Annotated in this window: 50 protein-coding genes (1 of these 50 cut by a window edge); 30 read left to right on the top strand and 20 right to left on the bottom strand. The window is 69.2% G+C overall.

What is annotated here, in order from left to right; all coding sequences use genetic code 11:
* The first annotated feature begins 157 nt into the window (after positions 1–157).
* Positions 158–487, top strand: coding sequence for a hypothetical protein (locus D473_RS0111425; RefSeq protein ID WP_017609204.1), 330 nt, complete (start codon positions 158–160; stop codon positions 485–487).
* A gap of 39 nt (positions 488–526) precedes the next feature.
* On the opposite strand, the gene D473_RS0111420 is transcribed toward D473_RS0111425, so the two are convergent.
* The 3 genes from D473_RS0111420 to D473_RS0111410 form a co-directional block, all read right to left on the bottom strand.
* Positions 527–1,132 (bottom strand): TetR/AcrR family transcriptional regulator, encoded by a 606-nt coding sequence (locus D473_RS0111420; protein WP_017609203.1) that lies wholly within the window; start codon positions 1,130–1,132, stop codon positions 527–529.
* Between the two features lie 194 nt (positions 1,133–1,326).
* Positions 1,327–1,776 carry a GNAT family N-acetyltransferase gene (locus D473_RS0111415; protein ID WP_017609202.1) on the bottom strand — a complete coding sequence of 150 codons (450 nt, stop codon included), beginning with the start codon at positions 1,774–1,776 and terminating at the stop codon, positions 1,327–1,329.
* Between the two features lie 491 nt (positions 1,777–2,267).
* Positions 2,268–3,518: a hypothetical protein gene (locus tag D473_RS0111410; protein WP_017609201.1), complete on the bottom strand. Its 1,251-nt coding sequence runs from the start codon at positions 3,516–3,518 to the stop codon at positions 2,268–2,270.
* A gap of 405 nt (positions 3,519–3,923) precedes the next feature.
* Between D473_RS0111410 and D473_RS0111405 the strand changes: the two genes are divergently transcribed.
* The 3 genes from D473_RS0111405 (at position 3,924) to D473_RS0111395 (ending at position 5,749) form a co-directional block, all read left to right on the top strand.
* The gene (locus D473_RS0111405) at positions 3,924–4,472 is read left to right on the top strand and encodes a gamma carbonic anhydrase family protein (RefSeq protein ID WP_017609200.1); all 549 of its coding nucleotides are present in this window, start codon (positions 3,924–3,926) and stop codon (positions 4,470–4,472) included.
* A gap of 197 nt (positions 4,473–4,669) precedes the next feature.
* The gene (locus D473_RS0111400; protein ID WP_017609199.1) at positions 4,670–4,915 is read left to right on the top strand and encodes a hypothetical protein; all 246 of its coding nucleotides are present in this window, start codon (positions 4,670–4,672) and stop codon (positions 4,913–4,915) included.
* Positions 4,916–5,020: 105 nt separating this feature from the next.
* A complete protein-coding gene (locus D473_RS0111395; RefSeq protein WP_017609198.1) occupies positions 5,021–5,749 on the top strand; it encodes a hypothetical protein in 729 nt (242 codons plus the stop codon).
* Positions 5,750–5,832: 83 nt separating this feature from the next.
* On the opposite strand, the gene D473_RS0111390 is transcribed toward D473_RS0111395, so the two are convergent.
* The 5 genes from D473_RS0111390 to D473_RS0111370 form a co-directional block, all read right to left on the bottom strand.
* Entirely contained in the window at positions 5,833–7,080 is a 1,248-nt protein-coding gene (locus tag D473_RS0111390; protein ID WP_017609197.1) for a sensor histidine kinase, read from the bottom strand.
* Positions 7,077–8,315: a histidine kinase gene (locus D473_RS0111385; protein WP_017609196.1), complete on the bottom strand. Its 1,239-nt coding sequence runs from the start codon at positions 8,313–8,315 to the stop codon at positions 7,077–7,079. Before D473_RS0111385 ends, D473_RS0111390 begins: the two co-directional genes overlap by 4 nt.
* A gap of 34 nt (positions 8,316–8,349) precedes the next feature.
* On the bottom strand, positions 8,350–9,192 hold the full coding sequence (locus tag D473_RS0111380) for an ABC transporter permease (protein ID WP_026126849.1): 843 nt from the start codon (positions 9,190–9,192) through the stop codon (positions 8,350–8,352).
* A 44-nt stretch (positions 9,193–9,236) separates the two neighbouring features.
* On the bottom strand, positions 9,237–10,235 hold the full coding sequence (locus tag D473_RS0111375) for an ABC transporter ATP-binding protein (protein ID WP_017609194.1): 999 nt from the start codon (positions 10,233–10,235) through the stop codon (positions 9,237–9,239).
* A gap of 501 nt (positions 10,236–10,736) precedes the next feature.
* A complete protein-coding gene (locus tag D473_RS0111370) occupies positions 10,737–12,956 on the bottom strand; it encodes a (Fe-S)-binding protein (RefSeq protein ID WP_026126848.1) in 2,220 nt (739 codons plus the stop codon).
* A 558-nt stretch (positions 12,957–13,514) separates the two neighbouring features.
* Between D473_RS0111370 and dnaK the strand changes: the two genes are divergently transcribed.
* The 5 genes from dnaK to clpB all read left to right on the top strand — a co-directional run bounded on the left by dnaK (position 13,515) and on the right by clpB (position 20,675).
* Positions 13,515–15,368 (top strand): molecular chaperone DnaK, encoded by a 1,854-nt coding sequence (dnaK, locus tag D473_RS0111365; RefSeq protein ID WP_017609192.1) that lies wholly within the window; start codon positions 13,515–13,517, stop codon positions 15,366–15,368.
* A 37-nt stretch (positions 15,369–15,405) separates the two neighbouring features.
* Positions 15,406–16,173 carry a nucleotide exchange factor GrpE gene (grpE, locus tag D473_RS0111360; RefSeq protein ID WP_017609191.1) on the top strand — a complete coding sequence of 256 codons (768 nt, stop codon included), beginning with the start codon at positions 15,406–15,408 and terminating at the stop codon, positions 16,171–16,173.
* 123 nt (positions 16,174–16,296) lie between these two features.
* On the top strand, positions 16,297–17,469 hold the full coding sequence (gene dnaJ / locus D473_RS0111355) for a molecular chaperone DnaJ (protein ID WP_017609190.1): 1,173 nt from the start codon (positions 16,297–16,299) through the stop codon (positions 17,467–17,469).
* Positions 17,466–17,963, top strand: a complete 498-nt coding sequence (locus tag D473_RS0111350; RefSeq protein ID WP_017609189.1) for a heat shock protein transcriptional repressor HspR — start codon at positions 17,466–17,468, stop codon at positions 17,961–17,963. Before dnaJ ends, D473_RS0111350 begins: the two co-directional genes overlap by 4 nt.
* 93 nt (positions 17,964–18,056) lie before the next feature.
* A complete protein-coding gene (gene clpB, locus D473_RS0111345; protein ID WP_017609188.1) occupies positions 18,057–20,675 on the top strand; it encodes an ATP-dependent chaperone ClpB in 2,619 nt (872 codons plus the stop codon).
* 67 nt (positions 20,676–20,742) lie between these two features.
* On the opposite strand, the gene D473_RS0111340 is transcribed toward clpB, so the two are convergent.
* The 4 genes from D473_RS0111340 to D473_RS0111325 all read right to left on the bottom strand — a co-directional run bounded on the left by D473_RS0111340 (position 20,743) and on the right by D473_RS0111325 (position 24,278).
* Complete coding sequence (locus D473_RS0111340) at positions 20,743–21,009, bottom strand: hypothetical protein (protein ID WP_083917976.1); 267 nt, start codon at positions 21,007–21,009, stop codon at positions 20,743–20,745.
* Positions 21,010–21,117: 108 nt separating this feature from the next.
* Positions 21,118–22,389, bottom strand: a complete 1,272-nt coding sequence (locus D473_RS0111335) for an RNA polymerase sigma factor (protein WP_026126847.1) — start codon at positions 22,387–22,389, stop codon at positions 21,118–21,120.
* Between the two features lie 42 nt (positions 22,390–22,431).
* The gene (locus tag D473_RS0111330; protein WP_017609185.1) at positions 22,432–22,851 is read right to left on the bottom strand and encodes a YciI family protein; all 420 of its coding nucleotides are present in this window, start codon (positions 22,849–22,851) and stop codon (positions 22,432–22,434) included.
* A gap of 119 nt (positions 22,852–22,970) precedes the next feature.
* Positions 22,971–24,278, bottom strand: a complete 1,308-nt coding sequence (locus D473_RS0111325) for an MFS transporter (protein ID WP_017609184.1) — start codon at positions 24,276–24,278, stop codon at positions 22,971–22,973.
* Between the two features lie 97 nt (positions 24,279–24,375).
* Here D473_RS0111325 and D473_RS27465 point away from each other — a divergent pair, with 97 nt between their 5' ends.
* Positions 24,376–24,549, top strand: a complete 174-nt coding sequence (locus D473_RS27465) for a hypothetical protein (protein ID WP_017609183.1) — start codon at positions 24,376–24,378, stop codon at positions 24,547–24,549.
* Positions 24,550–24,578: 29 nt separating this feature from the next.
* On the opposite strand, the gene D473_RS0111315 is transcribed toward D473_RS27465, so the two are convergent.
* Positions 24,579–24,878 (bottom strand): helix-turn-helix domain-containing protein, encoded by a 300-nt coding sequence (locus D473_RS0111315; RefSeq protein ID WP_241474767.1) that lies wholly within the window; start codon positions 24,876–24,878, stop codon positions 24,579–24,581.
* A 179-nt stretch (positions 24,879–25,057) separates the two neighbouring features.
* Complete coding sequence (locus D473_RS0111310; RefSeq protein ID WP_017609181.1) at positions 25,058–27,190, bottom strand: acyltransferase family protein; 2,133 nt, start codon at positions 27,188–27,190, stop codon at positions 25,058–25,060.
* Positions 27,191–27,662: 472 nt separating this feature from the next.
* Here D473_RS0111310 and D473_RS0111305 point away from each other — a divergent pair, with 472 nt between their 5' ends.
* On the top strand, positions 27,663–28,097 hold the full coding sequence (locus tag D473_RS0111305; RefSeq protein ID WP_017609180.1) for a hypothetical protein: 435 nt from the start codon (positions 27,663–27,665) through the stop codon (positions 28,095–28,097).
* A gap of 55 nt (positions 28,098–28,152) precedes the next feature.
* On the opposite strand, the gene D473_RS0111300 is transcribed toward D473_RS0111305, so the two are convergent.
* Complete coding sequence (locus tag D473_RS0111300) at positions 28,153–28,779, bottom strand: suppressor of fused domain protein (protein WP_017609179.1); 627 nt, start codon at positions 28,777–28,779, stop codon at positions 28,153–28,155.
* A gap of 147 nt (positions 28,780–28,926) precedes the next feature.
* Here D473_RS0111300 and D473_RS0111295 point away from each other — a divergent pair, with 147 nt between their 5' ends.
* The 3 genes from D473_RS0111295 (at position 28,927) to D473_RS0111285 (ending at position 33,041) form a co-directional block, all read left to right on the top strand.
* Positions 28,927–29,754 (top strand): aldo/keto reductase, encoded by an 828-nt coding sequence (locus D473_RS0111295; protein WP_017609178.1) that lies wholly within the window; start codon positions 28,927–28,929, stop codon positions 29,752–29,754.
* 199 nt (positions 29,755–29,953) lie between these two features.
* A complete protein-coding gene (locus D473_RS0111290; RefSeq protein ID WP_017609177.1) occupies positions 29,954–30,976 on the top strand; it encodes a hypothetical protein in 1,023 nt (340 codons plus the stop codon).
* Positions 30,977–31,223: 247 nt separating this feature from the next.
* On the top strand, positions 31,224–33,041 hold the full coding sequence (locus D473_RS0111285; protein ID WP_017609176.1) for an acyl-CoA dehydrogenase: 1,818 nt from the start codon (positions 31,224–31,226) through the stop codon (positions 33,039–33,041).
* Here D473_RS0111285 and D473_RS0111280 read toward each other — a convergent pair.
* Together D473_RS0111280 and D473_RS0111270 are read right to left on the bottom strand one after the other, a co-directional pair.
* On the bottom strand, positions 33,013–33,480 hold the full coding sequence (locus tag D473_RS0111280) for a hypothetical protein (RefSeq protein ID WP_017609175.1): 468 nt from the start codon (positions 33,478–33,480) through the stop codon (positions 33,013–33,015). The two genes, D473_RS0111285 and D473_RS0111280, sit on opposite strands and share 29 nt — an antisense overlap.
* A 713-nt stretch (positions 33,481–34,193) precedes the next feature.
* The gene (locus tag D473_RS0111270; protein WP_017609174.1) at positions 34,194–34,532 is read right to left on the bottom strand and encodes a hypothetical protein; all 339 of its coding nucleotides are present in this window, start codon (positions 34,530–34,532) and stop codon (positions 34,194–34,196) included.
* A gap of 166 nt (positions 34,533–34,698) precedes the next feature.
* On the opposite strand from D473_RS0111270, the gene D473_RS0111265 reads away from it, so the two are divergent.
* From D473_RS0111265 to D473_RS0111255, 3 genes are all read left to right on the top strand, one after another.
* The gene (locus tag D473_RS0111265) at positions 34,699–35,535 is read left to right on the top strand and encodes a helix-turn-helix domain-containing protein (RefSeq protein ID WP_241474766.1); all 837 of its coding nucleotides are present in this window, start codon (positions 34,699–34,701) and stop codon (positions 35,533–35,535) included.
* A complete protein-coding gene (locus D473_RS0111260; RefSeq protein WP_017609172.1) occupies positions 35,516–35,707 on the top strand; it encodes a DUF397 domain-containing protein in 192 nt (63 codons plus the stop codon). Before D473_RS0111265 ends, D473_RS0111260 begins: the two co-directional genes overlap by 20 nt.
* A 269-nt stretch (positions 35,708–35,976) precedes the next feature.
* On the top strand, positions 35,977–37,101 hold the full coding sequence (locus D473_RS0111255) for a hypothetical protein (protein ID WP_017609171.1): 1,125 nt from the start codon (positions 35,977–35,979) through the stop codon (positions 37,099–37,101).
* Between the two features lie 215 nt (positions 37,102–37,316).
* Here the strand turns inward: D473_RS0111255 and vapB are convergent, their stop codons facing one another.
* Entirely contained in the window at positions 37,317–37,538 is a 222-nt protein-coding gene (vapB, locus tag D473_RS0111250) for a type II toxin-antitoxin system VapB family antitoxin (protein ID WP_017609170.1), read from the bottom strand.
* Between the two features lie 178 nt (positions 37,539–37,716).
* Here vapB and D473_RS0111245 point away from each other — a divergent pair, with 178 nt between their 5' ends.
* The 4 genes from D473_RS0111245 to D473_RS28415 all read left to right on the top strand — a co-directional run bounded on the left by D473_RS0111245 (position 37,717) and on the right by D473_RS28415 (position 40,540).
* The gene (locus D473_RS0111245) at positions 37,717–38,490 is read left to right on the top strand and encodes an ABC transporter ATP-binding protein (RefSeq protein WP_017609169.1); all 774 of its coding nucleotides are present in this window, start codon (positions 37,717–37,719) and stop codon (positions 38,488–38,490) included.
* Positions 38,487–39,344: an ABC transporter permease gene (locus D473_RS0111240; protein WP_017609168.1), complete on the top strand. Its 858-nt coding sequence runs from the start codon at positions 38,487–38,489 to the stop codon at positions 39,342–39,344. The genes D473_RS0111245 and D473_RS0111240 overlap by 4 nt, the downstream gene beginning before the upstream one ends.
* Before the next feature lie 369 nt (positions 39,345–39,713).
* On the top strand, positions 39,714–40,421 hold the full coding sequence (locus tag D473_RS0111235; protein ID WP_017609167.1) for a hypothetical protein: 708 nt from the start codon (positions 39,714–39,716) through the stop codon (positions 40,419–40,421).
* Positions 40,418–40,540 (top strand): hypothetical protein, encoded by a 123-nt coding sequence (locus D473_RS28415; RefSeq protein ID WP_017609166.1) that lies wholly within the window; start codon positions 40,418–40,420, stop codon positions 40,538–40,540. The genes D473_RS0111235 and D473_RS28415 overlap by 4 nt, the downstream gene beginning before the upstream one ends.
* A gap of 127 nt (positions 40,541–40,667) precedes the next feature.
* Here the strand turns inward: D473_RS28415 and D473_RS0111225 are convergent, their stop codons facing one another.
* Entirely contained in the window at positions 40,668–41,909 is a 1,242-nt protein-coding gene (locus tag D473_RS0111225; protein ID WP_017609165.1) for an MFS transporter, read from the bottom strand.
* Between the two features lie 652 nt (positions 41,910–42,561).
* On the opposite strand from D473_RS0111225, the gene D473_RS0111220 reads away from it, so the two are divergent.
* From D473_RS0111220 to D473_RS0111195, 6 genes are all read left to right on the top strand, one after another.
* Positions 42,562–42,948: a hypothetical protein gene (locus D473_RS0111220; protein WP_017609164.1), complete on the top strand. Its 387-nt coding sequence runs from the start codon at positions 42,562–42,564 to the stop codon at positions 42,946–42,948.
* Positions 42,949–43,143: 195 nt separating this feature from the next.
* Positions 43,144–43,464: a putative quinol monooxygenase gene (locus D473_RS0111215; protein WP_017609163.1), complete on the top strand. Its 321-nt coding sequence runs from the start codon at positions 43,144–43,146 to the stop codon at positions 43,462–43,464.
* Between the two features lie 90 nt (positions 43,465–43,554).
* Positions 43,555–44,604 carry an aldo/keto reductase gene (locus D473_RS0111210; RefSeq protein WP_017609162.1) on the top strand — a complete coding sequence of 350 codons (1,050 nt, stop codon included), beginning with the start codon at positions 43,555–43,557 and terminating at the stop codon, positions 44,602–44,604.
* Between the two features lie 185 nt (positions 44,605–44,789).
* Positions 44,790–46,868: a WD40 repeat domain-containing serine/threonine protein kinase gene (locus D473_RS24700; protein ID WP_051043030.1), complete on the top strand. Its 2,079-nt coding sequence runs from the start codon at positions 44,790–44,792 to the stop codon at positions 46,866–46,868.
* A 20-nt stretch (positions 46,869–46,888) separates the two neighbouring features.
* Positions 46,889–48,937 (top strand): protein kinase family protein, encoded by a 2,049-nt coding sequence (locus D473_RS0111200; RefSeq protein WP_026126842.1) that lies wholly within the window; start codon positions 46,889–46,891, stop codon positions 48,935–48,937.
* 29 nt (positions 48,938–48,966) lie between these two features.
* Entirely contained in the window at positions 48,967–50,985 is a 2,019-nt protein-coding gene (locus D473_RS0111195; protein WP_026126841.1) for a WD40 repeat domain-containing serine/threonine protein kinase, read from the top strand.
* A 5-nt stretch (positions 50,986–50,990) separates the two neighbouring features.
* On the opposite strand, the gene eccD is transcribed toward D473_RS0111195, so the two are convergent.
* On the bottom strand, positions 50,991–52,328 hold the full coding sequence (gene eccD / locus D473_RS0111190) for a type VII secretion integral membrane protein EccD (RefSeq protein WP_026126840.1): 1,338 nt from the start codon (positions 52,326–52,328) through the stop codon (positions 50,991–50,993).
* Between the two features lie 235 nt (positions 52,329–52,563).
* Here eccD and eccCa point away from each other — a divergent pair, with 235 nt between their 5' ends.
* The 3 genes from eccCa to D473_RS28120 form a co-directional block, all read left to right on the top strand.
* A complete protein-coding gene (gene eccCa / locus D473_RS0111185) occupies positions 52,564–56,517 on the top strand; it encodes a type VII secretion protein EccCa (RefSeq protein WP_017609160.1) in 3,954 nt (1,317 codons plus the stop codon).
* A gap of 806 nt (positions 56,518–57,323) precedes the next feature.
* Positions 57,324–57,539 carry a transposase family protein gene (locus D473_RS28695; protein WP_394296766.1) on the top strand — a complete coding sequence of 72 codons (216 nt, stop codon included), beginning with the start codon at positions 57,324–57,326 and terminating at the stop codon, positions 57,537–57,539.
* Positions 57,509–57,671, top strand: the 5' portion of a protein-coding gene (locus D473_RS28120) for a transposase family protein (RefSeq protein WP_017609157.1). The gene runs 137 nt beyond the window's last position; only the first 163 of its 300 coding nucleotides appear in the window; it begins with the start codon at positions 57,509–57,511; its stop codon lies off the right edge, out of view. The genes D473_RS28695 and D473_RS28120 overlap by 31 nt, the downstream gene beginning before the upstream one ends.

Raw genomic sequence — 57,671 nt, 5'->3', positions numbered from 1 at the left:
CTACCCCGGACCGGCCCCACCCATGCGAGCTGCCCTTTTCCGGTTGGGGCAGGCCCTCTTCAAATATCCGGGAGATGTCCGAAACAAAGCGCGTGCCCCGGGTGTCACACGCTGTGTTCCCCCGTAACAACGAGCACAGCAGAAGAGGCACGACGCAATGATCATCTGGACCGGCTGGGGCATCCTCGTCCCCCTGTTCATGGCTCTCGGCGCCGGCGGTGTCGGACTGCTCACCGAGGAACTCTTCGGTGTCGGCACCGGAGGCGGCGGTGCACTGGTCGGAGCCCTGGCCGCCGCCGCCGCGATCTTCCTGCTCGGCCGCAAACTCAACAAGCCCGAGCAGGGATACCACCCCAAGACCGGAGAACCCGTCGTGTACCGCAACAGGCACACGTTCTTCTTCGTCCCCATGCAGTACTGGTCGGCCATCATCCCCGCGGTCGGCCTGATCGTCACCGTCATCACCACGATCAAGGGCACCGCGTGACACCTGGGGCGTGAGTTCCCGGACGGCGGCGCGCGCCGCTCAGGCCGCGTCGCCGTCCTCGAAGTCCTTCAGGCACAGCTCCAGCAGATCCTGGACCCTGCGGGTGATGGTCTCCCGCTCCATCGCACACAGCGCCCCTGCGCCCTCGACCAGACGCACACGGGCGATACCGAGCACCACCGAGGACATGAGCAGCGCGTGTGCCCGCTGCTCCGGACCGCCCAGGTAGGCCGCGAGCGGCTCGATCATCGCCGAGGTGATGCGCCCCTGGTAGACCGAGCGCAGGTCGGGGTCGCCGGCCGAGTCGTCCAGGGCCCGTTGCAGCGCGGTGCCCTCGCCGTGCAGGCGGCTGACGGTGTGCTCGGCCAGACGCCGGGTCAACTGGTCGTGCGGACCTTCCTCGATGAGCCCCGGGTAGACGCCGTCCTCGCGCAGGAGCTCGGTGAGCAGCCCGCGTTTGGCACCGAAGTAGCGGTTGATGAGTGCGACGTTGACGCCTGCGTGCGCCGCGATCTTGCGTGAGGAGACCGAGCCGTAGCCCTCGTTGGTGAAGAGCTCCTTGGCACTGGCGAGGATCCGCGCACGCGTCGCCTCGCGGCCCCGGGCGGGGCCGGTGCCGCCCCCGGTCTCGTCCGGATGGTCCATCTGCACACCCCTCGGTGGCCGCGATCTGGCTTTCAGGTCTCCAGGTTGACACCAACAGACGGTGACCGCATACCGGAACCTGGCGAGAGGTACCCATTCGACGGCCAACGCTAGGCACCCGTGCTGGACGGGGCAGGTCCACCGCACGCGAGGACTCGTGGAGCGGGGCCGACGGGCCGCGCGCGGCCGGCTCGTCAGAGGTACCGGCGGAACCCTTCGGCGGAGTTGTCGAAGCCGAGGGCACGGTAGAAGGCGTGGGCGCCGCCCCGGGAATCGTGGGAGAGCAGCTCGGCCTTGTAACACCCGGCCTGTGTGGCGCGCTCGACGGCGTCCTCCATGAGGGCTCGGCCGATACCGGCGCCGCGGGCCTCGGGTTCCACGACGAGGTTGTCGACGATCGCCCAGGGCTGTGCGTCGTGGGTGAGGTTGGCGACCACGACGAGGTCGAGGGTGCCGATGATCTGGCCGCGTTCCTCGGCCACCAGGACGGTGCGGTCGGGGTCGTTCTCCATCCGGGTCCAGGCGCGCACGGCCGCGGACGACATGCGCACCTGTGCGCCCTGCGTATCAGTGGCGTCGCCGAGTTCTCGGAGGAGGCGCAGGATCGCTCCGAGGTCGGACCGGATGGCCGCACGAATCATCATGGCTGTCGGCATCGTAGCCCACAGCTGCGACAACAAGGACGGGACCCCACATCACCCCACAAATCACCGCCCGCGCAGCGCTTCCCGTGACCCGCGTGCACACGGACGCACGAGGCCACGCACCGTCCGGCCACGTGCACCCCGCGTGCCCAGAACGAGCACGGGGCCCGCGCGCAAGGACGGCCTCGTCCCTGGGCCGTTCCCCGGCACACGTGCGAGAGTCCCGTTCGGAAACGGTTCTCCGGGCCCGGTCGGACACATGTCGGGGGTGGGGCCCACCGGACCCCACCCCCGACATCGGCCTCCGTCCCCGTGGGGGACCGGTGGCTAGGGAGTGTTTTTTAGAAGGCTTTCGGATCAGCGAGCGGCCGCCCAGGCAATCTCTCGCAAGACGATGTGCGAAGGTCAGCCTGGTTGTGCTTCACGAGCGCAGAGACGCAGCGAGAGGCAGCCTGGTGGATGCGAGCCCGGAATGATTCAAAAAACACGACCTAATCCTTGCGGATCACGCGGACACCCTCGTCGCCCGTGGGCGGCTGCGGGCCATCCGATTGCGGGCCCGACGGGGACGCGGTCTGCGGGGCGCNCGGGGGGCCCCCCCGGGGCCCCGCCTGCGGCTCGGCCGTCTGCCGGCTCTCCGGCTGGCGGTAGATGCCGGTGACGCCCGGGGCACCGCTGTCCTGGCCACCCTGGCCCTGCTGCTCTGTGCTCTCCGGTGCGGGGGCGTCGAAGCGCGCGCCCTGCGGCGGCCCCGAGGGCGCCTGCGGCCCCTCGGCGTCACCGCTCTGCTCGTCCTTGCCCTCCTCGGGCTTCTGGGCAGGCTTGATGCGCACAGTGGCCTCGTCGGGCTCCTCCGGAACCGGAGACAGCTTCGCGGTGGGCTCCAGGCCCTGCTGCCCGCCTGCGGCCTTTCCGCCCTTCTCCTCGGACTCGGCGGGCTTGTCGTTCTCCGCGGGCTTCGCGGGACCGGCAGCCTCGGCGGGCTTGTCGGTCTTGGCCTTCTCGCCGCCCTCGGTGCCCTTCTTGCCCTGGCCCTGCCCGGCCTCCGCGGGCTTCGCCGGACCGGCAGCCTCGGGCACCACGGGCGTCTCCTCACGGGAGAGCCCGGTCTCCAGCGCACCCGCCTCGTCCTCGGCTGTCACCAGGTCGGCCAGGGTGGAGTGCATGTCCTTGAGCCGGCGCAGCGCCTCGGCGTGCGTGGCCGTGAGGGTGGCGAGACGGCGGTCGGCCGTGTCGTGGATCTTCTTCGCCCGCGCCTCGGCCTCGCTCAAACGGCGGTCGCCGTCCTGCTTGGCCTGGGCCCGCAGCTGCTCGGCCTCCTTCTTCGCGCCGGAGACCATACCGTTGGCCTCTTCGCGCGCGGAGGAGACGATGCGCTCTGCGTGCTCCTCGGCCTCCTTGCGGTACTCGGAGATCTCGCCCTTGGCCTTCTTCTCGGCCTCTTCGACCTCGGACTCGACCCGGGAGCGGCGCTCCTTGGCCTCTTCCTCGGCGATGCGCAGGATCTCCGCCATGCGCTCGCTTATCTGCTCGTGTTCCGGCTTGGTCTGAGCCTTCTCACGCGCGCTCGCGAGCTCTCGCTTGTACTGCTCCAGTTCCTCGTCCATCCGCTGCAGGCGCTCGCGGAGATCCTTGAACTGGTTGTCCATTCGGACGTAGTAGTCGTCGACGTGCGCCTTGTCGTAGCCGCCCTTGCGCACCGTCGGGAACCTGTCTTGTTGCAGTCCGCCGCCCGGCAACATATCGCTCATGTGCCCTTCATGTCCTAACACCGTTTCGACTGCACGTCGCAGAAGGTGAGAGCTGCCCCGTACCCAATTGTCCAGGGACCACCCACGAGGTCCGGCTGTGGGAGATCCGGAGCCGAATGTCCCTGTTATTCCCGCGTCCCGTCGGTTCTGTGGGGGGCACAGGCCTCGTCCGGGGCGCCGCGTCGTGAGAACCGTCCGCCGTGACCAAGGTAGGCACGCTCTGCGACGCCGCGTCAATGTCCCGGAGGGGTACACCGGCGTGCGGCCCCTGGTCACCTTCTTACTAAGGTATGCGCGATCATCCCCGTGTGGGGTCCGAGTGGTCAACTTCTCGTTCACCCCACACCTCACGGGAACGACAAAACGCGTCCGCACGACGTTGGAGAGGACCAGGCGATGGGCAAGGACACACATCCCCACCCCGGTGCGTACATCGGCGAGGCCGAGTTCGGCAGTCCCGAGATCGACCCCACCGCCTGGGTCGCACCCGGCGCGGTCGTCGTCGGACGCGTACGCCTGGGCGCCCACAGCAGTGTCTGGTACGGGTGCGTGCTGCGCGCCGACAGCGAGGACATCGTCGTCGGGGAGCGCGTCAACATCCAGGACCAGTGCGGGATGCATTCCGATCCCGGCGAACCCGCGATCCTGCACGACGGCGTGAGCCTGGGCCACCAGGCGATGGTGCACGGCGCTGTCGTGGAGGAAGGCGCGCTCATCGGTATCGGCGCGACCGTCCTCGGCGGCGCACGCGTCGGGAAGGGGGCCCTGGTGGCCGCCGGCGCCCTCGTCCCGCCCGGCAAGGTCGTTCCGCCCGACACCCTGTGGGCGGGGGTCCCCGGAAAGGCCGTGCGCGAGCTGAACGAGAACGACCACCTCGTCCTGGAGCACACTCCGACCCACTACGCCGGGCTCGCCCGGCGCCACCGAAGCGTCACCTGGCTCTGAAGCACGGCCCGGAAGCACTGCCTCCACGGCGTACTGGTCAACCCGGGTGAGGTCCGGCACTGGTCCTCCCGGGCCATGTGCCGGGCGAGCCCCACGGCCTAGCCTGGAGACGCCGTGCCCCATGGGTACGGTCCCTCGTCCGTGCCCGTGCTCCCTGCCCTCGGTCCGCGCGCGGCACCGTCGTCCTCGGGAGGTGCGTGTCCGTGCGATTCTCCACCGACGCATACACACGTGCCTCCGCGGTGCTCCACGACGGTGTCGCCCTGGACGAGATCGAGCTCTACGCCGAGGTCCTCATCGCCGCCGCCCGCACCGACCGCCCCCTCAGCCCCGACGAGCTCGACCAGGCCCTCGGGGTGGGTGAGGACGCCCCGGAACCGCCCTCCGAGCAACCCCGACACGGTTTTCTGCTGTTCAACCGTATTTTCACGAAATCGGCCTGATCCGGCCACCGCCGGCCCGCTTGTCGCCACTCCGGACATGGGTATTGCCAATCCGGGACCACGGTCCCGATGAACGGCGTCTATCCCCCTGTCAGGAGTCGACCCATGAACGCACGCTCCGACGAGTCGACCCATCCGGCCACCCGGCCCGGCGGTCCTCCCCGGCACCGCGGCACCGGAGAGCCCGACTCCGCCAAGCGCGTCACGTTCACCGTCGCCCTCGTGGCGACTTTCCTGTTCCTACTGGTCACCGCAGGCGGCCTGGTCTGGTTCCTGTCCTCCGGCGGCCCCGACTCGGAGCTCACCTCGGGCGCTGAGGAGGCCGAGGCCCCCGTGTCCGGCTCCGAGCCCAGCGACGACTCCCCTGCCCCCGAGGGCACCGTCGCCGACCCCGGTAGCGGTGTGGCCTACGAGCTGCCCGACGGCGGATGGGAACGCCTCGGCGACGACGAGGTGCCCCAGGAGTATTCCTCCTACGTGGTACTCGGATCGGTCGAGGACCCCGACTCCTTCATCGTCACCGGATCCCAGCGGTTCGACGGGACGGAGACCCTGGAGGAGACCGGTCTGCGTTTGGCCACCGATACCGTCGGCACGTTCGTCACCGGGGGCGGGACGCCCGAAGCCGCGCCCTCCGGCACGGAGGAGGTCGACGGCCATCCCGCGTTCGGCGCCTCGGTCGGTTCCCCCACGGACGAGGACCCCTACGGCCGGCTCGTGCTGGTGAAGATGGACGACTCGCACGGCGCGTTCGTCCTGGGTCTCAACACCGACGGCGGGACGGAGGCCTCGGCCGCGGTCGACGCCGCGCTGAACTCCGTCGGAGTGCTCTGAGGCCGGTGCCCCGCGGGGCACCGGCGGCCCCGGCCGGCCGCCCGCCCCGGCCCGTGGGCCGGGGCTCAGCGGGCGGCCCGGTCTCAGTCGGGCACGACCGCGCGCATCAGGAATCCACCGTCCCGGGTGGGAGAAGCCGACAGGGTGCCCCCACCCAAGGACACCCGCTCGCGCAGACCGGCCAGCCCGCTGCCCGCCGGCACCCCCGTCTCAGCGCCAGGACGGGCACGGTCGTTGGTGATCTCCACGACCAACGTGCCCGGACCGACCATGGAGCTGCGCGCCCGCGTGAAGGTGATCCGGCACTCGGTCGCGTCGCTGTGGCGCAGCACGTTGGTCCCTCCCTCGCGCACCACCCACGCCGCCAACTCCGCGGCCTCGTGTGAAGGGGCGACCCTGTCGAGGCCGTCGACCCGGACACGGACGCCGCCGGCCGCGAGCACCCCGCGCACGTTCTCGATCTCCTCGGCCAGGTCGGCCTCTTGGTAGCCGCGTACCGCCGACCGCACCTGCGCGAGCGACTCCCGGGCCAGGGCCCGCACCTGCGCGATCTCCACGGCCGCACGTTCGGGGGCCCGTTCGGCCAGACGGGAGGCGAGCTCGGACTTGGTCGCCAACGCGGAAAGGCTGTGGCCGAGCAGGTCGTGCATGTCCCGGGCGAACCGCAGCCGCTCCTCGGTGACCGCGAGCCGCGACCGCGCGTCCTCCCCGTACACGACCTCGTGCACGGTCTCCCACAGCCAGAGCTCCATGAGCCATCCGGCGATGACCACACCGCCGAAGAACACGGCACCCGCCCAGGTCAACGCGAAGGGCGCGATGTGGGGAGGGTCGGGGACCGTGAGCAGCCCGATCCAGGGCAGGGCCGCCACGGACAGGACGATCGGTACCGCCTTCCGCATCGATACCACGAACACACACGTGGCACCCCAGAGCGCGGCCATGTACAGGGGCAGGACCGGCGAGACGGTGACCGCGGTCATCGCCACCAGGCAGCCCAGGGAGCCCCGGTACCACCACGGTGAAGGGGCCTCGCGGCGTTCCAGCCGCGTCATGCACAGCGGGTACGTCGACACGATCATCGGCAGGAGCAGTACCGAGGCCGCGGACGTGCGCCACGGGTACTCCGCCATGTAGAGGACCGACTCCGGGATCCCGACGAAGACGATGGTCGCCTGGAGGACGACGATCGACCACAGGGTCAGGACCCGCATGCTGCGCAGGCGGCGGTCGGTCGGGGCCGCGCGTGCCCCGTGGTCCCCGGCCGCCCCGCTCCCGTGGGCGCGGCCCGCGCTCCCACCCTCGGCGGCGCCTTCGCCGATCCCGTTCACAGGTCCTCCCCGCTCTCGACGGGCCGGTCCGGGCCTTCCACGGACCAGGGGACGGTGGCCCGCAGCAGAAACCCGCCGTCCGGGGTGGGCCGGGCCGTCAACGCCCCTCCGGCCGCCGCGAGCTGTTCGGACAACCCGTCCAGGCCACCGCCGCCGCTCTGGGCACGGCCCCGAGCACGGTCGTTGGCGATCTCCACGACGAGTGCGTCCCGCCCGTCCCCTCCGGCACGGGTGAAGGTGATGCGGCACTCGTCGGCCTCGCTGTGGCGCAGTACGTTGGCTCCGCCCTCGCGCACCACCCGCGCCGCCGATGCCGCCGTGCCGGTCGGCAGACCGCTCTCCGGGACCCCGCTCACCTCGGTGCGGGTGCCGTTGGCCGCCAACGCCGCGCGCACTTCCTCGACCTCGTGGGACAGGTCGATCTCGCGGTAACCGCGCACCGCCGCCCGCACCTGCTGCAGGGACCGGCGGGCCAGACTCTGCACCTGCGCCATCTCGTCCGCAGCGCGGGCCGGATCGCGGTCCAGGACCCGTTCGGCGAGTTCGGACTTGACCACGAGCGCGGAGAGGTTGTGTCCGAGCAGGCCGTGCATGTCCCGGGAGAAGCGCAACCGCTCCTCCGACACCGCCAGGCGGGCGCGGGCGCGTTGTTCGAGGAGGGCTTCGTTGGTGATGTCCCAGAGACGGACGTAGATGAGTACCGCCCCCGCCAGGAACAGCGACCACAGCACCACGAGGGCCCACACGGACGCGAGGGCGATCGGGGCGATCCCCTGTTGCAGGGCCCGTACCGACAACACGGAAGACAGCGCGAGGCTCCATGCGAGCAGCCACCACCCCCACGAGCGGGGACCGATGAAGACCGCGACGCCGACCCAACCACCCAGGACGAGGATCCCGAAGAGCGGGGTCATCGACGTCGACACCACCACCGCCACCAGGACCGTCGCGCCCCAGTACGACCACGGCGAGACCCGGCGCGGCTCTCCCAGGCGCACCCGCCCGAAGAGCATCCACAGCAGCAGGGACGACGCCAGCAGGGCCGCCGCGACGAGCGCCGCCGAGATCCAGCGGCGCTCGGGTGGCCCCACCAGCATCTCCATCACCGCCGACATCACCAGCGGCAGAACCAGCACGCACGACGATGCGGCGATGACCACACGCACGAAGTGGAGCTTGCGGGCCTTGCGGCGCTCGGTGACGACCCCCGTGAGGTCGTTTCGGTCCCGTGCCACCCGTGTCTCCCCTGTCGTCGTCGGACCGTGGGGTTCACCCCTGCCGGGGGTCCCACCGGAAGAAGCGTGCCACGACCAGGCTCAGCACGACGATCCAACCCACGAGGACGGCCAGGGAGGGCAGGGCAGATCCCCACAGGCCGAGCACGCTCTGCTCCGTGGCACCCTCGAACCCGCCGAAGACGTCGTACCCGGTGTAGGCGGCCTGGACGAGCTCGCCGGCGGGGAGAGCGGGCAGCAGACCCACGACCGTGCGGGCGGTCTCGGGCAGGAACTCCAACGGCAGGATGCCGCCGCTGGCGAACAGCAGGATCATCATCGGGACCATGGCGGCCATCTGCGCCATCTCGGCGTTGCGCACCAGCGGGGTGACGGCCAGGCCCAGGAGCGAGAAGACGAGGCTGCCGAGCAGGATCGCGGTGACCAGCATCAGCGGGTCACGCGGGAAGCCTCCTTCCGAAATGGCCATGACCAGGCCGATGATGACGGCCGCCAGGAGCAGGGAGAAGGCGAACACGACCCCGATGACACCGCCGAAGATCGCCACCGCCGGCACCCCGCTGACCCGCAGCCGCTTGAGGACCAGGGACTCACGTCGGGCGGTGAACACGTTCGAGGCGTGGCCGAGGCCGATGATGAGGCTGATGACACCGGTCATGCCGAGCATCATCAACTCGCCCGTGCCGAGGCCCGCGACGACGGGGTCGCCGGGGAACTGCAGGGACATGAAGGCGAAGAACAGCGGCAGCGCCAGGTACATCCACGCCGTCTTGTAGCGCGCGAAGAGGATGACCTCTGTGCGGGTCAGGCGCAGGGTCTGCTTGGCGGCGCTCACCCGGGGGCGGGTCGGCGCAGGGGGTGCGGTGGTCGTGGACATGGTGACTCCTGTGGGTCCGGTGGGCGGTTCGGTTGCGGGTTCGATCAGTCACTCACGAGGTCGGCGGCACCGTCGGCGACCTGGAGGAAGACGTCCTCCAGGGAGGCGCCGCGCACCTGGAGGTTGCGCAGGAGCGTTCCGTTCTCCCCTGCCCAGGCCAACAGGTCCGCGACCGTGTGGTGGGCCCGCTCCTCGACGTCGCCGCCCTTGACGGTGTAGGTGGCCCGCAGCTGCCGGTCGCCGTTCTCGACCTCGAGTTCGGCCCCCTCGATGCGGGGCAGGTCGGAGGTGGGCACGTCGGCGGGCAGCGTGAACCCGATGCGGTCGCCCCATCCGGCAAGGACCTCCTGGAGGGAGCCCTCGACCCCGACCCGGCCCCGGTGCATGATCGCGAGCCGGTCGGCGAGGCGCTCGGCCTCCTCGAGGTAGTGGGTGGTGAGCAGGACCGCCGTTCCCTCGTCCTTGAGCTGTTGGATGATGCGCCAGGTGTCGATGCGGCCCTCGGCATCCATGCCGGTGGTCGGCTCGTCGAGGTAGATCACCTCGGGGCGGGTCAGCAACGCCAGGCCCAGGTCGAGACGGCGCTTCTGGCCGCCGGAGAGCTGGCGGACGTAGGTCTTGGTCTTCTCGGTGAGCCCGACCAGTCCGAGGGTCTCCTCGCAGGTCCGCGGCGTGGACGCCAGGTCGCGGGCGAGAGCGACGCTCTCCTGGACGGTCAGGTCCTCCATGAGGCCGCTGCCCTGCAGGACCGCGTTGACGCGCTCGCGTACCCCGGGCGGATTGCCGTAGGGATCCCGGCCGAAGACCCGCACGCTGCCCGAGCTCGGCCGACGGAAGCCCTCCAAGGTCTCGATCGTGGTGGTCTTGCCGGCGCCGTTGGTGCCGAGGAGGCCGAAGAGCTCTCCGGGACGGATCTCGAAGGAGACGCCCTTGACCGCCTCGAAGTCGCCGTACTTCTGGTGCAGGTCCTGCACGACCACTGCCGGTTCGGGGGTGGTGGCCCGGGGGGTGTCGGTCTCGGGAACGGGGTTCGTCGTCGTCATGGTTCCAGCCTCGCCGGAACCGGCCCCCGGCGGTAGACACCGGTGTCACCGGCTCGCCGTGCTTTTCACCCGGAACCGCCCATGACAGATGTCATCCCATCGATCCACGCAGACAGCCCTCGGCGAAACTGTCGGCCCCGAGTTCACACCGTGGCCGTGGGTACCCACGAGTGGCAGAGCGGCTTCCCCCGAAAGCACGCCGGTCTCGGCCGGGAGGAAGGCCGGGGGAAGAGGCGGTCCGTTCCCTCCTGGGCCCGCTCGCCGAACGCGGTGTCACCATCACCGGCACAGCCGGGAAACGCATCGAGACCTGCACCGACATCCACGCCCTGCGCACCTGGATCATCCGCTCCGCCACAGCCCGACACGTCGACGGCCTCTTCGACCGAGACCACCGCCCCACGCACGGCGAAGGGGCCGGGTACCCGGCAAGAATGCGGTACCCGACCCCTGGGGCCTGCCGCTCACGCGGCCGTGCGGGCGGCTGCGCGAGCGCACGCGTCAGGCTTCGGCGGTCTCCTTCTCGCCGCCGCCCGCGGCCGGGTCCTCGCCCTTGACCGAGCGCAGCAGCAGCTGGGACACGTCCACGACCTCGAGCGACTCCGCGGCCTCGCCCGCGGACTTCTTCTCGTTGATCGCGTCGCCCAGCATCACCTGGCAGAACGGGCAGGCGGTGGAGACGGTGTCGGGGTTGGTGGTCAGCGCCTCGTCCACCCGCTCGGTGTTGATGCGCTTGCCGATCCGCTCCTCCATCCACATGCGGGCGCCGCCGGCGCCGCAGCAGAAGCCGCGTTCCTTGTGGCGGTGCATCTCCTGCGTCTTGACGCCGGGGACCTTCGCCATGATGTCGCGCGGGGGTGTGTACACCTTGTTGTGGCGCCCCAGGAAGCAGGGGTCGTGGTAGGTGATGTTCTCCTCGACCGAGTCCACGGGGGTCAGCTTGCCCTCGTCCACGAGCTTGGCGAGGAGCTGGCTGTGGTGGACGACCTCGTAGGTACCGCCGAGGTCGGGGTACTCGTTGGCGAGCGTGTTGAAGCAGTGCGGGCAGCTGGCCACGATCTTGGTGACCCCGGCGTCGTTGAGTGTCTCCACGTTCTGCTGCGCGAGCATCTGGAAGACGTACTCCATACCGAGGCGGCGGGCCGGGTCACCGGTGCACGCCTCCATACCGCCCATGACCGCGAACTTCACGCCCGCGATGTCGAGGAGCTCCGCGATGGCCTTGGTGGTCTTCTTCGCGCGGTCCTCGAGGGCGCCGGCGCAACCGACCCAGAACAGGTACTCGGTGTCCTCGGGCATCTTCTCGTCGACGACCGTGACCTCGACCGGGTCCTCCTGCTCGGCCAGCTCCTGGATCCAGTCCATGCGCCGTTCCTCGGCCATCCCCCACGGGTTGGCCTTGTTCTCCAGGTTCTTCAGGAGAGTGTTGGCCTCGGAGGGGAAGTTGGACTCGACCATGACCTGGTAGCGGCGCATGTCGAGGATGTGGTCGATGTGCTCGATGTCGACCGGGCACTGCTCGACGCACGCACCACAGTTGGTGCAGGCCCACAGCTCGTCGGGGTGGATGACACCGCCTTCCTCCTCGGTGCCGACGAGCGGCTTGTTGAGGAGGGAGAGGACGTCGACCCCGGAGTGGCTCTCGTCGGGCTGCTCGGCGATGGTCTCCTCGGTGATGCCCTGGAGCAGGTACGGGGCCTTCTCGTAGGCGTGCTGTTGGAGGTCGAGGATGACCTTCTTCGGGGAGAGCGGCTTGCCGGTGTTCCAGGCGGGGCACTGGTCCTGGCAGCGTCCGCACTCGGTGCAGCTGCTGAAGTCGAGCAGGCCCTTCCAGGTGAAGTCCTCGATCTTGCCCGCGCCGAACGGATCCTCGTCGGGGTCGGCCTCCTCGAAGTCGAGGGGCTTCTTGCCGGAGGCGTCCATCATCTGCTTGGCGCCGCCGTGGGCCGGGCTGCCGTCCTGGTTGCGCTTGAAGTAGATGTTGACCGGCGCGAGGAAGCGGTGCCAGCCCACACCCATGGTCAGCTTCATGGCCAGGACCAAGAAGAACATGTAGCTGATGATCAGCTTGAAGGCGGCCACTGCTGCGATACCGGGCTCGGCGACCGACAGCTCACCGGGCAGCACAGCGCCGAAGGCGTGCGAGATCGGGGTCGCCCAGACCGGGAACGGGAAGGTCTCGGAGGCGACCTTGAAGCCGCGGATCGCGAAGACCGAGATGAGGAGGCCGATGATGTAGGCCTCGACGTAGTAGGCGGTCCAGTGCTTGGAGTGCATGAAACGGGACTTGCGGCCGCGTCGCGCGGGGCTGTTGATGAGCCGGTACGCGGTCAGCCCGAGGATGCCGACGAGGCTGGTGCCTGCGATGATCTCGATGGCCAGGCCGTAGATCGTCCAGTCGTAGATGATCGGCAGCGAGAAGTGCGGGTCGAAGACCTCGCCCTGCGCCTCGACCACAGTCAGGACGAGAAGCGGGAACGAGACCATGACGAACCAGTGCGCGATGCCGATCCACGGGCGCTTGAGCATCCGTGTGTGACCGATGGTCTCGATGAGCGTGGTCGTCAACCGTTGTCCGAACGGTCCCTTGCGCTCCGGCTCCACCGGACGGCCGATGCCCACGGTGCGCACGATCTGGCGGATGCTCAGAGCGAACGCGGCGAGCGCGACCACGGCGAAGACCGAGGTGATGATGCCCAATGTCAAGTACAAAGGCTGCATCGTCCGTGGCCTCCCATCCTGCTGTCGTCAACCGGTGCGCCACACACCGGAGGCCGGATCCATGTTACTAGCGAGTAATAGCGTAGGCGCCAACGGATCCTCTACCACACCGCCCGTCCCACGGTCCGGCCGCGGAAACCGAACCGCACTCGCTGTCCGCCAACGCTAGTCATCGTCCGCGCCACAGAATCACGCGGGCCCGCCGAAGCGGCACCATGACACCCCTCCCCTTGCGCAAGCACGCGCCACGCACGCACCGGACCTGCTCCCACCCCTTCACCCCCGGCCGTCCGCCCCTCGACCGCCTGCGGCTCCGGGGCTTCCCGGAGCACCCCCGGAAGCCACCCCGACACCGGACTCGAGGTTGTCCCGGGGTTGCCCCGGGATTCTGCAACCTTCCTCCGCAGGGCAGCACGAGTCGGGAACAATCGAGCTCGACCGTCCGTTGTCACGCCGCAGGAACTGCCTTGAGTCCCCTTGACTCAACTGATTTGACAACCCTCACCCGACGAAGCAAACTTACGTCTGAAGGACTCAACTTTCACGGAGGAACCAACCATGGCACGTGCGGTCGGAATCGACCTCGGTACGACGAACTCGTGTGTCGCGGTCCTGGAGGGCGGCGAGCCGACGGTCATCACCAACGCCGAGGGCTCGCGCACCACCCCGTCCGTCGTCGCCTTCGCCAAGAACGGCGAGGTGCTCGTGGGTGAGGTGGCCAAGCGCCAGGCCGTCACCAACGTCGACCGGACCATCCGCTCGGTGAAGCGCCACATCGGCACCGACTGGTCCGTCAAGATCGACGAGAAGGACTTCAACCCGCAGCAGATCAGCGCCTTCGTGCTGCAGAAGCTCAAGCGGGACGCCGAGGCCTACCTGGGCGAAGAGGTCACCGACGCGGTCATCACCGTCCCCGCCTACTTCAGCGACGCCCAGCGCCAGGCCACCAAGGAGGCCGGCACGATCGCGGGCATGAACGTCCTGCGCATCATCAACGAGCCGACCTCGGCCGCGCTCGCTTACCACCTGGAGAAGGAGGACGAGGCCACCATCCTGGTCTACGACCTCGGTGGCGGCACCTTCGACGTCTCCCTCCTCGAGGTCGGCGACGGCGTCGTGGAGGTCAAGGCGACCAACGGCGACAACCGCCTCGGTGGTGACGACTGGGACCAGGCCATCGTCGACTGGCTGGTCGAGCGCTTCAAGAACGCCCAGGGCGTCGACCTGTCCAAGGACAAGATGGCCCTGCAGCGTCTGCGTGAGGCCGCGGAGAAGAGCAAGATCGAGCTCTCCAGCTCCAGCGAGTCGCAGATCAACCTGCCCTACATCACGGCTTCGTCCGAGGGCCCGCTGCACATGGACGAGAAGCTCACCCGCGCCGAGTTCCAGCGTCTGACCACCGACCTGGTCGAGCGCACCAAGGCCCCGTTCCAGCAGGTCATCAAGGACGCCGGCATCCAGCTCAGCAACATCGAGCACGTCGTCATGGTGGGTGGCTCCACCCGCATGCCGGCCGTGGCCGAGCTGGTCAAGGAGATGACCGGCAAGGAGCCCAACAAGGGCGTCAACCCCGACGAGGTCGTCTCCATCGGTGCCGCACTGCAGGCCGGTGTGCTCAAGGGCGAGGTCAAGGACGTCCTGCTGCTGGACGTCACCCCGCTGTCCCTGGGCATCGAGACCAAGGGCGGTGTGTTCACCAAGCTCATCGAGCGCAACACCACCATCCCCACCAAGCGCTCCGAGATCTTCAGCACCGCCGAGGACAACCAGCCCTCCGTGCAGATCCAGGTCTTCCAGGGTGAGCGCGAGATCGCCCAGTACAACAAGAAGCTGGGCGTGTTCGACCTCTCCGGTCTGCCCCCGGCGCCGCGCGGCGTCCCGCAGATCGAGGTCACCTTCGACATCGACGCCAACGGCATCGTCAGCGTCACCGCGAAGGACCTCGGCACCGGCAAGGAGCAGTCGGTCACCATCTCCGGTGGTTCGGCGATGTCCAAGGAGGACATCGACAAGATGGTCCACGAGGCCGAGGAGTACGCGGAGGAGGACCGCAAGCGCCGCGAAGAGGCCGAGGTCCGCAACAACGCCGAGTCGCTCGTCCACCAGACCGAGAAGGTCATCTCCGAGAACGAGGACAAGGTCCCCGACGACGTCCGTTCCGAGACCGAGTCGGCCATCGCCGAGCTGAAGACCGCTCTGGAGGGCACCGACACCGAGGCGATCCGTACCGCCAGCGAGAAGGTCGCGCTGGCCAGCCAGAAGATCGGCTCGGCCATCTACAGCCAGAGTGAGCAGGGCGGCGACGCCGCCGGTGCCGACCAGGCCGGTGCCCAGGAGTCCACCAACGAGGACTCCGACGTCGTGGACGCCGAGATCGTCGACGAGGAAAACGGCAAGGGCAACCAGTCCTGATCCGGGATCGAGCCGAAGAAGGGAGGGCAGATCCCAGATGGCGCAGTCCGACAACAACAACTCCGGCACCGGCGACAACGGTGAGGAGACCGAGGGACCTGTGATCCGGGACAACCGGAGGGTCGACCCGGAGACCGGCGAGATCCGCGAGCCCGACACCGCAGAGCATGTCCCCGAGGACCAGGTGCCCGAGGGGGCCGGGGCCGACGAGGAGACCGCCGCCGAGGAAGACGCCGAAGAGGCACCCGAGGTCCCGGACACCCCCGAGGACCTCGTCTCCGAGGCGATCAACGCGGACGAGCGGGTCGTCGAGCTCACCAACGACATCAAGAGGGTGCAGGCGGAGTACGCCAACTACCGTAAGCGCGTCGAGCGCGACCGGGTGGCGGTCCGTGATGCGGCCACCGCCAAGGTGGTCGGGGAGCTCCTGCCGATCCTGGACGACATCGGTCGTGCCCGCGAGCACGGCGAGCTCAGCGGCGGTTTCAAGGCGGTCGGGGAGTCCCTGGAGACCACCGCGACCAAGCTGGGCCTGGAGAGGTACGCCGAGCAGGGCGACGAGTTCGACCCGAACGTCCACGAGGCGCTCACACTGGTGCCGGTCCCCAACATCTCGGTCCAGACGGTCATCGAGGTGTTCCAGCCCGGGTACCGCATCGGGGAGAAGGTCCTGCGCCCGGCCCGTGTGGTCGTGGGCGAACCTCAGGAAGAGGCCCCGGAGGGCGAGGAGGCCGAGGGATCCGCGGGCTCGGAGGGTGAGACCCCCTCCGGTCCCGGGGACGACGAGGCCGACGACAACAAGTAGAGGAGGTCCCCGGCCGGGACACCACTGCGTTTCCCGGCCGGGGACCGGCCCCGGCCGACTGGCGGTCGGGGCGGCGTGGAACCATCGGACGCAACCGGCACCAGCGGGAGAAGGCTTTAGTCGATGAGCACCAAGGACTACCTGGAGAAGGACTACTACAAGGTCCTCGGAGTCTCAAAGACCGCCTCGAAGGACGAGATCAAGCAGTCCTACCGCAAGCTGGCCAGGGAGAACCACCCCGACGCCAATTCCGATGATCCCCAGGCCGCGGAGCGTTTCAAGGAGATCTCCGAGGCCTACAACGTCCTGTCGGACGAGAAGCGCCGCAAGGAGTACGACGAGGCGCGTTCGCTCTTCGGCGGCGGCAGTTACAACCCCGGCGGCGGGGGCACCGGGCCGGGCGGGTTCGACATGAGCGACCTGTTCGGCACCTCGACCGGGGGCAGCCGGACCGGTGGCGGGGGCGAACGCCTCAGCGACCTGTTCGGGGGCCTGTTCGGCAACCGCAGCCGGACCGGCAGCGCCACGCGCAGCCGACGGGGTTCCGACATCGAGACCGAGACGACACTGAGCTTCCGCGAGGCCGCGGAAGGGGCGACGCGCTCCTTCCAGCTGGCCGGCGAGACGCCGTGTGCGACCTGCAAGGGCACCGGCGCCAAGACCGGGACCGCACCGCGCATGTGCCCGAAGTGCTCGGGCACCGGGCACGCGAACCAGAACCTGGGGGGTTTCTCCCTCTCGGAGCCGTGCGACGAGTGCCGCGGCCGGGGCCTGGTCGTGGACGACCCCTGCCCCATCTGCAGCGGCAGCGGCCGCGGCAAGAGCACACACACGATCCAGACACGGATCCCCGGCGGCGTGCACGACGGGCAGAGGATCCGGCTCAAGGCCAAGGGTGCCCCGGGTGAGAACGGCGGCCCGGCCGGTGACCTCTACGTCGTCGTTCATGTGAAGGAGCACGCGGTGTTCGGCCGGCACGGCGACAACATCACCCTCACCGTCCCCGTCACCGTTCCGGAGGCCGCGTTGGGTGCGGAGGTACGGGTGCCCACCGTCACCGGTTTTCCGGTGACGGTGAAGGTCCCGCCGGGTACGCAGAACGGGCGTAAGCTGCGGGTCCGCGGAAAGGGCGCCACCCGCAAGGACGGCACCCCCGGAGACATGATCGTCACGTTCGAGGTCAAGGTGCCGCAGACACTCAACGGCGACGCGCGCGAGGCGCTCGAGAAGTTCCGCGCCGCGACCTCCGACTACGACCCGCGGGACGGGCTCGAATCGCGGGCGAAGGGTGCGTGAATGACGTGAACGATCCTTCCTTCGGTGCTGACGCACCGGTCTATGTGATCTCGGTGGCGGCCGAGCTGGCCGGGATGCATCCGCAGACACTGCGGCAGTACGACCGACTGGGGATCGTCTCGCCCGGCCGCGCGTCCGGCCGGGGCCGCCGCTACTCCATGCGTGACGTGCAGATGTTGCGTCAAGTGGCGCGTCTGTCGCAGGAGGAAGGCGTCAACCTGGCCGGGATCAAGCGGATCCTGGAACTGGAACGTGAGGCGGAGGAACTGCGCGAGCACGTCTTCCACCTCGCCAACGAACTGGAAGCGGCGCGCCGCGCGGTGTCCCGTAGGGGGCGCCCGCCGCGGTCGGAGCCCGGTTCCCCCCGGGGGGAACTGGTGCGCCGCACCCGTGTGACCATTTTCAACACCGCCGAGCAGCCCGGGGACGGCCCGGGCCACGACGAAGGGGCGGACGGACCCGGGAGGAACCGCCCGGAGGACGACCGGGGCTAGGCCCGAGGTGTCTCCGCCATGGGTGTTCATGTGGCGCGGTCGGCCGCGATTCATCACTTCATGTGACCTTATTTGCGAAGGGAGTCACCGCCCATGAACTACAAGCTCACCCAGAAGAGCCAGGAGGCTCTGTCGGTGGCGATTCGGCGCGCGACCACCGACGGCAATCCGCAGACCGAGCCGGTGCACCTGCTGGCTGCCCTGCTGGAACAGGCCGAGGGGATCACACGCCCGCTGCTCAAGGAGGTCGGGGCCGACCCCGACGGTCTCAAGGACCGGACCGACGCGGCCGTGACCGCGCTGCCCAAGGCCCAGGGTTCGACGGTGGGCTCGCCCAGTGCGTCGCGCCAGTTGACCATCGTCATCAACACCGCGGCCCAGCGCGCCCAGCAGATGGAGGACGAGTACGTCTCCACCGAACACCTGCTGGTGGGGCTGGCCGCGGACGGCGGTGAGGCCTCCCGCCTGTTGGGAGAGGCCGGGGCGACCCCCGACTCGCTCCTGGAGGCCTTCGAGCAGGTGCGCGGCAAAGGCCGGGTGACGTCGGAGAACCCCGAGGACACCTACCAGTCCCTGGAGAAGTTCGGGGTCGACCTGACCGAACGCGCCCGCGAGGGCAAGATCGACCCGGTCATCGGCCGCGACGGGGAGATCCGCCGCGTCGTGCAGGTGCTCAGCCGCCGCACGAAGAACAATCCGGTGCTCATCGGTGAGCCCGGTGTCGGCAAGACCGCCGTCGTCGAGGGCCTGGCACAGCGCATCGTCGCCGGCGACGTGCCGCAGTCGCTGCTCGGCAAGCGCCTGGTCAGCCTGGACCTGTCCGCGATGGTCGCGGGCGCCAAGTACCGGGGTGAGTTCGAGGAGCGGCTCAAGGCGGTCCTGCAGGAGATCAAGGACTCCGAGGGCCAGGTCATCACCTTCATCGACGAGCTGCACACCATGGTCGGTGCCGGTGCCGCCGAGGGCGCCATGGACGCCGGCAACATGCTCAAGCCCATGCTGGCCCGCGGTGAGCTGCGCATGGTCGGTGCGACCACGCTGAACGAGTACCGGGAGAAGATCGAGAAGGACGCCGCCCTGGAACGCCGGTTCCAGCAGGTCATGGTGGGTGAACCCTCCTCCGCCGACACCATCGCGATCCTGCGCGGGCTCAAGGGACGCTACGAGGCGCACCACAAGGTGCAGATCGCCGACTCCGCCCTGGTGGCCGCAGCGACCCTGTCGGACCGCTACATCACCGCCCGTTTCCTGCCGGACAAGGCCATCGACCTCATCGACGAGGCGGCCTCGCGGCTGCGCATGGAGATCGACTCCAGCCCCGTGGAGATCGACGAGCTCCAGCGCATCGTCGACCGTCTGAAGATGGAGGAGATGGCGCTCGCCAAGGAGTCGGACCCGGCCAGTGTGCAGCGCCTGGAGCGCCTGCGCGCCGACCTCGCCGACAGGGAGGAGCGGCTCAACGGGTTGGTCGCCCGGTGGGAGCAGGAGAAGGAGGGCCTCAACAAGGTCGGTGAGCTCAAGGGGCGCCTGGACGACTTGCGTACCCGCGCCGAGCTGGCCGAGCGCGAGGGCAATTTCGGTGAGGCCTCCCGTCTGATGTATGGGGAGATCCCCGAGCTGGAACAGCAGGTCGAGGCGGCCAGCCGTGCCGAGGAGGCCGTGACCGAACGCGACGGCGACACCATGGTCAAGGAGGAGGTCGGTGCGGACGAGGTCGCCGACGTCGTCTCTTCCTGGACGGGGATCCCCGTCGGGCGGCTCATGGAGGGCGAGACCTCCAAGCTGCTGCGGATGGAGGAGGAGCTCGGGCATCGCCTGATCGGCCAGCGCGAGGCCGTCACCGCCGTCTCGGACGCGGTACGCCGGGCCCGTGCCGGGATCTCCGACCCCGACCGGCCCACCGGCTCGTTCCTGTTCCTGGGCCCGACCGGTGTCGGCAAGACCGAACTGGCCAAGGCGCTGGCGGAGTTCCTGTTCGACGACGAGCGCGCCATCGTGCGTATCGACATGAGCGAGTACTCCGAGAAGCACTCCGTCTCGCGCCTGGTCGGTGCCCCGCCCGGTTACGTCGGGTACGAGGAAGGCGGCCAGCTCACCGAGGCGGTGCGCCGCCGCCCCTACACCGTCGTACTGCTCGACGAGGTGGAGAAGGCCCACCTGGAGGTCTTCGACACCCTGCTGCAGGTGCTCGACGACGGGCGGTTGACCGACGGCCAGGGCCGCAACGTGGACTTTCGCAACACGATCCTGATCCTGACCTCGAACCTGGGGTCGCAGTTCCTCGTGGACCGGTCCGTGGAGGAGTCCGCCCGGCGCGACCGGGTCATGGACGTGGTGCGGGCGACCTTCAAGCCGGAGTTCCTGAACCGGCTCGACGACGTGCTCATGTTCGAGGCGCTGTCGACGGCGGATCTCACCCACATCGTCGACCTGCAGATCCAGAAGCTCGGCAAGCGTCTGGGCGACCGGCGCCTGTCCCTGGAGGTGACCGACGCTGCCCGCGAGTGGCTGGCGCTGACCGGTTACGACCCGAACTACGGTGCCCGGCCGCTGCGCCGGCTGGTGCAGTCCTCCATCGGCGACCCGCTCGCCAAGGAGCTGCTCTCCGGTGAGCTGACCGAGGGCGACGGGGTCGTCGTCGACGTCGATGACGGCAAGAACGAACTCGTGGTCGCCAGCCGCAAGGCGGAGGAACCCGAGCTCACGCCCTGAGCCGGACCGGAGCGACGAACGGGGCCGGGCGCGCAGCGCCCGGCCCCGCGTGCGTGCCCGACCGGTCTCAGATGAGGGCGATCCCCAGCAGGGACAGGGCCCAACCGACGAAGATGCCGATCCAGGCGTACTTGACGAAGCGGTCCTGGTCCTCCCCGTCGTGCTGCGCCATGGCCACCGCGGCGAAAACGATACCGAGGACACCACCGATGAGGTTGCACAGGATCAGGGTCCCGATGGCGAAAGCCAACGCGAGGCCAGGGCTGCTGTCGCCTGCTGAGCGATCGGGGTAGCGGTGATGGTAAGGGCCGTCCGAAGGTCCGGGCTGGTACATGGGGGGATCTCCAGAGTCAGGGGGTACTCCATCCCGTCTGACGGCCCGGTCCGCCGGAAAGTTCGGGGCGGCTTGCTCCACGGGCCGGAGGAAGTCGCCCCCGTCCCTTCACGCTTCGGAGACCGGGACGCACGCGCGGGCGCGGCGCTGCAGGAGCGCGCGCTCGCCGTCGTTGCCGGTGAGCGCGGCGGCGTGCTCGAATTCGGCCCGTGCTCGAGGGCCGTACCCGAGGCGTGCGAGAAGGTCGCCGCGCACGGCGAAGAACAGCGGGTACCGCTCCATGGAGGGTTCGTCGGCGAGGGCGTCGACGATCGCCAACGCACCGCGCGGGCCGCGGTCCATGGACACCGCGACGGCCCTGTTGAGTTCGACGACGGGGGAACGGGTGGCGCGTACGAGAGCGGTGTAGAGGTCGACTATGGCGCTCCAGTCGGTGTCCTCGGTGCGACGGGCGCGGGCGTGTTCGGCGGCGATGGCGGCCTGGAGCACGTAGGGCCCGCAGGGCAGGCGCGGGTCGACGGGCAGGGAGCGTTCCAGGGTGGCCAGACCGCGCGCGATGAGGCGGTGGTCCCAGCGGGTGCGGTCCTGTTCCTCCAAGGGGACGGGGGTTCCGTCGGGTCCGCGCCGGGCCCGGAAGCGGGAGGCGTGCAGTTCCATGAGGGCGAGGAGCCCGTTGACCTCGGGTTCGTGCGGCATGAGCCGCGCCAGCACCCGCCCGAGCCGCAGGGCCTCCTCGGCGAGTTCGGGCCGCATCCAGTCGGGCCCGGTGGTGGCGACGTAGCCCTCGTTGAAGACGAGGTGGACCACGGCGAGTACGGAGGACAGCCGACCGTCGCGGTCGGGACCGGAGGGGACCTCGAACCGCACCTCTTTCTCGCGCAGTGAGCGTTTGGCACGCACGATGCGCTGGGCGACGGTGGCCTCGGGCAGGAGGAAGGCGCGTGCGACCTCGCCGGTGGTGAGCCCGCCGAGCAGGCGCAGGGTCAGGGCCACCCGTGAGGCGACCGGAAGGACGGGGTGACAGCAGACGAACACCAGGCGCAGGAGGTCGTCACCGTAGTCCTCCTCGACCGCGTCGAGGTCGTTCTGCCCTTCGTGGACGGCGGCTTCACGGCCGAGTTCGGTGAGGCGGTCGCGGAAGCGGGCATCGCGCCGCCACCGGTCGACGATGCGGCGTTTTGCGACGGTGGTGAGCCAAGCAGCGGGGTTGCGGGGTGTGCCCTCCCGGGGCCAGGTCTCGAGGGCACTGACGAGGGCGTCCTGGGCGACCTCCTCGGCAGTGCCGACGTCACCGACCATGCGGGTGAGCGCGGCGACGAGGCGGGCCGATTCGTCCCGCCAGACCGATTCCACCGCACCGCGCACATCAGTGTGACCCACGGCACCATGACAGCACCGAAGGTCACACCGCGCAAGCTCGGGTCAGTACCCTTGTGCGCGCAGCTTGCGTTCACGCTCCTTGAGGTCCTCGGGCATCTCGTCGAAGTCGTCGAGTTCGGCGATCCGCCGCAGCTGTAGCTTGAGCTCGCCCTCCGGCGGATGCGGGCAACGCCGGGCCCACTCGACCGCTTCTTCCCGTGAGGCCACATCGAGGATCCAGTACCCGGCGATGAACTCCTTGGCCTCGGTGAAGGGGCCGTCGGTCACGTCAGCGTGCCCGTCGTGGAAGAGCACTTCGACGCCCTCGGAGGTGGGGGCCAGGCCCTCGCCGGTGACCAGTACCCCGGCGGTGACCATCTTCTCGTTGAAGTCGGCCATCTTCTCGTAGACCTCCGGCGGGGCCTCGTACTCCCCGGCGGCTTCCTCCTGCGGGTCACTCATGATGGTCATCAGGTAACGCATGGCGTGTGTCCTTCACGTGTCCGCGCGGGGGACCGTCCCCCGCTCTCACCCGGTCGTCGAACGGGGAACGCCCGGATCGACACACTGCCGAGAAATTTTCGGCGGACCGCCGCACGGCGTCATGTGTGGTCCACGCCTGCGTCGCGTTCGACGTCGTCGGCGTGGCGGGTCAGCCGCCGGATCGCGGGGATCGTCGGCAGGAAGGCCGCGAGCACGGCCGCTCCGGAGGCGATCGGCACGTAGTACAGCTCGACCCGGCCGAGCAGGCCGCCCAAGAGCGCACCGATCGGCGCCAGACCCGCGCCCGTGATCTGCACGAGCGACATGACCCGCCCCAGGTGGGTCCCGGGCACCACGAGCTGGATCGCCCCGACCACGACGATGTTGGAGACGGTCGAGGCGACCGCGCGTGTGCCGAAGGCCAGGGCGGCGGTGACGGCGCCCGGGGCCAGGCCGAAGGCGAAGTAGCTCGCCGTCATGAGGCTGAAGCAGATCAACTCGGTCCGGAACCGTCCGAGCCGCTCCACGGCCGGGCCGGCCAGCACCGCCCCCACCAGTGCTCCGGCCGCCACCGACATCAGGAACACCCCGTAGAACGCCTCGGGCACACCGAAGTGCTCCTGGACGATGAGCACCAGAACCCCGCCCTGCGCCACGGAAGCCATGTTGAGGACGACGTTGAACAACAGGACCGAGCGCAGGGTGGGGTGGCCCAGCAGGTAGCTCAGGCCCGTGCGGATGTCGGCCATGACCGACGGTCGGGCCGCGTCCCCGTCCGTGTCGGGAGGTCCCTCCGGCTCCGTGGCAGGCCGCGCGCCCGCGTCGGGCCGGCGCACCGCCAACGGCAGCCCCAGCAGCACCAGCGCCCCCAGGAAGTAGGCCCCGGCGTTGAGCGCGATCGGCAGCGCCGCCGCGATGACGAACAGGAACCCCGCCAGCGGCGCACCCGCGAAGTCCTCGGTGACCGTCTTGCCGCCCACCAGCCGGCTGTTGGCCCGGTCGAGGGCGCGCGGGGCCAGGGCCGGCAGGATCGCCCGCCCGGTCACGTCGTAGAAGACCTCGCACACCATGACCACGAACATCACGGCGTACAGCGTCCAGATCGTGGCCAGACCCGCCGCGACCAAGGCGGCGAGGACCACCAGAGCGCCCGCGCGGACGAGGTTGGCCACCACCAGCACCCGGCCCCGGTCCAGACGGTCGGCGAGCGCGCCGGCGAGCAGGCCCACCAGCAGCCACGGCAGGAACCGGGCGGCCATGAGCCCCGACACCAGGACGGGATCGTTGGTCAGGGCGGCGGCCAGCATGGGCAGGGCCACGAGCATGATGCCGTCGGCCAGGTTGCTGGACAGGCTCCCGACCCAGAACCGGTTGAAGTCACGGCCCAGAGGCGCACGCCGCTTCCGGGAGGGGGATTCCGTGCTCACGGAGGGCTCCTCGCGGGGGATGGGATCGGACGCCGGTAGCGCCCCCGAAGATCCCCTCAACGGTAGGCACGTCTTGTCACGGTTCCGAGCTGCCCGTATGGCCACAACCGGCCATGGACCGGGTCTCGGACAGTCCCCGGACCTGCGCCTTGGACAGCGTCCGGGGCGAAAGCGGAAGAACCCGCTCACGCGCGCCATCGGCGCGATGGGCCTGCTCGCCGACCGTGTCGGTGAGATCGGCGAGGCGATCGACCGCGCCGTCGGCCGGTGACGCCGGACGCGCGCAGCTCCCGACCGCCCTCACGCGATCTCGACCCGTCGACCTGCGATCTCGATCTCGACGTGGAGCTCGCCCCCGACCGCCTCGGCATACCTGCGAAGGGTCTCGACCTGCGCTCGGACCACAGCCCCGTGCTCGATCTTCGAGACACGGTTCTGGCTCACGTCGAGCCGTTCCGCGAGTTCCACCTGTGTGAGCGCTGCTCCCTCCCGGAGCTCACGCAGCCGGTACGCACGGACCTCCTCGAGCAGGCGCTCTTTGTCGGTCTCCAGCTCCTCACGGTCCACAGGCCCTCTGGCCAACATGTCTTCAAGGCTCATGCCCATCAGTCTCCTCCCCGCAACCTCACGATGTGCGCGTCGAACACTTGGTCGTATGAGTTCCGGTCGAGCTCGTAGAGCCAGGGTTCGACGAGCTCCGACAAACATAGATATACAACGACAGCGTTATAAACCCCTGGCGTTTCACGAGGTCGTTCTCCCCTCCTTCCCGGCCGGGTTCACCACCCGGTGGCGGCGAGCAAGCGCTCCTCGAGGGCAGGGACGAGCGTGCGCATGTAGCTGGCGGTGACGTGGCCGCCGTCCCAGTGGACGAGGACGTTGCCGACGACCGGACGGCACACCCCGGGCTCACAGAACTGGTCCGTGAGATCGAGCGTGCTCACGTGCTCGGGAAGCTCGACCTCCGCCAGCGGCGAGGTGTCGGCCATGGAGTCGCCGGGCTCGGACGTGCACCCCTCGGGCCCGGAGCCGGCCAGGCACTCGGGGACGTCGAACCCGGGTCGGGGCGTGTCCCGCACGGCGACGACCTCGATACCGAGCTCGCCCAGCTGCCGCCACCGGTCGGGGTAACCCTCCACGACCTGCTCCTCCCCGTACCCCGCCGAGGTGTCGAGGCTGGTGGTCGTGCCGGTGGTGAAGACCGCGTCGGGGCGCAGGTCGGCGAGCTCGGCCATGACCCCGTCGTTCCACTCGGCGCACGCGGTGTAGGGCTCGCCCTTGTAGGTCTGCGGGGCGTCGGTGAACAGGCAGGCGCCCTTGACGATGTTGAGCAAGCGCCAGCCGTGGTCCTCGGCGAGCTCCTCCAACGCGGGGAACCAGTGCGCGGCGTGCGACCCGCCGACCAGAGCGATCGTGCGCTCGGGGTCGTCGGTGCCGTACTCGCACACGATGACGTCGGTCCCGGCGGTGTCCTGGTTGCACCCGTCGTCGTAGGTCACCGGGAGGTCGGTCTCGGCGGCGTGCGCGGGGTCGGGGCGGACCGGGTCGGCGTACTCGCCGTGGCCGCCGTCGTCCAGCGCAGGCGCGCCGGGATAGCGCTTCGGGTCGGCGAGCTGCTGCTCGAGGTTGCGTTGTTCGGCTTCCATGCGTGCCGACCAGGTTCCGGCGGTGAGCAGCAGCGGGAGGAGGCAGGCCAGTGCCAAGGCAGGAGCGCGCAGTTTCCCGCCGCCGCGACCGAAATCAGTGGCGCGGTCGGCAACGGGAGTGGTCACAGCAGCCAGCACCACCGACAACGCCAGGACGGCCGCCCCGCCCAACGGGCTCGCCAGGGTGCGGTCCGTCGCGGCCAGGTAGAACACCAGCACCGGCCAGTGCCACAGGTACAGCGCGTAGGAGAGGGAACCCAGGTAGCGCAGCGGGCGCAGGGTCAGGAGCCGGTCGGCGCCCCACGGTGATCCGGTGGTGCCGGCCACGACGACCGCTGCGGCGGCGAGAGTGGGCCACAGCGCCGCGTACCCGGGGAAGACGGTCGACACCTGGAGCAGCACCCCGCACAGCACCAGAGCGGCGAGCCCGGCCCACCCCAGCAGCAGGCGCAGGACCCGGGGCGGGTTCAACCACGGAAGAGCGAGCGCGAGGAGACCGCCGAGCGCGAACTCCCACAACCGGGCGCCGGTGTCGAAGTAGGCCCACGCCTGATCCGTACGGGTGATGTGCACGGAGTAGGCGAGGGAGAGCACGAAGACACCCGTGAGCACGGCGAACACGCCGCGGCGTGCGGAAGCCGTGCGCTGCGCGGTGCCGCTCTCCGCTTCCCCGCGCCGCGCGCTCGCGCGCCGGGTCGCCCACCACACCGCTGCCCCGATCACCACCGGCCACAGCAGGTAGAACTGCCCCTGGATCGACAGCGACCAGAAGTGCTGGAACGGTCCGGTCGTCTCGTCACGAGCCAGGTAGTCCGCAGAGTCGAGCGCGAGCTGCCAGTTCAGGTGGTAGAGAGCGGACGCGAGGGCCTGGCCCGCGCTCTCCTGCCACAGGGTCTCGGGCAGCAGCAGGCGTGCGCCGACCAGGGCCGCCGCGATCACGAGGACCGCCGTGGGTACCAGACGGACGGCCAGGCGGCCCAGGAACGCCCCGTACCGGATCCCGCCGCGCTCGGAGGCCCGCACCAGCGACCCGGTGATGAGGAACCCGGTGAGCAGGAGAAAGACGTCGACGCCGCCGGAGACCCGGCCGAACCAGACGTGGTAGGCGGCGACCAGCAGGACGGCGACGGCGCGCAGCCCGTCGATCTCGGGCCGGTGCCCGCCACCGGCCCGTGGCGTGTGGTCCCGTGTGGTGCCGGCCGCGCCGGCACCGTCTCGGCGCTCGGGTGTACCCGGGCCGTGCTGCGGCGAGGAGAGGGCGGTCATGCCCGCTCATGGTGACGGCCCCGGGTGACGCCCCGGAATACGCAGGCCTACGTGTGTCCCACCACCCGGCGAACCCGGACCGATGGATCATGGGCCCCGCCGCCGAGAGAACCGGAATTCAGGGCGGCCCGTCCCACAACGCCCCGAAAAAACTTCCGGTGCCTGCGAACCAAGTACCACTCAACGGGTTCATAGTGCACGGAAGGGGTTACAGGCACCCGATAAAGCAGCGGGACCCCGGCTGACCAAAACTTTAACTACCTCCGATGATCATGAAGGTCGACTGGATCGGGAAAATTCGCCAGACCCTCGACCACAGGGATCCCGGCCCATCTGGACGAAAATTACCTCGCGACCAGGATCTCGAATCCTCATCAGTCATGACACGTTTCCCGCCCCGGGAATCCGCGCCGTCAACAAATCCCCCGAATCCCCCGGTAATACACATCGCCCCGAAAAAGAAAGAGACGAAATGAAGCGCGATGTCCGTTCCACCGCCCTGGCTCTCCTGGCCACGAGCCTGCTGGCCCTCGGTTCGACCGCATGTTCCAGCGAGGCCATCGGCTCGGTGGCGGAGAACGTATCGGCGGGCACCGAAGCCACGGACGCGGATCACGCTTCCGAGGGGGCTTCGGCAGAGTCCCGGACTCTGACGGGCGAGCTGGCGCACCGGGCTCCGGGCGAGTACACCATCGGCGACCAGGCGTTCTACGTCGCCGAGAACACGCAGATCCTCGGCGGAATCTACACCTGCCCGGCCGAGGACGGCGCCGACGAGAACGGCTCCGGCACCGTCGAGTGCAGCTTCGAGGAGTTCGACGCCGCCCTGGAGAACGGCACCGTCGTCCTGGCCGAGGTCGAGATCGTCGACGGCATCGCCGAGAGCATCACCGAGTACGAGGCCTGATGCACTGACCCGCAGGAGACGGTAGGGGCCGCCGCCCGAGCTCGGGCGGCGGCCCCTACAGCTGTACGGGTTCCCGGCCGGGGTCCGAGACCAGCCGCGGGTCACGGTCGCGCAGCACCGCGACGAGCGGCGACGACGTCCCGGCCTCCTGCATCTCCTGGCCCTCGCCGGACATCAGCCCCACGAGCTGGAAGAACAGCACGATCCCGTTGGGCGTGGTGATGTGTGCGATGTCCACGTCGGGGACGATGACCAACGAGGTCATGTCGCCGTTGGCGGGTTCGCCCCCGAGCGGGGAGGGCGTCAGGATCCAGTGCCCGACGTCGAGGTCGGTCCCGGCGAGGAAGTGGTCGGCGACGGCGTGCAGCACGCGCAGGATCCACGTGGGAACGGCCTTCTCCTCGGGCCCGCGCGGGATCCGGCAGGTGAATTCGAACCCGGCCCCGGAGACCCGGGGCTCCTGGCTGGTCTTCTCGCCGAGTTCGGTGAGTCCGAAGGTCACGAGCAGCCAGTGTCCGTCGAGCGGGTAGGCGAGCACCCCGTCGAGGCCGCCCTTCTTCGCGCCGTCCTCGGTGTCCTCACCGTCGCGGGCGGGGAACTGGATGGTGAGGGGCTGCACGTCGGGGTATTTCTCTGCCCACTCCTCGTAGATCCGGGTGAGCCCCGGCATCAGCTCCAGCATCGTGTCTTCGCCCCTCCGCTTCGATCTCGTGCGTCCTGTTCGAGGATAGGAGCGTCCGGTGAGCACCGCGTCCCCGTTGTTTCACGCGGGGCTCCAGCGGCGAAAGCTCCCCCGAGAGATCCGGAACCTGTTCGAGGAGGGTGTGTCATGAGAGGTCTGCGTCTGCCGTCGGGCGCCGAGCTGCCGGTGCTGGGCCAGGGCACCTGGGGCATGGGCGAGGACGCGTCGGAACGCGCTTCGGAGATCGCTGCGCTGCGGCACGGGCTCGATCTGGGTCTGGGCCTGATCGACACCGCGGAGATGTACGCCGACGCCGAGGAGGTCGTGGGCGAGGCGATCGAGGGCCGCCGCGACGAAGTCTTCCTGGTGAGCAAGGTCCTGCCGAGCAACTCCTCGTACGCGGGCACGATCGACGCGTGCGAACGGAGCCTGCGCCGTACCCGCACCGATCACCTCGACCTGTTCCTGCTGCACTGGCGGGGCGGGGTCCCGCTGTCGGAGACGGTGTCGGCGCTGATCGAACTCCGCGAGGCCGGCAAGATCGGCGACTTCGGGGTGAGCAACCTCGACACCGACGACATGCGCGAACTCTGGGGGAGCGAAGGGGCCCGCGGCTGCGCCACGGACCAGATCCTGTTCAACCTGACCCGGCGCGGGCCGGAGCACGACCTGCTCCCGTGGTGCCGTGAGCACGGTGTGCCGGTGATGGCCTACTCCCCGATCGAGCAGGGCCGCCTGCTCCGGGATCCGGTGTTGGCCGAGGTCGCCGAACGCCACGGCGCCACACCCGCCCAGGCCGCGATCGCGTGGGTGCTCGCCGGCGAGGGCCTGTGCGCGATCCCGAAGTCGAGCCGCCCCGAGCACGTGGAGCAGAACCGTGCGGCGCTCGACATCACGCTCACCGACGCGGATCTGGTGGCGCTGGACGAGCGTTTCCCCGCCCCGGACCGTGCCACCCCGCTCGAGGTGCTCTGACGGTCAGGGACCGACGGTCGGGGCCCGGTGCCCGTATACGTACCGGGTCCTGACCTTCGGGTGAGATCTTTGTTGCGAGCCAGCGACCGCCCTTGTCCGTACATGGCAGGACTTGTAGCTTTCCTCCAACTTCGCCCACCCGGGTGAAAGTTCCTGTCCCGAGATCCCCGCTCGGTTTCGTAGGAGAGGCACTACCTCCATGCCCGGACACACCCCCGGCCGACTACGGCGTCTGACCTCCGTACTCGCCGCGACCGCCCTGGCCCTCACGCTCCCCCAGGCCACCCATGCGGCCGACGCACCCGCCGACGGCCCGACCGCACCCGCTCCGGCCGACCGCGCCACCGAGGACCGGCTCGCCGCCGAGGCAGAGCTGGAACACGCGGCCGTCCCACCCGGTCCCCTGACCTTCGGTGCCGAGGCCCTCTCGGCCGTGGAAGGTGCCGCGGCCGATGCCGCGGGCGGGGCCTCCTGCGGCATCTCCGCGAAGGAGGCCACCGCGATGTCCCTGGCCCCGGTCTGGCCCGAGGTCCTCACCGGCACCATGGACACGCCCTCACCGATGACCCTGTCCCGGTTCGACAACCAGGAAGGCCTGTACGACCCCGCCGGCCGCGACGGCCTGTTCTTCAACCCGGGCGTGGGCCTGTGGCAGATGGACTCGGCCGGCCTCGGAACCGGCAACACCGCAGGCGAGGCCATCGACAGCGCATGGGTGTCCGACCTGGTCGTGCCCTACATCGTCGACAAGTACTGCGGCGCCCTCAACGGCGGCTCCAGCGCCCCCGACGCCCGCGCCTCGGCCTGGAGCGACTGGAACGCCTGCGCCGGCGGCGAATGCGACACCGCCTACTGGCGCGCCTTCAACGACGGCGTGACCGCCGACGAGAACGTGGGCCGCTACGGGGGCGCCCAGCCGCGCACCTGTGAGTACCGGGGCGGCACCTACGACTGCCTGTTCGTGGACATCGCGAACGCGCAGGGCGCTGACTGGTGGGCCGCCCCGGGGGCGGGCCGCTCTCCGTTGCCGCACCCGTTCTACGTGCTGCGCGACGACTCCGGCGGCTCCACGGAGGAGGTCCGGGTGTTCCTGGGCGAGGACTCGGGCCACGGCACGGACGTCACCGCGACCCGCCCGTTCGGCGGTGACGCCCGCGACTCGCTCACGTGGACCGACGGCCGGGGCCTGTGCGACACGACCGAGGGCCGCGGCGCCTGCTGAGACCCCTCCCCGCTCCCGGGAGGCATCCGCCCCGGGAGCACTCGGCCCGGGGCCGCCGGTGAACCGCCCCCAGTCCACCGTCGGCCCCGCCCCTGATCTGCGGATTCGCCTCTGAGTCCTGTCCCACGCGCCAGACTCCTCTTCCCCCTACTGGCGTTCTGCGCTACTCGGCAGTAACATTGGCTTGTTACTAGTCGGTAGATCCGCGTGTACAGACACCGCGGCCAGGGACACAGCGGAGCTGTCCATGACGCATTACAAGAGCAACCTGCGCGACATCGAGTTCAACCTCTTCGAGGTGTTCCGACGCCAGGACGTACTGGGCAAGGGCCCCTTCGAAGACCTCGACGAGGAGACCGCCCGCACCATTCTCGACGAGGTCGACCGCCTCGCCACCGGTGTCGTCGCCGAGTCCTTCGAGGACGGCGACCGCAACCCCCCGGTCTTCGACCCCAAGACCAACACGGTGCAGATGCCCGAGAGCATCAAGAAGTCCTACCAGGCCTACATGGACGCCGGCTGGTACAACCTCGACCTGCCCAAGGAACTCGACGGGCTGGGAGCCCCGCGTTCCCTGGTCTGGTCGGCCGCCGAACTCATCCTGGGCGCCAACCCGTCCGTGCACATGTACTCGGCCGGCCCCGGCTTCGCGGGCATCCTCTTCGCCGAGGGCAACGAGAAGCAGAAGGAATTCGCCAAGCACGCCATCGAGCGCGGCTGGGGCGCCACCATGGTGCTGACCGAGCCGGACGCGGGCTCCGACGTCGGCGCGGGCCGCACCAAGGCCACCGACCAGGGTGACGGCACCTGGCACATCGACGGTGTCAAGCGCTTCATCACCTCGGCCGAGCACGACATGTCCGAGAACATCTTCCACCTGGTGCTCGCGCGCCCCGAGGGCGCGGGCCCCGGCACCAAGGGCCTGTCGCTGTACCTGGTGCCCAAGTTCCTGGTGAACGAGGACGGCTCCCTCGGCGAGCGCAACGGCGCCTACGTCACCAACGTCGAGCACAAGATGGGTCTGAAGGCCTCCACCACGTGTGAGCTGACCTTCGGCGAGAACCACCCCGCCGTCGGTTACCTGGTCGGTGACAAGCACGACGGCATCCGCCAGATGTTCCTCGTCATCGAGTACGCCCGCATGATGGTCGGGACGAAGGCGATCGCCACCCTGTCGACCGGCTACCTCAACGCCCTGGAGTACGCCAAGGAGCGCAAGCAGGGCAACGACCTGGCCGGCTCCAAGAAGGACCCGAAGGTCGCCATCACGCACCACCCCGACGTGCGCCGCAGCCTCATGACGCAGAAGTCCTACGTCGAGGCCATGCGCGCACTGGTGCTCTACACCGCCGTGCAGCAGGACGAGATCCAGATCGCCGAGGACGCCGGCGAGGACACCTCCGCCAAGGAGGCCATGAACGACCTGCTCCTGCCGATCGTCAAGGGTGTGGGCTCGGAGCGTTCCTACTCGCTGCTGGCCGAGTCCCTGCAGACCCTGGGCGGCTCCGGGTTCCTGCAGGAGTACCCGATCGAGCAGTACATCCGCGACGCCAAGATCGACACCCTGTACGAGGGCACCACGGCGATCCAGGCGCAGGACTTCTTCTTCCGCAAGATCGTCAAGAACGGTGGCGCCGCCATCGGCCAGCTCTCCGCCGAGATCAAGGAGTTCGCCGACTCCGAGGCCGGCAACGGGCAGCTCAAGGAGGAGCGCGAGCTGCTCCTGGAGAGCCTCGGGCACATCGAGGCGATCATCGAGCTCATGGTCAACCACACCATGGGTGCCGCCGAGGACCAGCGCGAGCTGTACAAGGTCGGCCAGAACGCCACCCGCCTGCTCATGTCGTTCGGCGACGTGGTGCTCTCCTGGCTGCTGCTGCGCCAGGCCGACGTGGCCCTCGCCAACATCGACGGCTCCGAGGGTTCGGACCAGGACTTCTACACCGGCAAGATCGCCGCCGCGCGCTTCTTCACCGAGCAGTTCCTGCCGCGCATCGCCTCCGAGCGCAAGATCGCCGAGGGCGTGACCAACGACCTCATGGACGTGCCCGAGGCCGCGTTCTAAGAGGTTGCCGAGCGCCCTCGCGGCGCGCCCTCTCTGCATCAAGGGGCGGGGTTGGTCCACCTGGACCGCCCCGCCCCTCGTCGTGCGTGGTGTGTGTGCGACCGGCCCTCCCGGCCTGGACCAACCCGACCACGAGCAGCCCGATGGCCAAGGGCGGCAAGTAGCTGCCGAGGTCCTTCCACAGGGGCCGGACCATGTCTTGTAGGAGCTTCCACACCGGGTGCATCTCCTCCGGTGCATGGGCTCCCGTATGTGCCATCCACAGCGCGAAGTTGGTCGCTCCGATGGTTCCGTAGAAGCAAGCCACCAGGGCCGCGGCCGTGAGCGCCCAGCGCCCCCGCCGGACATTGCGGGACCGCACCAGCAGCAGGGCCCCGATCGCGGCGTGGAAGAGACTCACGTAGACCGAGTGCTCGGTGTAGAGCATCGAGCCCCACATCAGGCACCTCCTGGAGACGGGGGGGTCCCCGGACCGGCCGACCGCCCGGGCGGGGGTACGGATGATGGCGCGGGTGGATCTTCGGATGGCTGCCCGCCTGGGTGTCCTTGCGGATGTGTACCCGGCCCATCCGCGGTGCCGGGGTCGGGGCCACTGATGGGATCGGGGCCGGCACCGACCGCGGGTCCTGGCCGCCGCCCGGTGGCGGCCAGGGCGAGCAGCAGAAGCCCGACCCCCGCCACAGCCCAGGTCAGGACCCATGTCCACGACGGCAGCGCGGCCAGGAACCTCGAGCCCGTGTACAGCGCCATCCCGCGCACGAACAGATCCAGCGCGTTGGTCAGGACGATCAGGGCCAAGCCCCACACGGCCATCGCGCGGACGTCACGGGGGAACATGCGCAGAAAACACAGGCCGACCGCCGCGGCCAGGCCAGACAGACTCACGTGGATCGCCATATACGTCATGAGCAGGGCGAAGTACATGCGTAATGCCTCCCCTGAGGCTGAGGTGTGGTGTATACCGCCAGAGGCCGAAGGCGTTGCCGCTGGGCGGTGCAGGGGGATAGGGGATGGGCACGCCGCACGCGGCACGTTGGTTCCAGCTTCCCTACCCGTGACCGCATCTGTCACCCTGGTGGCCGAACGTGGCCGTGCCCGGGTCACTCTGCCCTGATCGGGCTCGGAGCTCGAGGAGTTCACGGCTCGAAGGATTCAGAGTTTGAGCTGACCCAGTTCGAGCACGGCCAGCAGACGCCGGGACAGCTCCCATTCCTGCCCGATCGGGAGGACGGGTTCGACGCTCGGGCCGCTCCCCCTGCAGAAGGTCTCCCAGACCATGCACCACCGCGCCTCCCTTCCCTGACCACGGAGGACCACGGCCTGCGTGGCGTGATTGAGTTTCGCGGTGATCATCAGGCGGGAGACGTCGAGCTCGAAGCGCAGCCCCCGGGTCTTGAGGCAGACGAGGAGGTCACGGGCGGCTTCCTTACGGGTGAGCGGTCGGGGGCCTTCTCCGTCCTCGGGTCGAGGGCCGGCCTCCTCGGCGGGCACGTGGCTTCGGGAACAGGTTCTGGACGTGTTCTTCCTCGGTGATTCCATGCACCGAATATGGAGCCACAGGGATTGGCGTGGCCATAGACACAGCTCAAGTGGAGAACGACGAAAGGAAACCACGGAAGCTGTGGTGGGGTCGGCCCTCCCGTGGTTTCCTATGGCCATGGCCAAGAAGGTTCCCGCTGCGGAGAATCAGACATTGAGGCAGTTCGGCACCGAATTGGCTCGGTTGCGCAGCCTGTCGGAGACGTCGCAGAGAACCGTGTCCGGGCGTGCCCAGATATCGCCCCAGCTCGTCGGTGCCATCGAGCGCGGGGAACGATATCCGAGCCTGGAATTCTCCCAGAAAGCGGACGAACTGCTCAACGGTGGCGGCCTGCTCGAATCGCTCTGGCGCAAGATGCAGAACGACGCGTATCCGCACTTCATCGGCGAGCTCGTCGACGTGGAGCCGCTGACGCGGATGTTCCGCGTGTACGAGCCCCAGCTGGTACCTGGCCTCCTGCAGACCGAGGACTTTGCGCGTGCCGCCCTCACGGGTGGGAATCCACGCGAACCACACAACGCCGTGGAACGCCTCGTCATAGGGCGCATGGAACGCCAGAGGATCTGGGAGAGCTCAGCTCCCCCGCACATGGTGGCCGTCCTCGACGAAGTGGTACTCACTCGCCCGACCGGGGGAACGTCCATCATGTCGGCACAGATCTCACGGATGCTCAACCTGATGGATCAGCGCCTGCTCAAAGTGCTGGTGATCCCCACCGAGCGCGACGGGCACCCCGGGCTTACCGGCCCCTTCACCCTTCTGTCTCTCAAGGACGGTAGGGATCTCGCGTACGTGGAAGAAGCCCTTGCTGGCAGGATGGTCCATGATCGCGAGGGCATCCGCACCCTGTCACTGCAGTTCGGCGACTTGCAGGAGGTGGCGCTGTCCCCGGCCGAGTCACAGCGGCTACTGATGAAGTTGAAGGAAGGCTTCGATGGAACTCAACTGGCATAAGTCCAGCTACAGCGGCAACCACGGGGGCAACTGCGTCGAGGTCGCGGAGACCCCCAAGGCCGTGCACGTACGCGACACCCAACACCGACACCTCGCCACCCTCGGCTTCACGCCAGAAGCGTTCGCGCTCTTCGTCTCCGATCTGAAGGTCGGCGGCCCCGGCCCCTCCTAGAACTTCCCTCTCCGGCCCCGGGCGTCCCCGAAAGACACCCGGGGCTTTGTGGTCGGCATGTCCTGAGTCTGCCCCGTCACCTGGCAGGAAGCTTCAGTAGAAGGAGCTCGGGTCGGACACATTCACTTTGCCCCGGCCGCAAACCTTCCCCGGGTGTGTTCAGAGAATCGCGGTACGCGATCATCATGGTCGGCCCATAACGCAAGAGACCGATCTCCCGGTCCTGCTTCGGTGCCATCGAAACACCCCCGATGTTGTGAGGACCTGCTGTGAGGGACACCAGACATCTGCTGCGCGCCCCCGCTTACCTGGCCTTGTTCGCTTTGGGAGCGACTGCGGCCTGCTCGGGTGAGGCGGAACAGGCACCACAGGAGCAAGGCCAGGAGAGTACCGAGGCCGACTCCCCCGGCCCGGACCTCTCCGGCATGGTCTTCTTCCACGATGCCGACCACGAGTTGTTTCTGACCTTCCACGATCCCGAGGACGGCAGCCTGGACACGCGTGTGGGCCTCCAGAATTTCAGCTTGCAAGCGGCAGAGGACGATGGTGGCTACTATCCGCGTAAGTCCGGCGACTTCTCCTTCGCCCCCGGCTTCGGCCATACCGTGACGCCGACCCAACAAGGCTTGCTCCTGGGCGTGCTCGACGATCAGGGCCAGGCCTACGAGCCTGGAAGCACGCTCGCCCCGGAGGAAGGGGCGAGCTTCAACGACGGCGAAATCACCTACGAATCTCCGCAGTTCAGCCCGGACGGCACCCAGCTCTGGTTCGAGGAGCGCACCGAGCACGGTGAAGAGGACTCCCGGATACTCGCCGTCGACCTGGACGACCCGGAGGCCGAACCAGAAGAAGTCGGAAGCGCACCGAACCCCTCATTTTCCGCTGGCCAGGTCGAGGAGGAGCAGGCCAATCAGAGCACCACCAGGATGTCGGCGCCCAGTAGCGCGTACACGATCACCGAGAACAACGAGTTGACCGTGTACAGCAATACCGAGGAGGAGAACGACGCCGGGCTGGAGTTCTTGGCCGATTCCGACAGCGGAGACGTCATGCCGTGGAACTTCGTCCGCGGGAGCGAGGGTCTGTACATCGGTCCGTTGGACGGTTCGGCGCAGGAGAACCAGTACACAGCGCTGTCCGTGTTTGCGCTGGATGCCGACGGCACGGTGAGCGACGAAGAACTGCTGGTAGAGGCCGAGGGCAACCCAATTCTCCGACACTGGTACGACAGCGACAGCGACCGTGCGCTCCTAAAAACCGACGACGGTTACTACTGGCAGGAGATGGACAGCGAAGCCGAGCCCGAACTCGCCTTCACCGCGCCGGACTTCGGAGACGATGACGACATCACCAACGATAAGCGCCCCGTGGGGCTTTACTCCCCGCAGAGTTAGAGGTCTTTTCCCGGCCGGCGACCTCGGCCCTTCCTAGAACCTCTACCCCTCCGAGCTCGACCCTCATCCGGCCCCCGGCGTCCACGAACGGATTCCTGGGGCCGTTGTCATATCCGGCCTCTTCAGGAGGTCCGGAGGCGCTCCACAGGCTGCCCGGTGACTTCGACGATCAGCTCGAACCCAGACGCACGAACGCGGACTTGTGGATCACCAGGTCATCCCCACGCCCGCTTCATCACGTCGGGGTCCTCCAGACCGGCGAAGGCTTCGGAGAAGGCTTCGAGGTCGGTCACGGTCACCGATGCTTCTGTTGTGCGGGCCGTGCGTTCGAGGCTGCGGCGCAGGTACTCACTGCGGGACAGCCCCTGTCTCTTCGCGTCCGCGTCGATGGCTCTGAGTACCCCGCCCGGAACGCCGCGGATCAGCACGTCGGCCATACGAACACCTCCCAGAGTGATCCGACGATATCGCCAGGAGACTCCAGGTCGAGAGCCCGGAACATGCGGACACACGGATCCGCCCTGTCCCTGCCCCCAGCAACCATGCCCGATCCAAAACAGGATGCCTCCACCGAAATCACTTGCCAACATGGAAAGCAAGTGCCACCGTGGAATCATGAGCGCGACACACCACCCCCCGAGTTCCGAGCCCGCCGTCGAGATCCGCGGCCTCCTCAAGCGCTACACCGACCGCAAGTCCACCGCCACCGCAGTCGACGGCCTCGACCTGCGCGTCGACCACGGCCAGGTCCACGGCCTCCTCGGCCCCAACGGCGCCGGCAAGACCACCGTCATCGAGACCCTGGTCGGCCTGCGCTCGCCCACCGAGGGCACCGTGCGCGTGGTCGGAGTCGACCCGCGCGCCGAGCGGGACCACATCCGCCGCACCGTCGCCGTCCAGCCCCAGCACGCGGCGGTCTTCGTCCACCAGACCGTCGCCGAGCTCCTGCACGCCTGGGCCTCCTTCCATCCCGAACCCGACGACCCCGACGCCGTCATCGAACTCATGGGCCTCACCGCGTCACGGGACGTGCGTGTGCACCGCCTTTCCGGTGGTCAGCGCCAGCGCCTGCTCGTGGGTACCGCTCTCGTCTCACGCCCCCGCCTGCTGGTCCTGGACGAGCCCTCCACCGGCCTGGACCCCAACGCCCGCGAGGACCTCTGGGAGGCCGTGCGCGCCTACCGCGACACCGGCGGCACCGTCCTGCTGTCCACCCACTCCATGGAGGAGGCCGCGGCCCTGTGCGAGCGCATCACCGTGCTCGACCACGGACGTGTCACCGCCGAAGGCACCCCGGACGGCCTCGTCGAGGAGCACGCCCCGGGCGGCACGCTCGTCGACGTGTTCCACGCCGTGACCGCACGCATCCGTGAAGAGGAGGCCGTATGAGCACCGAAGCCGCGATGGGCGCCATCACCGGCAGCACGACCGCCGCCATGAACGGTGGCACGGCCGGCCCCGACCCCGACGGCCCGCCCTCCCGTAGGCCCGGGCCCACCGCCCAACTCCTGCGTGTGCAGTCCCGGGAGTTCGTCCGGGAACGCCGGGGGTTCGTGACTTCGCTGCTCCTGCCACTGGGGCTGGCCACGCTCTTCTTCGGCATGGCGTTCGTGGTGCCCGAGTCGGGTTCCGGGCCCGGGTTCTCCGGCATGGTCGTGCCACTCGTCATCTTCCTGGCGGTCTCCACCTCGCCGTTGATGGCCACCGCCGCCTCCCTGGCCGACGCCCGCGCCCGGGGCACGCTCCGCCTGCTCGGCACCACCCCGGTGGGCCGCGCCCGCCTGATCCTGACGCACGTACCCGCCCGGCTCGGTCTGGTTCTGGCCCAGATCGTCCTGCTCATCACGGTCGGGATCGCCCTCGGTCTGGCGCCCGCCGAGAACGCCCCGGCCCTGTTCGGTGTGGCGCTGCTGGGCGTGGCGCTGTTCGGCTCGATCGGTTACCTGCTCGGCGGCCTGTCGGCCACGGCGGAGAGCGCGTGGAACGTGAGCGTGTTCTTCCAGATGGTGCCGTTCCTCCTCAGCGGCCTGGTGTTGCCGTTGAACACGCTGCCGGCCCCGCTCGACAGTGCCCTGTCGTGGCTGCCCACGAGCTTCTTCGCCGACCTGCTCCTCGGGCTGATGCCGCACGGGGGGTCCACCCACCCGGTGTGGCTGTCGGTGATGGTCGTGGCCGGGACCGCCGTGCTCGTCACGGCGCTGGCGGTGCGTCTCTTCCGCTGGGACCAGGGCGAACCGCGCTGACTCCGACGTGGCCGGGCCGCCCGCCGCCCGTCGCCCGCCGCCCCCGAGGAGCTGTATCGACCGCTTCTCGGGGGCGTTCGTGTGCCGTGATCCGCAGGAATTCGGAGGGCGAATTATCCCGACAATCCACCCTCGGGGAGCACAAAAAGGAGAACGCATCCGCCCTCCGTGGAGGAAAAAGTCGGAACCGTTCTCCCCGAACGGCGTCTTTTGGTCAGAGCCGTGCCCTACGCTTCTTCCCATACGGCTCATCCCCGACCACCTCAGGGAGCTTTCCCACAATTGAAAACGCGGTGACCCCGCGACGGTTAAAACCGCCCGGGGCCGTGGCCAGCAACCATCTCTCCTTATGACAAGGACTTTGCCAGCATGCCCAAGTGTATCGCTGCCGTTTTCGGCTCTGCCCAGAACCTGCTCCACAACCTGTTCCGCGCACCCCGCGGACGGCACACCACCAGGCAGAACACCGCCACACGCCGGTTCCCCGGCGGACGGTTCTCCCTCAGCCGGATCTTCGCCGGGCGCCGCAGCGCACGCCGGGTCCGCCGCTACGCGCCCGCGCTCCCCGCTCAGCCGGTCCGCGTGCCCGCACAAACGGCCCTCTTCCACGAGCGCACCCGCCGCGACCAGCGCGCCGCCACTGCGCGCCCGCCCACCGGCCGGCCCTCCGACCAGGCGCCGACCGCCCCGGAGCGCACCACCCTCGCACCGTCCACGGACCGGTTCCCCGCCGACGAGGTCGCCCTCGTCCGCCCCTACTTCAGCGCCCACGAACGCTCCCTCGAGCACGACCGGACCCCCGAGCGCAACCGCGCCCGGCGCGAGGGCGACCGGCGCCAACGCATCGCCACCGACCGCCTCGCCGGGTGGGGCGCCGACACCCGCGCCCTCGTCACCCTCCCCGTCCCTTCGCCGCCCGTGCGCGGTCCGCGCGTACCCGCCGCGCGAGCGCCGGAGGCCGCCGCAGCTCCCCACGCCTGCACAGCTCGGATACCGTCCCGACTGGACCACCTTCCGCACCTGTCCCGTCTCCGCCGGCGACAGCAGCAGCGACGCGCCCAGGAGGTGGCGGTATGACCATCCCGCAGAGCATGAACGCTGCACCCCGCGCCCGCCCGCTCCTCGGCCGGGAGCACCGCCTCTCCCCCGGCGCCGACGTTCCCGCCCTGCCGCCCTACGCCTTCACCCGCCCCTGAGACCCGTACACGAGACGGTGGCCGCGACCTCCTGAGAGTCAGGGTCTTGCGGCCACCGTTGGAACCCGGGCTGCGTCCCGGCCCCCTGTTCCTGCGTTCCGTTCCCGGTTTCCCGCGGCCGTGGGCTTCACGCGTCCTTGCGGCCGCGCAGGATCAGGAGGAAGAGCACGCTCGTGGCGGCGGTGGTGGCCACGGCCATGGGCGCGAACGCCGGCTGGAAGGCGCCGGGGCCGTCGGGCAGGCCCTCCAGCACGGCACCGGCGGCGACGGTGCAGAGCACGGCGGTGGTGAAGCCGCTCATGTTGACCAGTCCGGAGGCGACGCCGGTGCGGCCGGCGGGGATCCCGTCGCGGGCGAAGTCGAAGGAGATCGTGGGCGCGAGGGTCTGGCCGACGGCGCTGGCCCCCATGACGGCCAGGCCGAGCCAGGTGGGCACCTCGCCGGTGGGCCACAGGACCATGAGGAGCCATCCCAGCGAGAGGGTTCCGCCCAGGGTCAGGGCCATGCCGGTGCGGATCTTGGTGCTGCGGCCGATCGCCGCACCGGCGAGCGGGGCCATCCACAGAGGCGCGGCTGCCACCGCGGTCAGGGTGCCGGCGGCGGTGCCCGCGTCCAGGCCGAGCCCGTCCACGAGGAAGGGGTAACCCCACAGCACCATCAGCATCGTGAAGGGCGCCATGATCGCGGCGTGGTGGGCCATGCCGATGCGGGGACCGCGGGCGGCCAGGGCCTCCTTGAGCGCGGCCCACACGGGGAGCGGGTCGGCGACGGTGGAGCGCCCTGCGGCGCCCTCGGGACGGTCGCGGACGACGAGGAGCACGAGCAGGGCCATGGCGGCGGTCAGTACGGTCACGCTCATGAAGGCGACGACCCATCCGAACCCGTCCAGGGCCCAGGCCAGGGGCGCGGCGCTGGCGACCTGTCCGGTGCCGCCGACGACGGCGGTGAGTCCGCTGACGAGGGCGTAGCGGGCGCGCGGGAACCACAGGGCGGCGAGCCTGATGACGTTGAGGAAGACGAGGGCGTCGCCGAGGCCGATGAGGAAACGTCCGGCGACGGCGAGTTCGATGTTGGGCGCCAGGGCGAAGCACCCGGAGCCGATCACCATCGCCCCGATACCGAGGACGAGCGTGTAGCGGGGGCCCATGCGGTCGGCGAGCAGGCCTGCGGGGATCTGGAAGAGGACGTAGACGAGGAGCTGCAGCATCGGCAGCATCGACAACAGGGCCGGGCCGGCGTCGAAGCGTGCCTGCGCCTCCAGGGCCGCCACTCCGAGGCCGTTGCGGTGGAGCATGGCGAGGAAGTAGCCGCCGACGGCGACCCCCCAGACGATCCAGGCACGGGCACCGCCGGTGGGTTCGGTGGACACCGTTTCCACTCCTCGGGAAGTCCTGTCGTCGGATGTCTGTGTCTGTGTCACGTGGCCGCTTCTCTCCTCGGGTCGTCCTGGAGGCAGTCTCCTCCACGCGCGCGTGCGCGCGGACCAGCGGGGGTGAGGCAGTGACCATCGGCCGCGGAGTCCCCGCACGGGAGCAGGTCCCGGAAGGGGCAAAGAGGTGGCCCGACTCGGTCAAGAACTCCTCACCAGCGCAAAGTCACGGTATGCGACAGCTTCGGGACATCAGGTGCGATACCTGGGTGAGACTCGCGACAGGGAACCCCGGATGGGGGTGTTTTTAGCTCGCGCTCATTTTTCGTACACACGTGCCACACAGCGACTTCCAACTGCCCAAACATTATGCGACACAGATGAGATTCGATCGTTGCGTGTGACATTGGCCACAGAAAGAAGTCTCGACTGCCGCCGGTCGGTTACTGCTAGCATCCGGAGCGCAAAGAATAACTGCGAGGTAACGGCATCGTTCGTACCTCACCAAGCTTTGCGGAGCGGGCCCGTCGGCCGACGAGTACGGCGGGGGCGCTCGAACCGCGGCGACGTGGCCGCACACAACACGGAGCCCCACGGGGCACCGGCCACAACAGGTCCCTGCCGCGGTACCCGAGAAACCCTGGAGTCCACCTTGAGTCACTGGCGCCTGAACAACCCCCGGTCCACCCGGGCGAAGTCGGCACTCGCCAGCCGGGTCAAGCACAAGCCCCGCCACGCCTTCTGCGCAGAGCGGGCCATCACGGCCCTCCTGGGGGAACTCGCCCCCACCGCGACCCGCCGGCTCAACTGGTCCGGCTGCTCCGAGATGACGGTCATGACCGTGCGCGAGGACATCAACGTCTGGTGCCGCGACGGACAGTTCTTCTGGAACGACCTCGGACGCACCTTCTGCCACCCCGCCAGCGACCCCTCGGGGGCCGCCGCGCTGCTGGACCCCTTCTCCGGGACGCCCCGGCCCTCGACGTACCACTTCCCCCACACGGTCTCCGTGCGCCCGCGGCCCATGGTCGCCGCCTGACGCGCACCGCGCACACCCGTGCCTCCCACAAGGTGTGTGACCATCGCCGCGCCGCCCGGGCCTCCTGCGGCGGCGCTCTCCCCTCTCCTCCTCTGCGAGACTGAAACCGGACGGAACACCTGCGCCCGAACGCCCGGGTACGCCCTCGTGTTCCGCACTTGCCGTGCACCGCGACCAGTGAGGAGACTGGGGAGCATGATCCTGATCGTCGTGAAGTACCGGGTCAAGCCCGAGGCCAAGGACACCTTCCTGGACGCCGTCGCCGACTTCACCGCCGCCACCCGCGCCGAGCCCGGCAACCTGTGGTTCGAGTGGTCCCGCAGCGTCGAGCGCGACGACGAGTTCGTCCTCGTCGAGGCCTTCCAGGACGGAACCGGCGAGGCCCACGTCAACAGCGACCACTTCCGTGCCGGCCTGGAGACCATGAAGCCGCTCCTGGCCGAGACGCCGCTCATCGTCAGCCGCCAGGTCGAGGGCGAGGGCTGGGAGCGCATGGGCGAACTCCAGATCGACTAGCGTTCCGGGTGCTTGCCGGGGGCGGCCCGCCCCCGGACACCGGACCCTTCCCGGGTCCGGGCGGTGCACGAGCGAGGAGTGTTTGAGGCGATGAACCCCTACGTGGCCCACGAGGACCGTTACGAGACCACTGCGTACCACCGCAGCGGCAGGAGCGGGCTGCACCTGCCCCGCATCTCCCTGGGGCTGTGGCAGAACTTCGGCGACGACCGTTCCATCGAGGGCCAGCGCGCGATCCTGCGCCGCGCCTTCGACCTCGGGGTGTTCCACTTCGACCTCGCCAACAACTACGGCCCGCCTCCGGGCAGCGCCGAGGAGAACTTCGGCCGTGTGCTGGCCGAGGACTTCGCGCGCTACCGCGAGGAAATGGTCATCACGACCAAGGCCGGCTACCTCATGGGTCCGGGCCCGCATCTGAACGGCGGCTCCCGCAAGTACCTGCTCTCCTCCCTCGACAACTCCCTGCGGCGCATGGGCCTGGAGTACGTCGACGTCTTCTACAGCCACCGTCCGGACCCGGACACCCCGCTGGAGGAGACCATGACCGCGCTGCACCACGCGGTGACCTCCGGGCGGGCCCTGTACGCGGGCATCTCCTCCTACAGCCCGGCCGCCACCCGCGAGGCCGCACAGATCATGCGGGAACTGGGCACGCCCCTGGTGGTGCACCAGCCCTCCTACTCGATGTTCAACCGCTGGGTGGAGGACGGCCTGCTGGAGACCGCCGCCGACGAGGGCATGGGTGTGGTCGCTTTCTCCCCGCTCGCGCAGGGACTGCTGACCTCCCGGTACCTGGGCGGGGACGTGCCCTCCGACTCCCGGGCCGGGATGGGGCGGCCGAGCTGGCGGCAGAGCATGCTCGACCCCGAGGTGCTGGAGCGGGCCCGCGCGCTCAACGGGATCGCCGACGAGCGGGGCCAGACCCTCGCGCAGATGGCGATCTCGTGGGTCCTGCGCGACCAGGGGGACCGGACCGTCACGACCGCGCTCGTGGGCGCCTCCGGCGTGCAGCAGCTGGAACAGAACCTCGCCGCGCTGGAGGCCCCCGCCTTCACCGACGAGGAGCTGCGCCGCATCGACGAGTACGCCGTCGACTCCGACGTCAACATCTGGGCCTGGGCGACCGAGACCCGGCCCTGAGCGGCCCCGGGCCCCGCCCTCATCCCCGTGCCGCCCCCGGACACCACGCGTGTCCGGGGGCGGTCGTGTCACCGGGCCCCGGCTTCCGGGAACCGGCCCCGCGCCCCTCTCCTCCTACCCTGCGGACAAAGACGGACGAACAGTAAACTGTCCCCGCGACCCCCGTGCCAGAAACCGAGACCCCCATGCGCCCCCTCGCTGACGACGACCCGCCCCGGATCGGCCCCTACAAGATCACCGCCCTCCTGGGCAGCGGCGGTATGGGCCGCGTGTACCTGGGTCTCGACCGCGACGACCAACCGGCCGCGGTGAAGGTGGTCAGGGCCGAGTACGCCTACGACCCCGACTTCCGCGAACGCTTCGCCCACGAACTCTCCCTCGCCCAGAGGGTGCACGGCCAGGGCGTTCCGCGGGTGTACGCCGCCGACACCTCGGGTGAACGCCCGTGGTTGGCCACCGCCTACGTCAAGGGGCCCTCCCTGCAGCACCTGGTGGAGCGCACCGGGCCGCTGCCCGAACCCTCCGCCGTGCTCCTCGCGCGCGCCATCGCCCAGGCCCTGGCCGGGGTGCACGCCCAAGGGCTCGCCCACCGCGACCTCAAACCCGCCAACGTCATGGTCGCCGCCGAGGGCCCGCAAGTCATCGACTTCGGTATCGCCCGCGCCGCAGAGGACGAACGGCAGCCCGGCGGCGCTACGACCGCCGGCACCCCCGGGTACATGGCCCCCGAGGCCTCCCGCGGCGAACAGGCCGGCCCGCCCGCCGACGTGTTCGCGCTCGGCGGGGTCCTCGTGTGGGCCCTGACCGGCGTGGGCCCCTTCGGCGACGGTCATCCCTCCTCCGTCCTCTACCGGAGCGAGACCCTCGACCCCGAACTCGACCGTGTGCCCCCTCCGCTGCGCCCGCTCCTGGCCGCGTGCCTGGACAAGGACCCCGCCCGCCGGCCCACCGCCGCTCAGGTCCTGCAGACGCTCGGCGGACCCACCGCCCCCGCCTCCGACGCCGGCCAGTGGTTGCCCCCGCAGGCCGCGGCCGCCGTGAACGAGGTCGCAGCCGAGTACGACCGGGTGCGCTCCGTGTCCGGGAACGGCTCGAAGGCGCGCGGGCTGCTCGTCGCCGGGGCCGCCGCCATGGCGCTGTGCCTGGTCGGCGGGTTCGGGTTCTGGGCCGTCGACGATCCCTTCGCGCCATCGGAGGAGGCCGGGGCCGCCGCCGGGGACGAAGGCGAGGAAGAGGACCCCGCACGGGAGCGGTGCGACCCCACCCAGCATCTGGCGGAGGAGTTCACCGGGGCCGCTTCGGAAGAACCCACCGTGCCGACGGGGAGCAAGCGGATCCTGAGCAACTTCTCCCACGACGGCTCGGTCCTGGCAGTAGCGGGCGGGAACGGCGTGGCCCTGTGGGACTGGGAGGCACAGAACGAGCTCGCCTTCGTCCCGGCCTCCCGACCGGACGAGTCCGAGAGCGCCCCGTACTTCAGCCCGAACGACTGCCTGATCGGTTGGGCGAGCCCCGACGGCGCACGGGTCTACTCCCTGGAGACCGGAGAGCTGACCGTGTACGCGGAAGGCCGGGAGCTGCGGGACATCGCCTTCTCACCGGACAGCGACACCATCACGGTCGCCGACCGGGGGTTCGACGCCGAGGGCGGGACCTACGACATCGACCTGGAGACCGGGGACACGGTCCTGGTCCACGACGGGTTGGGCAGCCACACCGCCCTGTCCCACTCCCCCGAGGGGGACCGGCTCGCGGGGGTGGACATCAACGACCAGCTCAACGTGTGGGACGCCGGGACCGGGGAGATCGTCTTCGATGCTGAGCAGGTCGTCGTCGGGGTCGGCTCGCCGACACACCTGCTCGGTGACAGCAGCGGTTTCTTCTCCACCCCCGAAGGGGTTTCGCTCTACGACTACGCACTCGACCGGGCCGACGGCTGGACCTTCAACCCGCCCTCGGACGCCGACCACGAGGGCGAACTGCGCGAATTCGCCTACAACGAGCACGAGAACCGCCTCTACACGACCTTCAGCGAGGAGCCGGAGGGCGACACGGTCCCCTACTACCTCTACATCTGGGAGTTCCACCACACGTGGGACCCCGACGAGGAGGGCGTCGAGGAGATCGAGGCCGCCAGCGAGGACTTGGCCCTGGGCCTGTCCGTACATCCCGAAGGCGAAGTGGTCGCCGGGCTCCTCCCGGACAGCGCCGAGATCGTCCTCATGAGCCCCGATGCCCTCGCCGAGATCGCCCGGTTCAGCTGACCCCAGGTGAGAGTGCTTCCATGATCCCCCTCAGTCCGCACGATCCTCCACGGGTCGGCCCGTACACACTGCACGCCCGGCTCGGCGAGGACACAGCCGCCCGCACGTACCTGGCCACGGCCGGGAACCGGGCGCCGGTGGCGCTCAAGGTGACCCGGTCGGGTCTGTCCTCCGACCCCGCGTTCCGCGAGGCCTTCACGAGCCTCGTACAGAGCTCGCAGGGTAAGCAGAGCCCGTACGTGGCCGGTGTGCTGGGCTCCTCGAAGGAGGAACCGGCGCAGTGGATCGCCGTGTCCCGACCGCTCGGCCCGACCCTGGCCGAATGCGTCCGTGCGCACGGTCCGTTACCGACGGCCGCGCTGCCCCCGCTCGCGCTCGCCATGGCCCAAGGACTGGCCGACCTGCACGCCGCCTCCCGTGTCCACGGGTCCCTCGGCCCGGACGAGATCCTGCTGACCGAGCCCGGCACCGTTCTGGCCGACGCCGGTTTCGAGCAGGCCGCGGCCGCAGTCGGGCGCAGGCCGGCCCATACCGCCCACAGCGCCCCCGAGGGCGGTCTCTCCCCCGCTGCCGACGTGTTCGCCTGGGCGGCGACCCTGTGTTTTGCCGCCTCGGGGACCGACGGCACCGGCGGGGCAGGAAATGTTCCCATGCAGATGCGCGGCCTCGTCGACGCCTGCCTCGAAGAGGACACGGAGCTGCGCCCCACCTCCGCCGACATCGTGCGCATTCTGGGCGGGCCCGCGGTCCCCGGGGCCTGGCCGGCCGATCTCGCCGGCGTCATCCACCACCACGGCCGAGCGATCCGCGATCACCTGGCCGAGAACGGTCCCGGGCGGAACACCCGGCGCCGCCGTAGGAGGATCATGCTCGCCGCGAGCGGCCTTGCCCTGGCGCTGGTCGCCGGTGGCGGTGCGGTCCGGGCTCTGGGCGAGGGTCCCGGTTCGGGCGAGGAGGAGCCCGAACCGGCGGCCCCCGGCATGATCAGCGACAGCTCCTGCGCGGACGCCGACAGCCTGCCAGGCCCCGGGGGGAGGATCGACGACCTCGACGCGACCGGGGTCTCGTTCTCACCCGACGGGTCCGCCCTGCTCGCGACCAGCTACAACCACGGCCTGACCGTGTGGGACTGGGAGGAGGGCGTGGAGATCGCCCGCCCGGCCGACGGCGCGCACCTGGACTACGCGGGCGCTTTTGCACCGGTCGGCTGCATGGTCGCGGCGATGGACCCCGTCGAGTTCCGGGACTCCGGCTACGAGTACCCGGTGCTCAACACCCACGACCTCCCCTCGTCGGAGACCACCGAACACCTCGGTCCGCAGAGCCGGCGTGTCCTCGACGAGTTGGAAGCCCCGCGGCGTGCGGTGGCCTTCGATTTCGCCCCATCGGGTGAGCACCTCGCCGTCGCCGTCGGCTTCGAGAGCGGCGCCGAACAAGGCTCTCGGCAGCCCACCGTGGGGATCATCGACATGGACGACGGTGAACTCGTCCACGAGTGGGGTAATGAGATCTCCGTCTGGGATCTGGCCCACGTCGACGACGATCGGATCATCATCGCGACCACTGACACACTTCAGCTGCGCGACGTCGAGACCGGCGAATTGCAGACCACCATCCGCGACTACACGGGCAGCGGCTTCGGAGTCGTGCCTGGCAAGAACGAGGTCATCTACCCCAGCAACGAGGACCTCGTGTGGTGGGATCTGGACGAGGGGATCGAGCTGGACCGGTTCCCCGTACCCGAGTACGCCGAGGCCGTCAGCGACAACGGATACGTCACCGGGGTCGAGGTCGCCCCGGATCTCGGGCTCCTCCACTTCAGCTGGGCCGACCCGCAGCCCGACGAACCGATCGTCGGCGCGGATGCCATCGGTACCGACCGGCAGTTCCAGAACGAGGGCCGGATGTGGGACATGGAGACCGGGGAAGAGCTCGCAGCCGACGAGGACCTCACTCCTCGGCCCGTGGATTTCCACCCTGACGGTGAGGTGATCGCCGCAGTCGGCGGCGAAGGAGACGTCGTCCTGCTCGATGCGCAGACACTCGAACGCACGGCCGCGCTCCCCTGAGCCACGACACGATTTCTGGGACCGCATCGATGAAGCCCCTCCAGCAGTCCGACCCTTCGCACATCGGCCCGCACCGTGTGCTCGCACGCCTCGGCGCCGGCGGCATGGGCGCGGTCTACCTCGCCCGGACCCCCGAAGACCGCTTGGCCGCTGTCAAGATCACGCACCGAGAACTCGCACAGGACGAAGGGTTCCGGGCACGGTTCTCTCGGGAGACCAGGACCGCGCAGATGGTGCGGGGCCCCTTCACACCCGCGGTGTTGTCGGTGGGGGCCGAGGGGGAAGCGCCCTGGATGGCCACCGAATACGTGCCGGGTCCGACCCTCGGCGAAGCCGTCGCGACGGGCGGACCGCTGCCGGAGGGGTCACTGCGTGTGCTCACTCTGGGGCTCGCCCGGGCGCTGCAGTCGGTGCACGCCTCCGGGATCATGCACCGCGACCTCAAGCCCGGCAACGTGCTGCTCTCACCGCGCGGGCCTCAGGTCATCGACTTCGGAATCGCCCGCGCGGTGGAGGGAACGGTACTGACCAAGACGGGGGAAGCCTTCGGCACCCCCTCCTACGCGGCCCCCGAGACGGTGCTCGGGCATGAGCAGAGCGCCGCGAGTGACATCTTCTCCCTGGCCGGTGTCGTCGTGTTCGCGTCCTGTGGTGAACCCCCGTTCGGGCGTTCACCCGCATCCCAGGTCCTGCAGCGGGTGGTGAGCGCTGATCCCCGGCTCGGTGCCCTGCATGCGGGGACCTTGCGCGATCTCATGGCCCGTTGCATGGCCAAGGAACCGGCCGACCGTCCCACTGCCGATGAGTTGGTCCGCGCGCTCTCGGCCGAGCCCCTGCCCCCGGCCGAGCACGGGTGGCTGCCCTCCACGGTCAACGAGGCGATCGGGGACCACGAGCGCGAACTCCGGCAAGTGGTACACGGGGCAGGGGCGGGGTCCGCTCCCCTCCCGGGATCCCGGAGCCGTCCCTGGTTGGTCGCAGGAGCTGCCGCAACCGCAGTGGTTCTCATTTCCGTGACCGCAGTCGTGATGCCACGCCCCTGGGAACACGAGGCCGCCACCGGAGAAGGCGAGGGGGAAGCAGACACCAGCGCCGCAACCGACGAGGCGAGTTTCCCGGAGGGCCTCTACGGCATGTACTTCGCCTCGGACGGCGACGAACTGTACGTCCACGCTGCCGACCGCACGACTGTCTGGGACTGGCGGGAAGGCGAGCTCATCGACGTCCCGTTCGAGGACGCTCCCGAGTATTTCTCCTTCGATCTCGCCGCCTCGGGCCACACGGCTACCGCTGGGCCTGGAGGCGTCCATGTGTGGGACGAGGAGCACGAGCACTTGGTGGCTTTCGGGGACGGACCGGGCGAGGGAGAGCACCACGACAGCGTCTCCTTCTCCGCGGACGGATCCCTGCTGGCCTTCGTGCACGGCGAGCCGGATACCGACGAGGCCACTGTCACGGTCTGGGACTGGGAGGCAGACACCGTCTTCTGGGAGGAGGACGTCACGGCGATGAGTGCCGACCTGAGCCCGACGGGCGACCATCTGGCTCTGGGGCATCCCGGAGCGGACCCCCGCCTGTGGGTGATCGACCTGGCCGAGGACGAGGTCGTCTACGAGTATCCCAACGAGGAACACACTGGTGAGGAAGGAGACGGGCTGCGCTCCCTCCGGACCGAGTTCTCACCCACCGACCCGCTCCTCGCCGTGCCCGACGACATCCGGGAGGTCACCAGCCTCATCGACCTGTCCACAGGTGAGATCGTGCTCGATCTGGAATCTCCCGGTGTACCACGGGGGCTCGGGTTCTCCCCGGACGGCTCCGTCCTGTTGGCCGGTCGCAGCAAAGGCATCAGCGTCTCCGGTGGCTTCATGTGGGACGTCGAGACCGGGGAGGAACTGGTGTCCGGGGAGACGCTGTTGTACAAGACCCCGGAGGTGCACCCCGACGAGGAGACGATCGCCGTGGTCGAATCCGGCGCAGGCATCAACGAGGACCTCATCCTGTTCCTCAACCCCGACTCGCTCCGGGACACCCACCAGATCGGTTGACCGCCTCACGGTGAAGTCATGGCGGCCACGAACTCGAAGAGCCCCATTCCCCAGGCACAAACAGGGAACAGGGCCATGATCACGAGGACCTCGGTCCAGTTGAGGATCCTCCGGAGCGAGGCCCGGGGCACGTCATTGAGCTTCACCCAGCTCAACACGCCCGCCAGCACACCGGCCACCAGCACGACCACCGGCACCCAGGGGGCCGAGGCCGGGTACGCGTTCGCGACCGCCACACCCGCGGCCCCGAGCCCCGCCACCCCGGCCAAGCGCAGGGGCAGCACATGGCGGATGCGATCGAACAGGCGTGAACGCAGTACCAGCAGAAGCCCGAGAAGGCCGCACAGCAACAGGTCCGGAAGTCCGGTGCCCAAGTAGGCGAGCAGTGCGGTGACAGCTCCACCGGAAACGGCCGCGCCCATGGTGATACCGAGCAGGAGACGGTCACTGTTGCCGTGAGTCTCCTCGAAGCGGTCCGTGGCCACCTGTCCCGAACGCCCGACCTCGTAGTCGAGCCCCGACAGGCCTCCCATCACCATCGCCACACGGGGCAACGCCCCCACACACAGGGCCAGAACGATACCCATCGAACGCGCGCCCTGCACCGGCTCCACGAAGATCCCCACCAGGACCAGGACACCGACGGTGAGGACCACGGTCGCGAGCCCGGCGATGTGAGCCAGACCGGTCTCGTGCAATGCCCACCCGACGACGGCCACGAGCAGGGCACCCGACAACGCGACCGCCGCTGTGACCAAAGAGTTCGGGGCGACCACGAACTGGGACGCCAGGACCGCCGACACCGCGCCCCACACACAGGCGGTGGAGAACAGTACGTGGGCGGCCGCGGGCAGCGGACGGCGGGCCGCGAGCAGCATCGCACCGATGGTGAAGAGCGTGCCCAGAGAGGCGACCGCCAGGAACCCCGGGGACGGGTCGGTCCACAACATGAACGCAAGCATCAGCAACGGGCCGATCGCACCCACGAGCAGGCCGAAGGACAAGGTCGTACTCGAGTTCCAGATCCACGCGGTCTCGTCGACCTGGTCCTCGACGGCTCCGCGCACGTCGTCGACGTACTCGGGCCGGCCGGGGGCGACCACGCGGTCGAGGACCAGAACGTCACCGTCGTAGACCCCGGTCTCTTCCAGCGGCTCCTCCAGGCGGACGGGATGCCCGTCCACGGTGGTCAGGTTCCAGGACGCTGGTTCGGTGCTCTCCCCGTCGGGAGCGCACACGTCGATGATGCGCGGCATGAGTGTGGCCACGGGGACACTACCGGGGAGGGCGAGGTCGGCCCAACGCTGGGGACCAGTGACCGTGACCCTGCAGTAACCACTCACCTGAGGGCCTCTTCGTCGTCGTATGGAGTGTTTGCCATTGTTGAGGGGCGTGACAGCAGTTGATTAGGCGATTCACGCCTTTCGCGAGAACATCCCTAGCGTAACGACCTTCGCACTGAAAGCCCCTAGCGGACGGAAAGACAGTACTGTGGCGACGAGATCTGTCCCTCGGCCGGCCCGCAGCGTTCCCCCCGCCCCGGGGAACTCTCCACTGGTCATCGCGACACCCCCGCAGATGCCGGAGGACTCCCCCACCTCCAGCTCCGGCGCCATGATCATCATGCCGATCATCACAGGCTCGGGCTCCCTGTTGATGTCGATCACCATGGGCCACCGACCGCTCATGGCGGTCGCCGGCGTGATGATCATGATCGCCAGTGTCATCGTCGGCATCGTCATGTTCGTGTCCCAGCACAACGGGCCGCGCAAGCGCATCCGTGAGCAGCGTGAACGATACGTCGATTACCTGGATCAACTACGCGAGATCGTGCGCGAAGTCACCTCGACGCAGCGGGCGGACCATGCCTTCCGCCACCCGCCGCCGCACCTGCTGGTCGAACCGGCACGGTCGAGAGCCCGGCGGTGGGAACGGCGCCCCTCCGACCCGGACTTCCTGGACGCTCGTATCGGGTCCGGGATCCGTCCGTTGGCCCGGCGCCTCAAGCTGAAGCTGGACACCTCCTCCCCACTGATCGTCTACGATCCCGTGTGCCAAGGCGCGGCCGACCAGCTCATCGAGCTGTACGCCGATGTTCCCGAGATGCCGCTGGTCCTGCCGCTGAGCGAGTACGGCGTGGTCTCGATGGTCGGCGACCGAGCTGCGAGCCGCTCCATGGCCCGGTCGATGGTGGCCCAGTTGTCCGTCTTCCACTCCCCCAACGACCTCCGTGTCGGGGTGGTCCGTGACGGGCAGTTGCGCCCCCACTGGGAATGGCTCAAGTGGTTGCCGCACAACACGTTCGACGACGCCCGGGACGGGAACATGCCCGCCCGCTTCGTCACCGGCAACACCGTCCAGATCGCCGATCTGCTCACCGACGAGATCGAGCGCCGCACCGTCGACCTCCAGCGCCGCCGGGGCCGCAGCCCTGGACCCGGCACACAGCGCCTGGTGGTCGTCCTGGACGGGGAACAGCAGTCCACCCTGTCCGGGCTGGAGGCTGAAGCACCCGTCACGTCTCTCGCCGATCTGGGGATCCACGTCGTCGTTCTGGTCGCCGACAAGCGCGAGGAGCCCGAGAACGTCGACCTCAGGCTCTTCGTCGACGAAGAGGGACGGATCGAGGAGGACACCGAAGCCGACAAGCCTGACAAAGGCTCCGGCGACGACCGCGCGCCGCTCAAGGGAGACGCCGACCGGAGCGACGTCGCACAGATGACGGCCCTCGCTCGGATCCTGGCCCCCTTCGGCATCACGGCCATCGACGGCGACGACGCCATGCACGGCAATGTCGGGCTTCCCGACATCCTGGGGGTGGACGACGTGGCCAAGCTCGACACCCGCCGAACCTGGCGCAGGCGCAGCACCGGTGACTACCTGCGCGTACCCATCGGCATCGGCCCGAACGGCAACACGGTCCTTCTCGACCTCAAGGAGTCGGCGTTCGGTGGGATGGGTCCGCACGGACTCGTGGTCGGTGCGACCGGTTCCGGCAAGTCGGAGATGCTGCGCACCATGGTGGCTTCCCTGGTCATCAACCACTCCCCCGAGAACCTCGCTCTGCTCCTCGTCGACTTCAAGGGCGGAGCGACCTTCGCCGACACCGACCGGCTCCCGCACAGCGCAGGACTCATCACCAACCTCGCCGACGACGACTCGCTCGTCATCCGGTTCCGGGAGGCGACCTTCGGTGAGCTCGTACGACGCCAGCAGATCCTCAAGGAGGCCGGGAATCTCCCCAATCTGCACGCGTACGAAGCCGCCAGGGAGAAGAACCCCGACCTGGAGCCCCTACCGCATCTACTCATCATCATCGACGAGTTCTCCGAACTTCTCACCGCCCATCCCGACTTCGCGGAACTGTTCGTGGCCATCGGACGCATCGGCCGTTCCATCGGTGTGCACCTGCTCCTGGCCACTCAGCGGCTGGAGTCCGGCAAGATCAAGGGCTTGGAGTCCCACCTCTCCTACAGGGTGGGCCTGCGGACCTTCTCCGAGGCCGAGAGCCGGGAAGCCATCGGTGTCGGGGACGCCTACCACCTGCCCCCCGAACCAGGCTCCGGGTACCTGAAGGTGGACACCTCCGTCTTCGAGCGTTTCAAGGCCGCGATGGTGTCCCACCCCTACGAACCGCCGGCCGAGGAGGAGGACCAGGAACAGCAAGACCCGGTTCTCCCGCTGCTGTCCTACAACGGCCTGGAGAAACTGTCCGGAACCAACGAGCTCGTCGACTCCCTCATCGGCACTCTCCACGAGAAGAAGGAGGAGGCCGACGAGACCGAGGAGAAGCGCTCCATCCTGCAGGTGACCGTCGACCAGCTCGTCGCATCGGGTGCCGACCGTGTACGTCCCATCTGGGTGCCGCCCCTGCCCGAGAAGCTCACCCTCGACTCGGTGTTGGCGGATCTCGGCGAGGGGGAGATCGACGGCCCAGGAACGGAGCCACCCGCCCAGGAGATGCGTGCGGTCCTCGGCCTCACCGACATCCCACGGGACCAGAAGGTCGTGCCCACCGAGCTCGACTTCACTGGCGGTGAGGGCAATGTGGTCGTGCTCGGCGGCCCCCAGTCAGGGAAGTCGACGCTGCTGCGCACGATGGTCGCCTCGCTCTCGTGGCGCTACCCGCCCGGCCGCGTCAGTGTGTACGCCATCGACTTCGGTGGCGGCGGCCTCCAGGCGATGGACGAGTTGCCGCATGTGGCCGGCGTGGCCGGACGCGCTGACCCCGAGAAGGTGCAGCGCGTGCTGGTGGACGTGCGTGCCCAGTTGGACCGCCGCCAGCGGACGTTCCGCAAACACAAGCTCGACTCGCCGGCGGCACTGCGTCAGGCCCGGGCCGAAGGCAGTGTTCCCGCCAGTGTTCCGGGCGACCTCTTCCTGATCATCGACGGTTGGTCGGCGGTGCGCGACACCCTCGACGACGCCGACCAGGTCCTCACCGACATCGCCTCCCGCGGACCCTCCCTGGGTGTGCACACCATCCTGACCGGTGCGGCCAACTCACAGATCCGGTCCCGGTTGCAAGCGATGTTCGGCGGTCATTTCGAACTGCGGTTGAGTGACCCGATGGACTCCTCGGTCGGCCGGAAGATCGCCCAGGAGGTCCCCAAGGAGACCCCCGGCCGCGGTCTGACGACCGAGGAACGCCATGCCCACGTGGCTCTGCCCCGCGTCGACGGGGTGGCCTCGGACGAGGACATCGGTGCCGGGGTCCAGGACCTCACCGAGCGCGTGAAGAACCGCTGGCCGCAGAAGGCCGTCGAAGGGGTCAAGACCCTGCCCGAGCATGTGGACCTCGACGATCTGCTCAAGGGGCAACCCGCCCCACGCGGACGCAAGCTGGACCTTGTGCTCGGGTTGGCCGAGAGCTCGCTCGCGCCGGCCACCACCAACCTGGAGCGCGATCCGCACCTGGTGGTCTTCGGCGATCCGCAATCCGGCAAGAGCGCGCTCCTGCGCGGGCTGGCGACCCAGATCATGCGCCGCCCCTCGAAGGAGGTCGGCATCGTCATGGTCGACTTCCGCCGCAGCCACCTCGAGCTCATCCCCGATGAGTATCAGCTCGCCTACTGCACGACCGCCGAGCAGACCAATGCCGTGGCCCAGAACCTGGCGAGTTCACTCAACGAGCGCCTGCCGGGCCCGGACGTGACCCCCAAACAGCTGCGGAACCGGAGCTGGTGGTCGGGCCTGGACCTGTACGTCATCGTGGACGACATGGACATGATGGGTTCCCGCTCGAACCCGCTGGCCCCCTTGGCGAAGTACATCCCGCAGGGCTCGGATCTGGGCCTCCACGTCATCGCCGCCCGGCGTACGGGCGGTGCGGCACGAGCCATGTACGAACCGTTCATGCAGGCTCTCAACGACATGGCGGCCCCGGGCATGCTTTTCTCCGGTGACCGCATGGAGGGCCGCCTGGCCAACGGAATCCCTTCCCGCCCGCTTCCCCAAGGGCGGGCTCTCATCGCCCGCCGCGGGCAGCGCCCGGACCTGATCCAGGTGGGATGGAGCAAACCGCCCGCCTGATCCGAGTGGCCCGAGTGACCGATCCGCCGAACGTGGGTGTGTAGGAGATCTCCTACACACCCACGTTCTGTCGCACCTGTGCCCGAAAGTAGGAGGTTACGTACATGCAGTGATACCGAATGTAGTTCCATGGGGGAGGGCGTACACGCCCCTTCCTCCACGCTGAACGCCTGCCCCTGTCCCCCGCGAAGGAGCGATGAACGATGAGTTCGGAAGAAGTCGGCGCCAACACCTGGGAAGCCGCGAGCAAGGGCGAGCAGGCCGAAGCCCTCGCCGATGCGATGGCCGGCCTCGAAACGACCTTCGAGGCCCTAATGAGGTGATCTCAGCAACTGGGAATCAGCAGGCAACCGACAATCAAGACGAGAAGCGCATCCATGGGTGAACTTCCGTTCCCCTGACACAGGCGTGGAGCCCCAGGTAGAAGGCGAGATGTGGAATCTGCACCGGACCACCATGAAAGGCTCCACGTGGTTGCCTACCCTGCCACCCTCGTCGTGGACCAGGCCACCGTTTGGCACCTTTCGGCCCTGCTGAACGCCGAACGCCGACGCTGCGGCACCCGCACGGGCACCCGCTCCCTGACCTGCTGCAAACAGGCGGTCCTGATCTTGCGGTGGTTTCGCGATGACACGGCGATCGATGCTCTGGCCAGGGACAACCACATCTGTCGGGCCACCGCTACCGTTACGTCGACGAGGGTGTCCACGTGCTGGCCGACCAGGCTCCCGACCTGTACGAAGTGCTCGAACACGCCCGCCTGGCCCCCGAGGACCCTCTGATCCTGGACGGAAAACTGTTTCCTTGTGACCATTGTTCGGAGCCTGCCCCCTCTGGTGAGAGCGACCTTTGGATGCAGCGGCCATAAACACCACCACGGCGGCAACATCCAGTTCCTGTCCGATGCTCGTGGGGAACCGGTGTGGGTCTCGGAGGTCGAGCCCGGGTCCACGGCCGATATCACCGCCGCACGCCTGCACGCGTTCCCGCTTTGCACAAGGCCACCGCCGAGGGGCTGGTGATGTTGGCCGATCCCGCCTACGAGGGCGCCGGGGTGGGTGTGCGCACTCCGATCAAGCGTCCGCCCGAGGTCGACGAGCGCCGCCGGCATGTCGATGACCGTGCCCATAACCGGCTCCTACGCGGCCTGCGAT

This window comes from Nocardiopsis xinjiangensis YIM 90004, assembly GCF_000341145.1.
GTDB classification, from domain to species: domain Bacteria; phylum Actinomycetota; class Actinomycetes; order Streptosporangiales; family Streptosporangiaceae; genus Nocardiopsis; species Nocardiopsis xinjiangensis.
Note: the sequence above shows the minus strand (reverse complement) of the source record. Positions and strands in the feature narration are given on the sequence as shown.

Bases quoted from the DNA above. Each gene is read 5' to 3' on its own strand.
- D473_RS0111425 (WP_017609204.1), top strand. From the start codon at position 158: ATGATCATCTGGACCGGCTGGGGCATCCTCGTCCCCCTGTTCATGGCT.
- D473_RS0111420 (WP_017609203.1), bottom strand. From the start codon at position 1,132: ATGGACCATCCGGACGAGACCGGGGGCGGCACCGGCCCCGCCCGGGGC.
- D473_RS0111415 (WP_017609202.1), bottom strand. From the start codon at position 1,776: ATGATGATTCGTGCGGCCATCCGGTCCGACCTCGGAGCGATCCTGCGC.
- D473_RS0111405 (WP_017609200.1), top strand. From the start codon at position 3,924: ATGGGCAAGGACACACATCCCCACCCCGGTGCGTACATCGGCGAGGCC.
- D473_RS0111395 (WP_017609198.1), top strand. From the start codon at position 5,021: ATGAACGCACGCTCCGACGAGTCGACCCATCCGGCCACCCGGCCCGGC.
- D473_RS0111380 (WP_026126849.1), bottom strand. From the start codon at position 9,192: ATGTCCACGACCACCGCACCCCCTGCGCCGACCCGCCCCCGGGTGAGC.
- D473_RS0111375 (WP_017609194.1), bottom strand. From the start codon at position 10,235: ATGACGACGACGAACCCCGTTCCCGAGACCGACACCCCCCGGGCCACC.
- D473_RS0111370 (WP_026126848.1), bottom strand. From the start codon at position 12,956: ATGCAGCCTTTGTACTTGACATTGGGCATCATCACCTCGGTCTTCGCC.
- dnaK (WP_017609192.1), top strand. From the start codon at position 13,515: ATGGCACGTGCGGTCGGAATCGACCTCGGTACGACGAACTCGTGTGTC.
- grpE (WP_017609191.1), top strand. From the start codon at position 15,406: ATGGCGCAGTCCGACAACAACAACTCCGGCACCGGCGACAACGGTGAG.
- dnaJ (WP_017609190.1), top strand. From the start codon at position 16,297: ATGAGCACCAAGGACTACCTGGAGAAGGACTACTACAAGGTCCTCGGA.
- clpB (WP_017609188.1), top strand. From the start codon at position 18,057: ATGAACTACAAGCTCACCCAGAAGAGCCAGGAGGCTCTGTCGGTGGCG.
- D473_RS0111340 (WP_083917976.1), bottom strand. From the start codon at position 21,009: ATGTACCAGCCCGGACCTTCGGACGGCCCTTACCATCACCGCTACCCC.
- D473_RS0111330 (WP_017609185.1), bottom strand. From the start codon at position 22,851: ATGCGTTACCTGATGACCATCATGAGTGACCCGCAGGAGGAAGCCGCC.
- D473_RS27465 (WP_017609183.1), top strand. From the start codon at position 24,376: ATGGCCACAACCGGCCATGGACCGGGTCTCGGACAGTCCCCGGACCTG.
- D473_RS0111315 (WP_241474767.1), bottom strand. From the start codon at position 24,878: ATGAGCCTTGAAGACATGTTGGCCAGAGGGCCTGTGGACCGTGAGGAG.
- D473_RS0111310 (WP_017609181.1), bottom strand. From the start codon at position 27,190: ATGACCGCCCTCTCCTCGCCGCAGCACGGCCCGGGTACACCCGAGCGC.
- D473_RS0111305 (WP_017609180.1), top strand. From the start codon at position 27,663: ATGAAGCGCGATGTCCGTTCCACCGCCCTGGCTCTCCTGGCCACGAGC.
- D473_RS0111300 (WP_017609179.1), bottom strand. From the start codon at position 28,779: ATGCTGGAGCTGATGCCGGGGCTCACCCGGATCTACGAGGAGTGGGCA.
- D473_RS0111295 (WP_017609178.1), top strand. From the start codon at position 28,927: ATGAGAGGTCTGCGTCTGCCGTCGGGCGCCGAGCTGCCGGTGCTGGGC.
- D473_RS0111290 (WP_017609177.1), top strand. From the start codon at position 29,954: ATGCCCGGACACACCCCCGGCCGACTACGGCGTCTGACCTCCGTACTC.
- D473_RS0111285 (WP_017609176.1), top strand. From the start codon at position 31,224: ATGACGCATTACAAGAGCAACCTGCGCGACATCGAGTTCAACCTCTTC.
- D473_RS0111280 (WP_017609175.1), bottom strand. From the start codon at position 33,480: ATGTGGGGCTCGATGCTCTACACCGAGCACTCGGTCTACGTGAGTCTC.
- D473_RS0111265 (WP_241474766.1), top strand. From the start codon at position 34,699: ATGGCCAAGAAGGTTCCCGCTGCGGAGAATCAGACATTGAGGCAGTTC.
- D473_RS0111260 (WP_017609172.1), top strand. From the start codon at position 35,516: ATGGAACTCAACTGGCATAAGTCCAGCTACAGCGGCAACCACGGGGGC.
- vapB (WP_017609170.1), bottom strand. From the start codon at position 37,538: ATGGCCGACGTGCTGATCCGCGGCGTTCCGGGCGGGGTACTCAGAGCC.
- D473_RS0111245 (WP_017609169.1), top strand. From the start codon at position 37,717: ATGAGCGCGACACACCACCCCCCGAGTTCCGAGCCCGCCGTCGAGATC.
- D473_RS0111240 (WP_017609168.1), top strand. From the start codon at position 38,487: ATGAGCACCGAAGCCGCGATGGGCGCCATCACCGGCAGCACGACCGCC.
- D473_RS0111235 (WP_017609167.1), top strand. From the start codon at position 39,714: ATGCCCAAGTGTATCGCTGCCGTTTTCGGCTCTGCCCAGAACCTGCTC.
- D473_RS28415 (WP_017609166.1), top strand. From the start codon at position 40,418: ATGACCATCCCGCAGAGCATGAACGCTGCACCCCGCGCCCGCCCGCTC.
- D473_RS0111215 (WP_017609163.1), top strand. From the start codon at position 43,144: ATGATCCTGATCGTCGTGAAGTACCGGGTCAAGCCCGAGGCCAAGGAC.
- D473_RS0111210 (WP_017609162.1), top strand. From the start codon at position 43,555: ATGAACCCCTACGTGGCCCACGAGGACCGTTACGAGACCACTGCGTAC.
- D473_RS24700 (WP_051043030.1), top strand. From the start codon at position 44,790: ATGCGCCCCCTCGCTGACGACGACCCGCCCCGGATCGGCCCCTACAAG.
- D473_RS0111200 (WP_026126842.1), top strand. From the start codon at position 46,889: ATGATCCCCCTCAGTCCGCACGATCCTCCACGGGTCGGCCCGTACACA.
- D473_RS0111195 (WP_026126841.1), top strand. From the start codon at position 48,967: ATGAAGCCCCTCCAGCAGTCCGACCCTTCGCACATCGGCCCGCACCGT.
- eccCa (WP_017609160.1), top strand. From the start codon at position 52,564: ATGCCGGAGGACTCCCCCACCTCCAGCTCCGGCGCCATGATCATCATG.